This window comes from Chryseobacterium sp. Y16C (genome assembly GCF_022488405.1).
GTDB lineage: Bacteria > Bacteroidota > Bacteroidia > Flavobacteriales > Weeksellaceae > Chryseobacterium > Chryseobacterium geocarposphaerae.
In genome coordinates this window covers 3,286,191-3,343,861 of sequence record NZ_CP092711.1, presented here as the reverse complement: position 1 = coordinate 3,343,861, position 57,671 = coordinate 3,286,191, and the positions used below count along the sequence as shown (strand labels likewise).

Below are 57,671 nucleotides of genomic sequence, written 5' to 3'. Positions count from 1 at the left end.
GAATAATTGATTTTGAACTGAATATATAATCTAGCCTAAGTGGAACCTTATAATCGTGAAAGCTTGTAGAAATACCGTTTCCTGCAGTTAAATATGCATCCTGAAGATCTTTACCCAGATTATAATATTCATAAGAATTGGGTACAGAGTTAAAATCTCCAGCCAATATTACTGGATAAGGAGACAGATCAACAACTTTTCTGATTTTTTTGATCTGGTTTTCGTGAGCCTGAAACGTGGGAATCATATGGGAAAGCAGTGTGTGGATTTTGTTTTCTTTTCCAAAATCTGCAAAATTAAACATCCCTTTATTTAATCTAAACGGTTCCAGATATACATTGACCACACGAATGATTTTCCCGTTGATATCAACATCCGCATAAAAAGAATTTCCTCTTGATTTATCTGTAATCAGTTCCTCCTGTCTTACGATTCTGTGTTTTGTTTTTAAGATTACTGTAGGATATTTCACCATATCTTTACGCAAAGCCCTGTTGGTATCTTTTTCCTGCACCAATATAATATCCGCATTTTGATCTCTTATATATTTTTTCACTTTTTCCCATCCAAAATCTCCGTATTTAACATTAAAGGTCAATACTTTAATATCTCTTATACTTCTGACATTATCTGTTTTAGAAGAAAAATTGATCCATCTCCGGATAGGGTTCAAAAAAATAAGCGTTCCCAAGGCGAATACTACAGCAATTTTTTTTCTCTTAAAAATCCAGACCATCGTCAACAAAACATGAATAATGATAAGATAGGGAAACGCCAGAGAAAGCAGATTCAAATTCCCGAGTAAACGAGGCGCAATCCAGGCATTTCCTAAAGTACATAACAATAGAATTGCAACGAGGATATGAGAAAATAACAATAACTGGTTCGGCTTCATAAAACGGTGTAAATCACATTTGTTTTAACAAAAACCCTACCAATTGAATTTATTTAACGCTTTTTATGATTTTTAATCTGCTAGTTTAAAGGTAGCTATCACCGGAAAGTGGTCCGAAATCTGTACATGGTGATCGACTTTATAGCTCACCGGCTGTATGGATTTTGAGGTAAAAATATAATCAATACGCAACGGAAATTTGAAATCGTGAAAGCTGGTCCCGCTTCCTCTTCCGACTTCTACAAAAGCATCTGTAAGATTGTCGGAGGCTTTGTAATATTCATAAGAATTGGGTACAGAATTAAAATCTCCAACCACAAATACGGGATAAGGAGAATTCTCTATTTCTTTTTTTATAAGATCAATCTGATCCTGATGATTTTTAAAATTACCAAGAAGCTTTCTCAGAACATTCTTCGTCTTTATTTCGTCTTCATCTTTATTGCCATTGAGTTTTACCATATCTTTTACAATACCAAAAGACTCTAAATGCACATTAATACACCTGTAGATTTTTCCCCGAATGTTAATATCAATCACTTCACACTGTGCCGTTATATCTTTATTTTCTAAGCCTTCAAAAAGATTTTTATGGTTTACCACTTCATACCTGGAATAAAAAGAAAGTACAGGCATATTGCTTTTCCCTGAAAGATTTTTAAGATTAATATCTGGAATAGAAGGTTCCTGCAAAAAAACTACATCTGCATTTTGCCTGTCAATATAATCTTGGATTTGATCTGCTCCAAATTTTCCTCCTTTTGCATTTAAAGAAACAATTTTCAGATTCGCTTCCTGATCTTTTTTTGATGAAAAGTTTACCCATCTTATAACGGGTTTAAAAAACAATAATCCAAATAAAAGAAATACAAAAGCCCGTTTTTTCCAGCTTATAATCCAGAAAAAAGTAAGCAGAATATATGCACTAATTAAAATGGGAAATCCTAAGGAAAGTAAATTGAGCCACGGGAATACTTTAGGCGGAACAATACTGTTCATCAATACTCCTAACAAGAGTATGAATATTCCTAAATGTAGTATGAAAAGGATAAGACGAAAAACTTTCACAGAATGATTTTAATTAAATCTATATAAATGTTTCTTCCAGATTCTGGCTAAAATCCATCCTACCAAAGCTCCACCGACATGAGCAAGATGAGCAATTCCTCCTCCGTTTCCTGAAACGCCTAAATAAATTGAGATCACAATAACGATAGGAATCACATATTTTACTTTCATAGGAACCGGGATAAACATGATTCCAATTTTTGCTTCAGGGTATAATGTTGCGAAAGCAGCAATAACTCCGAAAATTGCTCCGGAGGCTCCTACCATTCTTCCAAAATAAATTCCAGCCAAATTTTGTTCCGCCTCATTATGAATTAATACTTTATCCGGATTTTCTATCAATGAATTCAAAAAATCTTTTGCATCAATATTCATCGATTGAAGTTCTGAAACTAATTGCTGAACTTCAATAAAATTCCAAAGATTATACAGGAAAAAAGCTCCTAAACCGCTTAGAAAGTAAAGAAGCAAATACTTTTTATCTCCCAGTCTGTATTCCAAAATAGGTCCGAAGCTATAAAGAGTCAGCATATTAAATAAAATATGTATCAGATTTCCATGCATAAACATATGGGTAATAATCTGCCATGATTTAAATTCTGGAGAAAAAGGATAATATGCGGAAAGTAAGTCATTTAACTGTGGCAAAAAAAATACAGCAATAAATACTATAACATTTATAATAATAATATTCCTGGTAATCGGTGGTATGTTATTAAACATTTTTAAAATTTGTTTTTAAAATCATTAAACGGAATTTCATAGAAACATCTTTTTCCATTGGGAAGAAATTCCGGGAAACCTAATGCTGTAAAATCTCTGATAAGTTGTTCTGCATCTTTTTTATAAATGAAATCGAAACGGGATTTGGATTGCATTTTATTCCATTGATTTTGGTAAAACTGCATAAATTCTTCTTCCGTTTTATATTCAAGAATATCAAAAAGATTTTCCAGAAACTTCATTACCTGGGTTTCTTTCAATCCTTCGGGAACAGCATCTATTCTCAGTACATTTTCATGAGCAATACTCATTTCAAATCCAAGTTCCGGAAGGTATTTTTTTATGGATTTATATTTATTTTTCTCAATCTCGTTCATATGATATTCCAGAGAGAAAAGAAGGGCATGACTAAGAGAAGATCCTTTTTTGTCGGATTTATTGTTTTCCGAAACCGTGAGTCTATGCATTCTTCCCAAATCCAGCATCAGCGTTCTGTCTCCTTTATTGAAAAGCCAGTATCCATTGGGCAGCCTCATCAGATCCTCATCAAAATCCTCATCTTCAAACAGATTGATTTTTGATGGTTCTGCAGCGATATTCTGATGATACATTTCTGCCAGATTCTGAATTTCAGCCTGCTTTATCGCACCCCTTTCTTCTAAAAACGGATTATAGTCCTTATCTACAATGATCTCCGGCATTTTAATAAATCCGCTTCCCCCTCCGCTGTTACTTTTACTTGGAAACGTTTTTTGCAGCATTTCATCGAGTTGTGGATCTTTCTCAAAATCAAGACTCGGAGCTACATTATAAATTCCCAGCGATCTTTTAATTGTTGAGCGCAATAAAGCAAAAATAAGATGTTCGTCTTCAAACTTTACTTCTGTTTTCTGTGGGTGGATATTGACATCTATTTTCTCAGGATCAAGCTCTAAGAAAAGGAAAAACGTCGGAATATATCCTGGCAGAAGCAGTCCTTCAAATGCTTCCTGAACAGCTTTATTGAAATAAGGGCTTTTAAAATATCTTCCGTTAACGAAAAGAAACTGTTCGCCTCTTGTTTTTTTGGCCCCCTCCGGTTTTGCAACGAATCCGTGAAGTTTGCACCAGATAATATCTTCTTTAATCGGAATCAGCTGTGGCTGAAGCTTTCTTCCGAAAATATCCACAATACGCTGCATCTGACTTCCTTTTCTCAGTCTGAAAACAGCTTCATCATCATGAAATAAGGAAAATTCCAGGTTTTCATGAGCCAGCGCAACTCTTTGAAATTCGTCGATGACGTGTCTGAATTCTATATTATTATTTTTCAGGAATTTTCTTCTTGCCGGAACGTTATAGAATAGATTCTTCACTAAAAAGTTAGATCCGTCTGCGGTTTGTATGGGATCCTGAAATTGGAAAACACCTCCTTCGATGTAAATGTTGGTTCCAATCGTTGCATCTTTTTGTTTGGTTCTCAGTTCAACCTGGGAAACGGCCGCAATAGAAGCCAAAGCTTCACCTCTGAAACCTTTGGTCGCAATTTTAAAAATATCTTCCGTTCCTCTGATCTTTGAAGTGGCATGTCTTTCAAAAGCCATTCTTGCATCAGTTTCAGACATTCCTTTTCCATCATCCACCACCTGAATAAGGTTTTTCCCAGCATCTCTTATAATCAATTCCACTTTGGTGGCATCTGCATCTATTGCATTTTCCAAAAGTTCTTTCACAATAGACGCCGGTCGCTGCACGACTTCTCCTGCCGCAATTTGATTGGCCACATGATCCGGTAAAAGCTGAATAATATCTGACATAAAAAATGTAAATCAACTTACAAAAATAGGTAATGAAAACGGGAATAAAAACTTTCTATCCGCGAATTAAAATTTAATTATTAACATATCAACAACCTAGCCAGGCTGATACCTCAGTCAAATTGGCAATACAATCATGTTTTCTTAAAAGTACAATCCCCTAATTGCATTATACAATTAGAGGATTGATTCACAGCTAGTTTACACAAAATTAATACTGAAGTATTTTTATTTTTCTAATATCAGTCTTCAAAAACGAACTTTCTTTTTTCTTTTCTCTTAGGAATCCCATGGATCTTATCGTATAAATACGCCAACAGATTCGGTCTCTTATAGATCTTTGAATATCTGTATTTTGTATTAAAATGTCTTACATGAATTTTATAGGCATCATAACCAATTACAATAAGAAGACAGAAGCTTATCACATAAAACACTCTAAATTCAAGATAGTAATACGTAAGTCCGGAAAACACAGCCCCAAAAACATAAGCCAGCATAATGCTCATCAACAATTTAGCTCTTGCCGTAAGCTCGGGATTCTTTCTGTATTTTTTTTGGGTAAACATGGAAAACAGAATTCCAAGGTCGGTAGTGGTTCCGGTAAGGTGGGTTGTTTTCACCGAAAAGTTCGAAATACTTGCCGTTAATCCGTTCTGAAGTCCTGTCGCAAATAGCATTAAAGCAACCAAAGCCTCCGTTTCTTCCAAAGTTTTCTGGTAGAAAAACTGACCATAAACCCCAACAAATAGCAAACATGCAATCTCTAAGACAATGGGCATGGCATGAGCAAAATATTTACTCTTTTTATTAAAGTTGATCACAATAAAATTAGAAAGAAAACTTCCGAAGAAAAACAGGAAAATCCATCCTCCAACTACCGCTACCTGCGTCCAGTTTCCTTTACTTATTTCTGCTGCTAAAATAGCATAGTGCCCCGTTACATTTGAAGTAAATGAGAGAAATATCAATAGAGAAGCAATATTTATAGTTCCTGCTGTAAAGGCAGTCAGCGTTCCCAGTTTTATGTTATCTCCCAACGTTCTGCTGTTACTATAATTTCTTAACATTTTATTATCTTTTTAGAAAATTAGAATTAGGCAAAAATCTCAGCCAGCCTTCCTCTTTCCGGAAGTCTTTCATGGATTTCAATTGCCATTTCCCGAGACTTAAGATTTTTACATTTTTTGATATAAGGAATAAGATCAAATTTCCCTTTTCCTTTGCTCTTTATGGATGAGCTATAGTAAGCTTCCTCAATATGTTCCGCCTTGACATACTGATCGAAAGTTCTTTGAAAACTTCCTGTGAAAACATCACAAACAATTTTCTCAATCAGGTGCGGATATTTATTTTTAATAATCTCATAAGCATCATTAAATTCCTGTGGTTTAATTTTATTAAAAATCGTGCTTTTGGTATTAAAGAGAAGATCGCGGATAGAATCTCCCATATCATAGCCTGAAACCAAAAAAACAGTATATTGATTTTGATCTTCAGAAGCATTTTTTTCTTTCAGAACCTCTTTTAATATATTTAAAGATTCTAGAGAATAATCTGTGGCTATTAAAATCGATTTGGTCATATTTTTAAGATTTAGGTTCGTATTATCTTTTTTGATGATACAAAACTAGAACGACCAAATTAGAAGCTCTTTGGAATGGAATTAAAATGTAATTAGAGAGATTAAAATGAGATTAGAAAATTGTTAAGAGGTCTTAATATGAAGTAATTGACTAAACAGAACTCCAGCTAAACAGGGATTATTAGACAAGATATGAAGTTTCTCATTAATCCAACTTCTCTTCCTTCAGTGTACTGTAGAAATTAGGAAAACGTAGTTGCACTGTTGTTCCCTGATTTTCATGAGAACTTACGATCAATTCGCCATGATGCATTCTCACGATATTTCTTGCCAAAGGAAGGCCAATCCCGTATCCTTCGTAGTTTTTGGTATTGGAAGCCCGGAAAAAGGGATCATAAATTTTATTCATTTCCTCTTCAGGAATCCCGATTCCATTGTCTTTTACAATAATATAGACATCCGCATCCGTTGCCCCCAGCGAAACTTTAACCTGCTGAAAATTAGAATATTTACAGCCATTCTGAATAATATTTGTAACGGCAAGATGCAGTAATTGTTCATTACCCTGAACCTTTAATTTCTTAGGATTATCCGGTAACATACTGATATCTAAATAGATATTGTTTCTCGAATCGATTCTTCGCAGGGTTTCAATGACATCCCAAAGCAGCTGATCAATCCTTACCTTATCCATCTTCTGAATCTTTCCGTCAAAACCGGTTTGGGCAATCATCAACAATGCTTTGATTTTTTTATCTAATTTTTCGGCTTCATCAAGTATAATTCCTAATGTTTCTTTGTATTCATCATTAGTTCTGGAGATCGAAAGCGCAACATCTGCTTCACCCATAATGGATGTAAGAGGTGTTCTCAGCTCATGGGAAACATTTCCGATCAGATGATTTTGAGTTTCAAACGAAGTTTCGATACGGTTCAGCATATCATTAAAGGTTTCCACCAGTTCATTCAATTCTTTATTATCTGGTTGAGACTCAAGACGCAGATGAAGATTTTCCGAGCTTATTTCCTTTACTTTCCCCGTAATTTTTAAAATAGGTTTGAAAAGTGTTTTAGATAAATAAAAAGAAAAGATCATACTAAAGAACAAAGAAAGCACGATACAGGTGATTAATGTTCTTTTCAAAAAGCCCAGATAATAAACCACATAATGATTTCTGGCAGAAGCTATTGCAATATAGTTTTTGTCATCGTGCCTGAAAGTCTGACCGATGTAGTAGAACTCTTTATCATTATAATTTGCTTCCCCGTTTCTTGCAATATTCTTGAAAAAGTAATCGGGAATATGAATTTCCTGCGAGATTTTCTTATAGTTAGAGTCCGTAGGAATTGCAAAAACATAATCACGTTCCATCGGAAGCTCTTCATCATTTAAACTGTTTAAAATATAATTCTCAGGAAGGTCGAGATCGTCTTTACTTTTTTCAATCTGAACAATCGTAGTCGTCCTGATTTTTAATAATTCATAAAATCTCTGATGCGAAAAATTGACAATAGAAAAATACACCAATCCACTGAACAGCAAGATGATGGCGGTAAATACCAACATCAGAAGCACCATCGTTTTGGTCTGATTTGTGACAACTTTATTAAACATTCATTAAGATTTTTTCAATACGTATCCCATTCCTATAACCGTATGAATCAGTTTATTATCTTCTTGATTATCCAGTTTTTTTCTTAAATAATTCACGTAAACATCAACAACATTGGTTCCCAGTTCGTAATTCACTCCCCAAACCGCTTCCAAAACTTCGGTTCTGGAAATTACTTTTTCAGGGTTATTTAAAAAATATAGCAATAATTTGTACTCTGTTGAAGTGAGCGAAATCTCTTCACCGCCACGGGTAACTTTCTTTGTATAATCATTCAGGATCAAATCTGAAAACTGAAAAATGTGTTCGTTATCAGGTTCAGATTCAGTAATCTCGGGCACGCTTCCATTATTGCTTCGCCTTAGCAAAGACTTCACACGTGCTACTAACTCAATGAATTTAAATGGTTTAACCAAATAATCATCTCCCCCACTTTCTAAACCAAGTACGATATTTTCCGATGTTCCCAACGCCGTCAAAAATAAAATAGGGACATGCTTATTGGTTTTTCGGATTTCCTTACAGACATCAAGCCCGTTCATTTCCGGTAACATAATATCCAGAATCACCAAATCGAAATCGCTTGCCTGAACCAGCTGTACACCGGTACGTCCGTCAAAAGCCACAGAAACTTCATAACCATTTTCCTGAAGTCCTTTTTTTATAAAGGAAACCACACTTGTTTCGTCTTCGATAAGGATAATTTTTTTCATTTGAAATAAGGAATTAGACAAAAATAGAAAATTTATTTTGGCTTTGGAAGAAATAGAAAATTGACGAGAAATTTATAACAAAAAGCATACTGAAAAATCAGCATGCTCTCTCTTTAACAAAATTGAAATATCTAAAAATCGAGTTTCAGCAGCATTTTTGTATCACAACGCTCATAAGGAGAATCGGTAACAGTAATATGCTGAAAGCCTAATTTTTCGTAAAGTTTAATGGCGGGAACCAGCGAAGAATTGGTCTCAAGAAAAATTTCTTTTGCTTTCAATTCTTTAGCTTTACCAATCAGTTTTTTACCAATTAAATAGCCAATCTTTTTCCCCTGGGCTTTCGGACTTACAGCCATTTTTGCCAGCTCAAAAGCCAATGGCTCATCAGAAGTCTTTATCAGTGCGCAGGTTCCTACAACCTCTTCATTTAAAAGAGCAAAAACAATATGCCCTCCTTTATTGATAATGTAATCTTCGGGGTTATCGAGCATTTTGTAATCACTCGCTTCCATTTTAAAAAACTTACTGATCCATTCTTCATTTAAATCTCTGAAATCCTGTTGGTACTTCGGATCATATTCAACAATTTTCACTTGATTATTATTATCGTCCATTGTTCTATATTTAATTTAAAATCTGTTTTTTATCATTTTTCCCAGTTTTTCCAGGTCACTTTCTACACGGTCTGTCCATTCCATGGCATAATTCAGGCGCAAACAATTCTGATACTGATTGTACTGCGAAAACATTCTTCCTGGAGCAAAATTGATCTTCTGGCTAAAAGCTTCATCATACAGATCTTCCGTACAAATTCTTTTATCCAGTTCAAGCCAGAGCATAAACCCTCCTTTTGGATCTGAAACCTTTGTGTTATCGGGAAAATAGGCCGCAACCGATTTTTGGATCTGAAGATAATTGGAATATAATTTTTTTCTGAATGTTCTCAGATGGTGGTCATAACGGCCGTGTTCCAAAAAATCCGCAATCACATCCGAGTACAACGAAGGACTGCAAACTGTCTGAACCAGCTTCTGACGAATAATTTTATCTTTGAATTTTCCCGGAGCAACCCAGCCAATCCGGTAACCCGGAGCTAAAACTTTAGTTACTGAGCCAATCCACATAACCAACCCTGCTTCATCATAATATTTGCATGGTTTTGGTCTTTCTGCTCCAAAATAAACGTTCCCATAGATATCATCTTCAATCAAAGGAACATTATATTCAGTAATCAACCTTACCAGTTCTTTTTTATTTTCATCCGGCATTTGAAAACCTAAAGGGTTATTAAAATTCGTCACAAAACAGCATGCGGATAATTTCGGAAGCATCTTTTCTAACGCTTCCAGATCCACTCCCAGAACGGGATGCGTCGGAATTTCCACAACCTTTAATCCCAACAGTTGGATCGCCTGTAAAATCCCAAAATAAACAGGACTTTCCACAGCCACCCAATCTCCGGGTTTAGTCACTGCCATAAGACAGTTATACACTGCGTTCATCGCCCCTGAAGTAATGACAAGATCATCTTCCGTAATTTTTCCTTCCAAAACCAAAGCCCATTTCGCAATTTCACGACGAAGATGTTCACTTCCCTGAACCGGCTCATAATCTGTTCCGCTGTCATTTTTACGTTTAATGACATTTACCATCGATTTTTTCAGCTTGGCTAGCGGAAGGAAACTTTTTCCGGGAATTCCCAGGGCAAACTGGGTAACATCTGTTCCGGCAATCGTCCCGAAAACCTTATCAATAAGATCTTCCGGCGCTTTCTGAGATTCTGAAACCTTTATTTTTGCAACCGAAGGAAGTGCCAGTTTCCGTTGTGAAGTCTGACTCACAAAATAGCCATATTTCGGACGGGATTCTACCAGAGAACGGCTTTCAAGTTCCATATAAGCCTGTTTTACCGTATTGAGGCTTACATTATACAGTTTTTGAGCACTCCTCAGTGAAGGAAGCCTGTCGCCGAATTGCAAAGTTTCACTTTTGATCTGCTCTGTAACAGATTTCGCGATCTTAAGGTATAGAACATCTTTAGCCATACAAAACTCTTTACGTAAATTTACGATTTTAAAAGCTCTTTAATTATTTAGCCAGTTAACCATTCTTCGGATATTATATTTCAGCTCATCCAGATCTGTGAAGTTTTCAGAACGGTTTTCTTTACAATAATGAATGACCTTTGCCTTAAAATCTTCCTTTTCAATTTCCCCGACCTCAGAATTCCCGTAAATCTCAAAACCAATCTGATGATCCTTATTAATGATAAGACTGGCGAATGCTACAATTCTATTCTCCTTTTTACTTAAAAGAAAAGGAATCCCAAAGTTTTCATTAATCATATCCAATCCGAATTGCTGAAGAAAAAAATTCTTCAGTTCTAAAATATCCGATGCATAGACTTCAGCATAGTGAAGCCGATCCTGCTGTTGAAGAGCCGTTACCATAATTCATCTGATTTACTTAAGCAAATGTATAGACTATCCATATCCGGACACAGATACAGAAGTTTGTATTTTTATGGGTACAGATTTCTTTGTATAGAATAAGTGTCAAAAATAGAGCAGCAAAAGAGAGAAATCTCGATGAAGACAATAAAATTTATTTTAAGAAGGTTTGAAAACAAAAAACCCTCCGTAATCAAATTACAGAGGGTCTTGTACCCCAGGCGGGACTTGAACCCGCACGCCAAAAGAGGCACAGGATTTTAAGTCCTGCGTGTCTACCAGTTCCACCACCAGGGCATGGTGTGGAGCGAAAAACGGGATTCGAACCCGCGACCCCAACCTTGGCAAGGTTGTGCTCTACCAGCTGAGCTATTTTCGCAAAACTGTGCGGATGAAGGGACTCGAACCCCCACGCCTCTCGGCACCAGATCCTAAGTCTGGCGTGGCTACCAATTACACCACATCCGCGTTGTTTAATTTGAAAACTTATTTTTAAAGAACTTGTTTCCGTTTTTTCCGTTTTCAGTGGTGCAAAGATAGGATATTTTCCTTTACCTCCAAACTTTTCAGACAAAAAAATTAAAATTTTGCATTTTTTTTTTCTCGTAGCCTTTATTACGATTCATTTTCTTACTTTTACATCGTTAATTATTATGATATGGAATTACAAGGAACGATAAAGAAACTTTTTGATGCTCAGACGTTTGCGAGCGGGTTTCAAAAGAGAGAAATGGTTATTTTGACTCAGGAACAGTATCCACAGCCTATAAACATAGAATTTCTGTCTGATAAGATCAGTTTATTGGATAATCTTAAAGAAGGAGAAAATGTAAAGGTAGGAATCAACATCAGAGGAAGAGAATGGGTTTCGCCTCAGGGAGAAACTAAATATTTCAACTCTATTACAGGATGGAGAGTAGAAAAAGTTTTTGATAACGCTTCTGAGCCTACACAGGCTGCACCTTCTCATTCTGCTGCTCCGGTTTCAAATGAAAATCCTTTTGCCGGAGACGACGATGATGATTTACCTTTTTAATTAAAGATACTACTGAAAATATCAATCCTGCTTTTTAAGTGGGATTTTTTTTCCTGAATATGATTCGACTAGACGAAAATGAGATTGCATTTCCCGACCCTGAAATGTACGACGGACATGAAGGTATTATTGCTTTTGGCGGAGACCTGTCCATAGAAAGAATCTGGTTTGCTTATCAGCTGGGAATTTTTCCATGGTATAATCCCGGCGAAGAAATCCTCTGGTGGTGTCCTGATCCAAGATTTGTTTTGTTTCCCGAAGAGCTGAAGGTTTCTAAATCGATGAGAAAAATATTGAACAGAGGTATTTTTACATTTTCAGAGAATCAAAATTTCAGAGAGGTTATCAAAAACTGTCAGGAAATCAACAGAAGAGGACAAACGGGAACATGGCTTTCGGATGAACTGATGGAAACTTTTATTCAGTTGCATGAATATGGATTGGCAAAAAGTATTGAAGTGTGGCAGAACGGGGAATTAGTCGGCGGATTCTATGGCCTTCAGATTGGAAATGTGTTCTGTGGCGAAAGTATGTTTGCCAAGGTGAGCAATGCTTCCAAAGCCGGGTTTATTCATTTTATCGAATCGAACAAGAATTTAGAATTAATTGACTGTCAGTCCCATACCGAACATCTTGAAAGCCTGGGAGCAAAAATGATTCCTAAAAAAGAGTTTTTAAAAATATTACACCAAAACAATGAACGCAGATAAAGAAAAATGGGTCCTTCTCATCATATTAAGTATTATTTGGGGATCATCTTTCATTTTAATCAAAAAATCTTTAGAACATTTCAGCCCGTATCAGGTAGGAGCTTTAAGAGTTTTGATAGCCGGAATTATCTTGATGCCTATTGCGATTTCAAAATATAAACTATTTCCGAAAAAACATTTAAAATGGCTGATTTTAGCTGCATTTACAGGAAATTTTATCCCAATGTTTTTATTTCCGATTGCAGAAACTGAGGTAAGCAGCAGCATTGCGGGTATCATTAATTCCATGATGCCTATTTTCGTGATCATTGTTGGAGCCCTGGTTTGGAAATTTGAAACTACAAAACAACAAATTTTCGGTACTCTTATCAGCTTTACGGGGGTGTGCTTACTGGCCTTTGGCGGGGACGGAGAAGGCGGGAAATTTAAATTGATTCCAATTTTGCTTTTATTATTGGCAACCTTATGTTATGCAATGAGCACCACAACAGTAAAATCAAAGCTTATGGAGGTTTCTTCTACTGTTTTATCTGCTTTTGTATTCTCTTTTGTGTTATTTTTTCCATCAGTTATTGCCCTAACGTTTACAGGATTCTTTTCAACATTCAGTCTTGATGAAAAGAATTTAACCGGATTGATGTTTGTAAGTTTATTATCCGTTTTCGGAACCGGACTGGCTATGATGATGAATTATCGTCTGCTAAAAGTATCTTCTCCTTTGTTTGCCTCCACAGTTACCTTACTAATGCCGATTGTAGCCATCATTTGGGGCTTTTTGGATGGTGAAAAATTAAGCATCATGCAATTTATAGGCGCAGGAATCATTATTGCTGGATTGATCTTTTTAAGAGCAAAACCCAACGTTATAAAAAAATAAATCCTGCATTCCTGCAGGATTTTTATTTTAATAGGTCATTGAGATATAGATTCTTCACTTCATTACATTTCGTTCAGAATGACAGATAATCATTTAACTTTCAGGATTTTTCTTCTTTACTTTAGCCCTGCCTTTTTTAACCTCATCTTTAATATACGGATATTTTTTCTGCATATCTGTAACCAAAGACGGATCCAATTCCAAAGCATTCTGAAGTGATTCGCTTCCTTTTTCCTGATCTTTCAGGTTGAAATAGCAATTACTCAACTGATAATACAATTCGGCTCTGCGATGTGATTTCAATGCTTTATTTAAAACCATTATAGCTTCCTCATATTCTCCCAAAAGCATCAATACTTCTGAATACGCATACCAGTTATAAAATCTCGAAGGTTCCGAATCTACTAATTTCTTCAGACATGAAAGACTTTCTTCAAACTTTCCGGAATCAATAAATAAAAATGCTAATCTTTTCTGATAATCAAGATTATTTTCATTCAGATGTGTTGCCTCTTTGGCAAAATGTAATGCTTCCGTCATTCCGCCCATTTCTTCGTAAAGATAGGATTGCTCCATCATCGCAAGATAGAACTGAGGGTCTTCTCTCAATGATTTCTGAAAGGAATTCAAGGCCATTATCGGCTGCTTCAATGCTTTGTAGCAAAGTCCGATTTTATAGAATGTAAATGCTTTTGTGTATTCCAACTCCAGCATTTCTTCATATACTTCGATTGCTTTTTTGTATTGTCCTAAAGCTTCATAACAAGCAGCTTTATTGGCATATACTCCCACAGAACTTGAGTTGATCGCCAATAAATAGTCGTATCCTTTTATAGCTTCTTCATAATTCTTTCTGTTGAAGTAAAACTGTCCGTATTCGAACCACGCCACTTCTGAATAAGCAAATTCATCCAAATATTCATTAAGGAAAGCAATTGCTTCTTCACTTTTATTTAAATCGGCAAAGCAAACCATACAGTTTTCTAATGAATACTCATCTGTAGGGTCTTCTTTAAGGGCCTTTTTATAATGTTTAAGGGCATTAAAAGGGTCTCCCAGATTCACATATTCATCCGCAATGAAATTATGAAGGAAATTTTCTTCTTCTTTCAGTTCCAATGCTTTTTTACATATTTCGATAGATCTTCTAGGGTTTCCTAAATTTGAGTAATACTTTGCATAGCAAACCAAAAAGTCGGTGTTTTCCATAGAAGAACCCTTCAACTCATCAATAAGCTCCTTTGCCGCCGTATACTCTTCCCATTCCAGTAAAATTTCAAGCTTTTTGATCTTGATATCTAAAGAATTGGGATGAAGCTTCAGACCGTAATTAACTGCCGTATCTGCATAATTAAAGTCTCCCAGCTCCAAGTAGTAAACAATGATATCTTCTAACTCTTCTGTATCAAAGTAGAATTCGTCATTGTTTTCCATCATTTCCTCGAACTTTTTTACAAGTTCATTTCCAAAATATTCTTCCAATATAAAACAGTTTAAGATTTAAGACTTGAGATATGAGATATACAAATACTCGGTTCTGAGAATCTTAGTACTATAAATTTAATAATAATTTTTTTTAAAATGATGAAATAACTGTTAATTTTTATTAAATCAAACTATTGATTTTAGCTATCATTTCATCACCTAACTTGTCGGCTTCTTCCTGAGATTTAGCCTCTGTATAAATTCTGATAATCGGTTCTGTATTAGATTTTCTAAGATGTACCCAATTATTTTCAAAATCTATTTTCACTCCGTCTACGGTAGAAACCTCTTCATTTTGATATTCTTTTTCCATTTTAGTTAAAATATCATCCACATTAATTTCCGGCGTGAGTTCTATTTTCTTTTTACCCATAAAGTAGCTAGGATATCCTGCTCTTAGCTCAGAAACCGTTTTATTTTCCTTTGCCAAATGAGTTAAAAATAGTGCAACACCTACTAAAGAATCTCTTCCGTAATGTAAATCAGGATAGATAATTCCTCCGTTGCCTTCCCCGCCTATCACTGCATTTTTCTCCTTCATTAAAGTCACTACATTCACTTCTCCTACTGCACTTGCAAAATATTCTGAGTTGTGGGTATGTGCAACATCTCTTAAAGCACGGCTTGAAGAAAGATTGGAAATTGCCACACCATTTTTATGTTTCAATAGATAATCAGCAACGGCAACCAATGTGTATTCTTCGCCAAACATTTCACCTTTTTCATCAATCAAAGCTAATCTGTCTACATCCGGATCTACCACGATTCCTACATCTGCACCTTCTTTTTTTACCAGTTCGCAGATATCTCCCAAATGTTCTTTTAACGGTTCAGGATTGTGTGGGAAATGTCCTGTCGGTTCACAGTATAATTTCACGGTTTCACAGCCTAATTTATCCAACAGCATCGGAATAGCAATTCCTCCCGTAGAATTCACTGCATCCAAAACAACTTTGAATTTTTTAGACTTAATGGCTTCAACATCTACCATCGGTAAATTAAGGATCTGCTGAATATGAATATCAAAAGCATCGTCTCTTGTTTCATATTTTCCCAGATCATCTACTTCTGCATAATTGAAATCTTCACTTTCAGCCAAAGCCAGGACTTCTGCCCCATTTTCTCCACTGATGAATTCTCCTTTATCATTTAATAATTTCAGAGCATTCCATTGTTTTGGATTGTGCGAAGCGGTTAAAATAATCCCTCCATCTGCTTTCAGCTCCGGAACCATTATTTCAACAGTCGGAGTAGTGGAAAGTCCTAAATCAACTACATTGATTCCAAGCCCCTGCAATGTTGCCGTCACCAAAGAAGAAACCATTTGACCAGAAATTCTGGCATCTCTTCCGATGATTAAGGTTAAATCTTTTTTATTTTTATTATTCTGAAGCCAGGTTCCGAAAGCCGAAGCGAATTTTACCACATCAAGCGGAGTCAGGTTATCATTTACTTTTCCTCCTATGGTTCCGCGGATTCCTGAAATACTTTTTATTAATGACATTCTGGGTGTTTTTATATTTTAATTCTAATTTATTGTTTTTTAAAAGCTAAGCAAAATTAGATATTATTTATTACACCCCATCAGAAAGTTATGAACATCCGCAGTCCTTATCGCAGTTTATTCTTTTGGAGCTGAATTTTTTCGGTGCAAAGTTTTTCCTAAGTACCCTGAATAAAGAGTAACAAGCAAATGCAACGATGAGTAAAATAATTACGTATTGTACAATTAATGAAGAATCCATTATTTCAAAATCTGATATACTATCATCGACACAAAGTATGCCAAACCTGTCATCATAGCCACCTGTAAACCGGTCCATTTCCAGCTTTTGGTTTCTCTGTAGACTACTGCAAGTGTAGAAACACACTGCATTGCAAATGCATAAAATAAGAGTACCGAAACCCCTGTTGCGAAACTGAAAACTTTTTCGCCATTAGGTTTTACATCGCGTCTCATTTTATCGATTACTTTCACTTCCGGAGCATCATCTTCAAGGCTGTATAGAGTAGACATTGTTCCTACAAAAACTTCTCTTGCCACGAAACTGGTTAAAATTCCTACTCCCATTTTCCAGTCATATCCAAGAGGAGCAATTACCGGTTCTATTCCTTTTCCCATTTTTGCCAGGTAAGAATGATCAAGGTGAACGTTTGTAGCAACGAACTGATCCGGTTGTTGTTTTGGTCCGAAGTAACTTAAGAACCAGATGATGATACTTACAATGAAAATAATTTTTCCTGCTCCTGTAATAAAATCCCAAACTTTACCTAAAACCATCTTGAAATCATATCCAAAAAGTGGCTTTTTATAAGTTGGCAAATCCATTACCAGATAAGTTTTTCCTTTATTTTTAATAAATCTTTTAAGAATTGATGCAGAAAACAAAGCTACTAAGAAGCCCAGCAAATACATCCCCATCAGCACCAAAGCTTTGTATTTTATTCCCAAAAATGTTCCGTCTGAAATAATCAGCCCGATAATGATACTGTATACTGGAAGTCTCGCAGAACACGTCATAAAAGGTGTTACCAGAATCGTAAGCAATCTTTCTTTTACGTTTTCAATATTCCGGGTTGAGATCACTGCCGGAATTGCACATGCCGTTCCTGAAACCAGGGGAACAATACTTTTTCCGTTTAATCCGAAAGGGCGTAAGATCCTGTCCATCAGGAACACAACTCTCGCCATATATCCTGAATCTTCCAGCAAATAAAGGAAATATAATAGAATTCCGATCTGTGGTGCAAAAACAACAATTCCTCCGATTCCCGGAATGATTCCGTTTGAAATTAATGAATTGATAGGTCCATCCGGTAAATGCTCCGATGTAAAAGCAGTCAGCCAAGAGAAAAAGCTATCAATCCAGTTCATTGGATATTCCGCTAAAAAGAAAACGCTTTGAAAGATGATTAATAAGATAACCAGGAAAACCACATATCCCCAGAATTTATGTACCAGGATTTTGTCCAATCTTTCTGTTAAAAGTTCTTTGAACTGAGGTTTTTTAGAAATTACATCAGACAAAATCTTATCAACACTCTGATATCTTCTTACCGTCTCCTGAACCTGCAGTCTTTTCGGAACCAGACTTTTGGAGTCAGGTTCGTCGATCAGCTCCATTACCGATTCAATCTTTTTCAGATTGGTTCCTAAGGAAAGACTCATCCAAGCTTTATATTCATTATCAAAACCTTTGTGAGACGCTAGTTTTTGAATAAAATCTTTATGCTCTGCAGGTATTTCGAATGAAGTTGTTTGTGTTTTTACAAACTGGTTATTTAAAACCGCCTCTTTAATATCATCAATTCCGATGTTTTCTTTAGCATTAGTCTGAATGATTTTAATGCCCAAAGCTTCTGAAAATTTTGAAATATCAATAGAAATTCCTCTTCTTTCTGCCTGATCGATCTGATTGACCACCAAAATCATGGGAATTCCCAGATCCTGAATCTGCTGAAATAAAAGAAGTCCTCTTTTCAGGCTTAATGCTTCAAGAATATAAACAACTCCTGCATAATTTTCCTGCTCATCAATCAGGAATTTAGAAAAAATAGCCTCATCTTCGGAACTTGGATATACACTGTATGAACCGGGCAAGTCGATTACCTCAACTTCCTCATTTTTATAGGTATAATTTCCCGAATGGCTCGCAACAGTAACCCCTGCATAATTTCCGGTCTTCTGCTTTTTATTACAAAGAGCATTGAAAACCGTTGACTTCCCAACATTCGGATTTCCGACTAAAAGTATCTGTTTTTTCTGAGTATCCTGCATTAATTCAATTCTTCAACAATGATATAGTCCCCTTCTTCTTCACGAAGAGCAATCCGGCTTTTTTCATCCCCAAATTCCACATACATCGGACCATTGAAAGGAGCCTGATACAAAATCCTGAATAAAGTTTCCGGAAGAAGTCCCATTTCGATAATTTTATTGGGCATTTTCAGATGGTCATTATCATATCCAATAATCTTTCCCTTTTTGTTTTTGGGAAATCCGCTCATTTTATGTAGATCCGTCTGTTTCAAAACCAATTTTTTGTGATGCAAATATACGTTATTTAAATTTAATCTAAATAACCTGTCCTCATGAAAAAAATCAACCCAAATACAAATTGTATTTGGGTTGACTCACAATATAATTTAGTTGATATGAAACTTGTTTAGTTTTCTTTTCCTACCTTTTCTACTTTTCCTACCTGCACTTTTTCGTAAGGAGGCTCTATTGGGTTATCGTTCGCATTAAAAAAGTCTTTATACATTTTCTCCTGCTTTTTCATCATATCTCCGATGGTTCCATCCATTCCCGGAATTGTTTTAGACATAATTTCCTGTGTCATCATTGGTCTTGCCGTAGCAAATGGATCTTTTTTGAACTCATTGAATGTTTTTTCAAATTTCTCTCTCGGCATTTCGGTTACTTTTAGACCAACATTTGAAATCTTTTCCATATAGGTAAGTTCTTCCCAGTTCGGGACTTTCTTGTTTCCCTGAAGTACCCAGGAATAATTCTTTCCTTCATCTTCAATCTTTACAATTAAGCCTGGAAGACCTGAGAATTTATACGGTCCATCCTGGAAAGGCAGCTCTGAACTGAACCAAGCCGTCCATTTTTTTCCACCGAATTCTGTGGTTGCTTTCTGAGCGTTATAGGCTCCGATTTTTGCTTTTTCGTTAGAAATTTTCCAGTCGAACCTTGCAGTTTCATTATATCCGATATTCATTGGAGAAAATCCGTTTGCAATTCTTTCGATATACTGCATCTTCATATCCGGATAGTTTTTCACAATCTTCTCTGAAAACTTTGGCATCTTGAAAGTCTTGGATAAATCTTTAAAAACTCCCGCCTTTTGCATTTGTTCAAGCTGGATCTTAATAATAGAATCTTGTGCAATTGCTGTAAAGTCTCTATAGATAGATCTGTTTTTAACAATATCAAGAGCCATGATTACTTTTTCGAGTTTGGTAGAATCCTTTTTCGGCTTAAAAGTCAGTTCGTAAAAAAAGCGGTTGGCCGTCTCTTTCGAATCATTATTCTGAGCACTTACAAAAGCAAAAAGAGCAATAAAGATTATTGAAAATAGCTTTTTCATTTTTTCTAATGTTTATTTAATTAGTTAGTGTTTACTAACTTTTGTTACAATTTTTTTATTTATTATTTTTTAAGAATAAAATTTATGATTTTGTTAAAACAGTTTCACTGGTAAAAATTTTAACTTTAACTCACTAAAAAACAAAACAATATGGACACTTTATCACAACTCAAAAATGAAATTCAGAATGAGTATCAGACCACCAAAAAATTTTTTGAAGTCTATCCTGAAAACCAAAATGATTTTGCTCCTCATGAAAAAAGCATGAAAATGATGCCTCTTGCCACTCATATTGCAGAAATATTTGAATGGCCGAATACGATCCTTAAAACCTCAGAACTGGATTTTGCCAATATGGATTATCAGCCAAAAAAATTTACCACAAAAGAAGATTTGCTAAAAGCCTTGGATGAAAATTACCAACAGGGAATGAACGCCCTTGAAAATACTAATGAAGATAAGCTAAATGAAATGTGGGCTCTAAAACATAATGGCCAGGAACTTGCAAAATGGACCAAATACGGATCTATACGTCACGGACTGAATCAGATTACCCATCACAGAGCTCAGCTTGGTGTATATTACCGGATGAATGATATTCCTTTGCCGGGAAGTTATGGTCCTTCTGCCGATTATCAGGGCTTTCAATAGCTTTTAAATATATCTCAACAAAAAACCAATCTCAGTGAGATTGGTTTTTTGTTTTATTTGAAGTTGAATTTTACGGTGAACATAACCTGGCTTGGACGGAGTTGGATTCTTGTAAAAGAAGTATTCTGAGAATTAATTTCATAGTTTTCGAATACTTTTTTATTCGCGATATTCATCCATTTCAATTCAAAATCTATATTCTTTTTAGACCAAGTAAACTGATAGGAAAGATCGTAGAAACCATTATGGTATTTTTGATCCGTTGCTGTTGCCGTTGAATTGACCTGATCCCAGTTGAATCCAATAGTGTGATTTTCGATCGGATAAAAGAATACTCCCAGATTATGTTTGAACCCTGTAGTTTTAGCATCTGTATTAACTTCACCTACACTGGTCTGATTCGTTCTTGTAAAGCTTGCGTTATAGTCAAGACTCATCCAGCTGAAATACGTGTTGTTGAATTTCACACCTAATGACTGACTATTATTATTATTTGTAAAAGATTTATTATCAAGATAAGAGTCAGATTTTGATGTACTATTACTATAGCTTAAAGAAGCATTTGTTTTAAATTTCGGAAAATATTTTCCTGCTTCTGCACTATATGAGTTGGTCAGTACATTATTATCTTGCACTATATAACTCATTGCTGTATATCCATTTACGATTGTCGGATTAGAAATTAAATTTCTTTTTGCATCAGAATATCTGTAATTGATATTAAAGAATAAGTTATTCAGTGGATTTCTATATTCCAATCTCGTTCCTGCCGATTTGTTGTTATTTTGTGGAATCGGGTTTTTAGGATCCATAACATTAATTCCGGATGGTGAAGTCATTAAGAATCCTGAATAAGCCGTATTGATTTCTCCAAAGTTATTATTGATATTTGCATTTACGGAAGCTTTCCAGAAAGAAGCAAAGGAATATTGTGCAAAAACACTTGGTTCAAAAGTAACCTTGTTTAATTCTCTTGAAACCAGTCTTAAAGGGTCTTCTGCTTTAATATTATTAGAGTTTACCGGGAAGTTAGCATACAACATCCAAGAATCATTCTTATAATTTACACCTAAACTTCCGTAAGGAGTTGCAGTTGTATAACTAAGGTCATTGCTATATTGGGAAGCTGGAGGTTGGGTTGCAGCATTCGATTTAATATTAAATAAGTCTGAAACTAAATCTGTTGATTTAAAATTAAATCCAATTTCCGGAGTAAATGTCCATCCTTTTGTAGAGAACCCGATGTTTGCAGAATGGTTGGCTTCAAAAGTTTTTAGTCTTAAATTCTGACGGACAAAGTCTGAAGATATTGTTGCAGTAAATCCAGGAATATCAAGGTAAGAAGAAGGTGAAACATCCAAAGTCTGCTTATCGGTCTGATAACTTAAAAAAGACAATACATTCACCATTTTTTCCTTCCAAGGAATAATAGTACTCAATGAGTTTTGGAAAGAAGTAGTAGGAGATTCTAATGCTTCCGCTGCATCCCTTTCTTTCAGGGTTTTGTTATCTATTCTATTTACGTCTGCACGATCTGCATTCCAATACTGAGAGAAACTTGTTGTATTTTTAAAAAATCCTTTTTTAGCATTTTTCGTGAAAATTAATTCTCCCTTTGCTTTATCCGTATAAAAATTATTATGAATATTAATTGTATTGGAATCTCCATTAAAGAAATTCTGTACAACATTGGATTCTCTTTCTACAGAATTATTTGTATAATTTGCGTTTGCTTTAAGTTCCCATTCTTTTTTCTTATCGATATTGGTCAAATAATTTGCTGATAAATAATGAACATTATTCATTAAGTACCTTTTTACCGGAAGATTGGGCGTGCTTGCATTTTCTACATTCAACCAATCATTTTGAGAAGCATTAATTCTTCTTCCTTCAAACCTGTTTCCGAAAGCCAAAATATTTCCTTCATTTTCCACCTGTTCTCCCATATTATTGGTTTTGTAGTTCGCTACCCATTGACTCTTCTTACTAAAGAACATTGGAGTTAGTTTCACGTTCCACAACCAGGGATCTCCAAAACCGGTCCCTACTTCTCCACGGCCGGTCATGGTAACAGACTTTTTTAGTTTAATATTAATTGCGGCCTGATCTGAAGGTACTTTATTCTGTAGGATTTTTACGGGTTGATGGTTTTCAAGCACTTCTACTTTGGCAACAGCATCTTTTGGTAGAGAGTTACTTATGGTTCCGTAACCTCCTTCCATCAGGTCTTTTCCTTCTACATAAAATTTATTGATGGCATTTCCCTGATAAAGAATCGTTCCGTCTGCATTAACTTCAATACCAGGCATTTTTTTCAAAACGTCTGCCAGACTTCGATCGTTTTTACTGTCAAAAGCTTTAAGATCATAAGAAATGGTATCTCCTCTAGCTGTCACCATTTTGGTTTTTAGCTTTACTTCTTTTATTTCAGTGGCTTCAGACTCCATTTTAAAATTCAGATTCTGATCACTATTGCTGATTTGCTTTGTGATGGGCCTTTGGTTGAAAGCTTTTACTTTCAGATCGACATTAGATTCCCCTGTTGTGAAAGTTACTTTATATTCTCCTTTCGAGTTGGTAATTCCATATGCCAGGATTGCATCTTTTCCAGGCTCTTCCACAGTTACACTTGCACTTGGAATTGCCACTCCATCTTCATCAGTAATTTTTCCTGAAACTGTCTTCTGTGCAAAAGACAAAACTGAAAAAAGCAACATCAGAAATAAAGAAATATTTTTTCTCATAATTATTATTTGTGTAATTAGTTAATGGTTATAGATTTTTGTTACACTTTTATAAGGATGCAATTTAAATCTAAAAGTTAAATTTAATTATCACTACAAAAATAGTTATAATTTGGAAATCTGCGATATTTATTGATAATATTTTCTCTATGTGAATTAAAACTTATAATTTTTATTTAGACTAGATATTTAAAATAATGATTTGAATCATAGATTAAAAAAAAATTAAAGCATACATCGTAAATTTTTATTTAATAATTTTGTAACATAAAATTTATAAAATGGGAATTAATTTAAAGCCTATAGATATCGTAGATGACATTACACAAGAAGAGTTCATTGAAAAATATCTAAAGCCGAGAAAGCCTGTTGTCATAAAAAATATGGCAAAGAAATGGCCTGCTTACCAAAAATGGACAATGGAATATATGAAAGAGGTTGTAGGAGATGTGGAAGTTCCTCTATATGATAGTTCAAAGGCCGATCCAGCAGCTCCCATCAATGCTCCGACTGCCAAAATGAAATTTGCAGACTATATAGATCTTATCCAGAGAGAGCCTACTGATCTAAGAATATTCTTTTTCGATCCCATCAAGCACGCCAAAAAACTGCTTCAGGATTATATTTCTCCAAAAGATTTAATGGGAGGTTTCCTTGATAAATATCCATCTATGTTCTTCGGAGGAAAAGGTTCTGTTACCTTCCTTCACTATGATATTGATATGGCTCACATTTTCCATACCCACTTCAACGGAAGAAAGCATATTCTTCTTTTTGATTATAAATGGAGAGAAAGGTTATATCAGATTCCTTATGCAACCTATGCCTTGGAAGATTATGATATTGAAAATCCTGATTTCAAAAATTTCCCGGCATTAGATGGCGTAGAAGGTATAGAATGTTTCTTGGAGCACGGAGATACTTTATTTATGCCAACCGGTTGGTGGCACTGGATGAAATACCTGGATGGAAGTTTCTCTATTTCTTTAAGAGCCTGGGACAAATCATGGGCTGTAAAAGCGCATTCTTTGTGGAATCTTACGGTTCAGCGTAAATTTGACGATATTATGAAGAAGAATTTCAAGAAGAAATATATGGACTGGAAAGAAAAGTTAGCTATTAAACGAGCAGAAATTGCTTTAAAAAGAGGCTTACCAAAATAAAATAAAAGACGTTTCTATTTGAAGCGTCTTTTTATTTTTCTAAATTTAATAACAGTTCTTCCATATTCCTCGTAACCTCATTACAAGAAAAGCAGGCTTCATTTCCATCCTGAGAAAACCAGCGACATTGCGAACGAATAGGACAAAAGATTAATTCAGTACTTTTGGTCATATCTAACTCCTGAACTTTCTTAGACAGAGAACATTTTGATTCCTCATTATCCCATTGTGCACAACCCTTTTCGACACATTTTCCTGTAAAACGGAATCTTTGCTCAAGATGATCATTCTGTTGAATAAACTCTTCTGTGACAGTAAGAGGGGTAATAAATTGTACCCTTCCGTCTTTGTTGACGACTCCAAAAAGCTGTGCCCCGACTTTTCCAACATAGCTGGGACACATCTTTTTTGAAGAATTAAAATCAGCCTCCATAACTTTTTATCTGATGCTGGATATCTTTAATCTGTGCCTGAATATCAATGCCGTGTTTGAAGATAATGATTCCCCATGGAAACCAGTCTTTTACTCTGAGTGGCTTCATCAACCCTTTGAAGTCTCTGTACGCTCCGAAAGCCTGTGTGTTATCCACTTTTGAAAGTTCCGAAAGAACAACATTTTGAATACCTCTGTCAATGTTTTTTAACTGTTCGTCTGAAAGATCCACACCTTCCAATGAAACGAAAAATTGCTTTTTAGTTGCCATAATTGTAGTTTTTATTGGTTTTTATAAAGCAAATTTCGGAAGATGAAAATTAAATAACATCAGTATAACCAACATTTATGAATGTGAAATACACGGAATTTACACACTGATTATCAATAAATTAAATCAAATTTAAAAATTTATAAGATTCTATAAATCGGGTATTGTCTGAACGTTTTTTCTTCAAAATAAGGGGAGTTTCTATAAATCCAATCCAGCTGAGCCGTTCCGTCATCCGCAAAAGCTTTGTCTGATACTTTTTTGGCCTCAAATTTTTGTTTTAAATCATTATCATTTTTTAATAATTCTGCCGCTGTATCTTCAAAAATATAAGCAGAATAGTATTCTTTCTGAGCTAAAATCCAGTCAAAGAAATTCCAGTTGAAGAAAGAATCCAATGCTTCCGGTTCTAACGTTTCAATAATATATTTTACTCCTTCCTGATCCGTCGGAACAATATAATCTCCTTCTGAAAAATTCAGATTTTTAGTTGACTTATCAACTGTAGTTTCAAAGTGCAAATAGTGTCCTTCATAAGGATTTTTAACGGTTTCAAAATCATTGATTTTATACGATTCTACAGAAATTAAACTATCTTTTTTAATCGATTTCATTTGAATCTGATTTCTTTTCAATTCTTCAAGTACACGATATTGCGACTGAGGAATTACATAATATTTAGGGATTGTAATATAACCTGTCGGAACTGCCGTTGTGAACAGCTTTATTTTCTTTGTAAACGGTTTATTTCGATCATAATACAATCTTGGCTTTCCGGAAATTTCACTTGGCTTATATTTTCCTTCAAACCCCTTAAAATCCATGGTAGAATATTTTGTAGAATCAATTTTCCAGCGAATTCCATATTGTTTTCCGGCTTGATATTGTTGTAGATTTTCAGCCCGGAGCTGCTTGATTTTTTTATAATCTTTATCTAAATTCTGAAGATTTACAAGCAAATATTTATAAGTCGCACCCACTCTTTTGTCATAAGGTTTCAGCATGTGCGTTTCCGGAACGGTTCCTAAAGAATTGAACAATGTGGTGTATCCTGTAGAATACCTCGGAGAGTCCTCGAACGAAGCAAAGCCCACCTCCGGAACATCGCCGTGAATATTAACGTAAGGTGTGCTTTCGTAGCCCAACTTTTTTAAGTCTTCAAGGTTTTTCGCCTGATAATGGTTGTAAAAATAGTCTCCCAATACATTGCCCAATCGTTCCTTAAAAGTAGAAATATAAGTGAATGTATACTGATAATCTGCTCCGTTGCTTACATGATTGTCAATAAAAACATCCGGTTTCAGCCATTGATAGATCTCCTGAAAACTTCTCGCATTTTTGGTATCAGCTTTAATAAAATCTCGATTTAAATCATAATTCCGGGCATTTCCTCTAAAGCCATATTGTTCCGGGCCATTCTGATTGGCTCTGGAAAATGAACCGCGATTCAGCATTCCGCTCACGTTGTAAGCAGAAATAGCGGCAACGATGAAATTTTGTGGTGTTTTAATCTTTTTGGTAGCCAGGTCTCTCATCAGCATCATGGTAGCATCAATTCCGTCCGGTTCACCGGGATGAATCCCGTTATTAACGAAAAGAATGGCTTTATCTTTTCTCAGCTGCTCTAAGTTTTTTTCAGGAAAAGGATTATAAACAACCACATAAATCGGTTTCCCATTGTCGTCTTCACCCTTTTTTACATATTGAATTGTACTAAATTTTTGAGCCAAATTCTGATAATAGGCGTTCATCTCGTCATACGTAACGGTCTGATTTCCGTTTCCTTTTTCAAAAGGAGTCTGAAATTGAGCCTGGGCAACGAATAAAGAAGAAGCAAAAGAAAATAAAAGGTATTTCAGTTTCATGAAAGTAATATTTCGGGCTTTAAAATTACTCAAAGTTTGGAAACTGATATCTATTTTTCAACATAGAGTTTGTCATTCAGAACGGAACGAAGGGGAGTGAAGAATCTCTGTCTGCGTGCGATTATTTTATCGACGAATGACAGGCTTGAAATTAATTTTACTATGTCAAATATACTTGAAGCCCTGATGAAAATCTCGTTTAACTTGACTAAAATTCAAATTTGATTTTCCAAAAAAACACCCCTAAAAGTTGATACTTATAGGGGTGTATTTTAATTCATTTTCAATTAAAAAGCATACCAACGTCCACATTGATTAACGCAAAATGGCTCAAGATCAGGATCTGTGGTAGAAGCTTGAAGGCAAGTTGCCTCACTACTATAATATGGTTTACCTGAAGCCCACCAAGATGCACATTCTGGTGTAATTCCTCCTTTAATGGATTTTAAATTTTCTCTTGAAATTTTGTTTAATTTTTTCATAATGATTTTGTTTGATTTTCCTACTCTATAAGTTTTTCGGATACCCCTATATTAATACACTAATATATGAAATATTCAATATGAAAATAATTTTTTTATAATCGTATTAATTCTTTTTGATTACTCTTTATTATTGGAAATATACTTAGCATCCACAAAATCCGTCAGCCAAACCTTATTTTCAGAAAGGTAAAACAGAATTCCGTCTTCAAACATCTTCCCTGTTCTGATGGTTAAAATAACCGGTTTTCCATGTCGCATTCCGACTTTAGTAGCAGTTTCTTTGTCCTGGCTTAAATGAACATGTTGTCGGTTTCTTTTTTCAATTCCTTTTTCTAAAATGGAATCGATATTTGTTTGAGCCGTTCCGTGGTACAGAAACTCCGGCGGTTGCTGTGGTTTTAACGCCAGATCAATATCAATCGAATGCCCTTGATTTGCCCTGATTTTGGTTTTATCTTCATTAAAAATAAAACGTTTTTTATCATTTGTTTCCACCACTTCATCCAATTCTTCTAAAGTAAAGACCACTCTATGTCTTGAGCATTTTTCTTTTAATTCATGAACATTCGCCCAACCGTTTTCATCTAATTTTAAACTAATGGTTTCGGGTTGATGCCTCAGAACTAGGCTTAGAAATTTACTTATTCTTTTCTTTTGTTGTTCATTCATGATTTGTGTTTTAGTTTATTTCATTAATTGAGTTTCTAATTTAATACATAAGTTTTCAATATCTTCTTTTCTAGCAAGCACAGAAATCCATTCTTGAGGAATATTTTCAAAACCATAATAAATCCCGGCAATTCCACCTGTGATGGCTCCGGTTGTGTCGGTATCTTCTCCTAAATTGACTGCTTTTAAAACAGCCTCAGCATAACTTTCAGAATTCAGAAAACACCATAGTGAGGCTTCTAAACTGTGAAGAACGTAACCTGAAGAACTTATTTCTTCTTCTTTCAAAGCATGTAAAGGAGCCAAATCATATTCGCCCACTTTTAATTCTAAAACTCGATGGAATTTATCCATTTCATTTTGTGAACAGATCGGATTATGATCTAAAAATTCCCTAACAGTTTTCTGCATTGCTTTATAAGCTTCCCACTTCTCTTTTTTATTCAAAATTTCCAAAGCAAATTCCAAATAAATAAAACAAGCCAAAATAGAACGAATATGTCCATGAGTAATGCTTGAAACCTCTTTTACTTTGTCAAAGCGTTGTTCAATCGGCAAATCTTTAATGTAAAATAACAACGGTAAAATTCTCATTAAAGAACCATTACCATTATCAAATTCACTAGTTCCGCCACATAAAGTCGGAGAAGTCCCTTTGCTTATTCTGCGAATCGCTTGTGAAGTAGCAATTCCGATATCGAACACTCTTCCGTGGGGTGTCCAAATTTCCTCATTGCACCATTGTAAAAACTTTAGCGCCATATCTTCCAGATTATATCCATTACAAAGACTTTCTGCAAGACATAACATCAGAGAACTGTCATCACTCCATGTTCCAATCGGTTGACGATGAGTTCCTAAAGCTCTCATTTTTGTGACTGGAGAACGTTTTAATTCATCTCTGGTTCGGAATTCCACCGGAACGCCTAAAGCATCACCGATACAAACTCCGAAGATTCCTGCTTTTACAATATTTTCCATTACGCAAGATTTACCAATTTATCAAACAGCAATTTCATTCCCTGAGTTGCCGTTTCTTTCATCACAACGGCTCTTTGTCCGTATCCGAAACCGGTTTCGTTGGGATTGATGACAATCAACAGACAATCATCCTTGATATCATGCAGTAATCCTGCAGCCGGATAAACCTGCAAAGAAGTTCCGATCACCAGAAAAATATCCGCTTCTTTTGCTTTTTTCGTCGCTTCTCTCATCAAAGGAACATCTTCACCGAACCAAACGATGAAAGGTCGCAATTGCGCTCCGTCTTCCGCTTTATCGCCAATGTTGATATCGTTTTTTTGTTCGTAAATCAGATTTTTATTGTTGCAGGAACATGATTTGAATAATTCTCCGTGCAAATGCAGAATATTTGTAGAACCTGCTCTTTCGTGCAGATCATCAATATTTTGTGTGATAATCTGAACATCGAAATGTTTCTCCAAATCAGCAATTAATTTGTGCGCATCGTTTGGTTCCACTTCATGAAGCTGGCGACGTCTCTGGTTGTAAAATTCCAACACCAGAGCTCGGTCTTTTCGCCATCCTTCCGGACTTGCTACATCCGTTATACTATGATTTTCCCAAAGACCATCCCCGTCTCTGAAAGTTTTTATTCCGCTTTCGGCACTGATTCCTGCGCCGGTTAATATGGTTAGTTTTTTCATTTGTTTTTTTTTATTTTTTAAACGCAAAGCTCGCAAAGATTTGCTTTTTAATACTTGATGTATATTTTTAAGTTCGCAAAGTCGTTTCACTCAACAAATGAGCATTAATTTATTCTTCTAATAATTTTCTATAAATCTCTTCATTTTCATCATCAAAACAGACAAAAATAATTTTTTCGATGACATCTGAATTAAATTTCTTGACCTCATCCACAGCAATATTTCCAGCCAGTTCTTTTGGAAACCTGTAAATTCCTGTACTGATATTGGGAAAAGCAATCGTTTTTACATCAAGACTTTCTGCCAATCTCAATGAATTTTGATAACAATTCGCCAATAATTTCGAAGATTTTTCTTCATCTCCATTCCAAACCGGACCGACGGTGTGAATGACATATTTTGCGGGAAGACTTCCGGCAGTGGTTACGACCGCTTCACCAGTTTTACATTTTCCCTGTCGGTTTCTGATTTCGATACATTCATCCAGAATTTGTTTTCCTCCTGCACGATGGATCGCTCCATCGACTCCGCCACCGCCTAATAATGATGAATTGGCTGCATTAACGATCGCGTCTGCTTTTATTTTGGTGATGTCGCCTTTGATTAATTCAATTTTCATGTCTTAATTATTTAAATGGTTGCCTAGAAATATGAACTTCTGGATCTATATCCCTATTTTTCAACTCATAATAAAAAGCAGATGCCCATTCATCAGCTCTCTCAACTTTTGGCCCTAATGTAATTTTTTTTATACTATTTGAAATATCTCCTAATTCAATATAAACTCTAGGAATAGAAAATTTTTTATCAATTATTTTATTAAAAAGAATTCCTTTTTGTACTAATCTAACCTCATTTTCATATTGATATTCAATTCCTTTAAAAAGGAATGCTATTTCAAATAACAGCTCCTCTACATCTATCTGGATTTTAATTTCTTCGTCTTTCAAATTAAATTCATCTAATGCTTTCTTAAGCTCATTGCAGTATTTATTAAGATTTTTAATTTTTGCACTTGCAATTTTTTCATCAGGAATTATAAACCTATTATCTTTCCAATATGCAACCTTATAAAATTTTATTTCAAATTCATTATCTTCTAAATGATTTACCTCGAGTTCTTCCTGAATGTTTTCAATCAAACAATCTACACTCATTGTTATGGCGCATCCTTTAGCTTCATCTTTTCCTTCCTTACCATACATTCTCCACATTGTTAAATCATTATGCTTATTTTCTGAAACAAAACTTCCAATAAATGGTTTCTGAACAAAAATTTCATCAACAGGATTTTCTTTTTTGCCAAAAGGTGATTGATAGTTTAAAAAAGAGAATAATTCTCTACCTTCTGATGTGTCATTTAAATAAGCTCCTTCAGATAATCTGAATTTACTATTTTCGAATACCAATAATTTGGCTACAGAAAGACTAGTAAAATGTGTAATATATTTATCCTTATATTCTAATATCCCTTTTATTTTAGAAACTAATTCTTGAATTTTTTCATAATCTTCATTAGCAAGTATTTTATTAATTTTTTCAATTTTTCCTTTGGCGAAGTCTACTAATGAATCCTTTTCCTTCTTTAATTCCAAATATTTTTTGTATAAATTTTTCGCTTCTTTATATTTTTCTTGCCGATAATATAAATTCCCCAAATTAAAATAAGGCTTTTCAAATTCTTTATTAATTTTTAAAGCTTTTTTATAACTTTCTTCCGCAAGTAGATAATCATTTTTTTTCTTGTACGAATTCCCTATATTATTATATCCTATAACATCTTCATTCTTTTCAATGTATTTTTTGTAATACTCTATTGCCTTATCAAAATCTTTTTGATGATGGTAAACCACTCCTAATGCAAAAATAGCATCGAGAAAAACTGGTTCAATTTTTAACGCTTTCTTATATTCCTCTTCCGCTATTTTATATTCTTTTTTTAATAAGTAAATATTTCCTAAACCATAGTGAGAATAATAATATGATGAATCACTTTTTATGGCAATTTTATAATGCTTCTCAGCATTATAAAATTTGTTTTGTTTTTTATAAAGATTTGCAAGCATATGATTAGTATAAGGGTTCATAGAATCTATATCTAACGCTTTAAGATAATAGGTTTCAGCTTCTTCGATCTTATTTTGTTCTATAAAAATATCTCCTAAGCTTGCGTATGAAAGCTGATGATTTGAGTCAAGGCTTATTGCTTTTTTATAATTGTAAATCCCCCTTTCAAAATCTTTTATTTGCTCATAATAGTTTCCTAAGTAGTAGAAAGCCTTTGCATTTTCTATTAACTCGATACTTTTATTAGCATAAGTCTCAAATCCATCCCTTTCTACTTTAAACATCGCCTCTGATAGTTCAGCATATAATTCGGAATCATTATACTTTTCTAGAACTTCATCAGAAAGAATATCAATCACTTGTAAATATTTTTCTTCTTTATTCAGTTTTTTAATTTCTTTAATTAATTTTTGTTTATTTTCTGTTCTCATTAGTTATCTATTTTAATTCTTAAACCGCTTTCATTTATTTTTATTTATAGATTTTATTCTATCAATAAGAAAAAAAATTAATTGTTAGTATTTAAACTTTCTATAAAACTATCCACTTGAAAATCTTGATAAATTCCACATTCAGAAAAATTTATTTTTAATCAATTCTTTTAAAATTCTTTGAATATGGAGAATAAGACCCAAAAACGGCATCAAATTTCACCTTAAGATTTTGTATTTTAAATGCTTCATCCAACTGATCTAAGCAAGTTACCACCAGATTTTTCTTTTGAGCAACAACGTAAGCTTGATCTAATTTCAAGGCATAATTCAACAAATCATAATCCAAATCTCCGAAACGCAGATCCTTTTGAAATTCATTAAAAGTACACGTTTCTTCTTCATTATTTTTCAGATTTAATGATTTTTCATTGCTCATCCATCCACTTCCGTGACGGGTTGAGTAACTTCTGGTCACGTAAAACATTTCAATGTCCTCAATCTGTAATAATTTGCAGATTTCGTAAGCATTTTTTGAAGTGGTATTTGCAAAAGTTACATTCGGAAAAACTCCGTGATCCATATCCAGCAAAATTCCCTGGCTTCCTTCAAAAATAAGATGATTAAATGATTTTAAATACTCATACCCTTCTATTTTCCAATCAATCTTATCGATGGCTTCTAAAAAACCCTGCAATGCATTTTCAATTTCTTCTCCTTCTTCAAAACCATAATAATGGGCAATTCCTTTTAATTTTTCAATCAGCATCGTTCTTGGACCGATTAAATCGACAGCAAATAATTTAAACGGACTTTCATTTCTTTTCATCGTTGCGCCAACTCCTTTTCCGCAGGTTCCATGTTCTAAATTTTTGACATTCTTTCTGTTGTATAAAACATCAAAAGGAGTTGTCACTTTTGCTAAAGGGTGGATCGTCAATTCAACATTTCCATTTTTTTGCATTAGATCTTTCCTTTCATTGAACAAAAATGTCGGATGAACCGTACAATGTTCCGTAAAATGGGAAGGCAAACCACGTAGCGCACCACTCGCAAAGCTGGAATGAACATGTTTTTGATCATCAATCATCACTGTATGCGCCGCCTGTTGACCTCCAGAAAACCGAATAACTACAGACTCAGGATGTTGCTGAGCCAGAAAATCGGTGGTAATTCCTTTGCCTTCGTCCCCAAATCCTAAGCCTATAATTATTTGTGCTGTTTTCATTTTAATACATTTGAATATTATCTAATCCTTTTAAATCCGTTGTTTTCGTAAAACTATCTTTAAATCTGCTGCAAACCACTTCTTTGATCACTTTTGGAACATCTCTGTAATCGTCAATGGATAAACAGTTTTGTCCCAGCAAATCTTTCCAACCTTTATCAGCATTAACCGCTTGTCCGGAATGCAGAACGCTGATGTGAAAAACTTCATATTTCTTCTGAGCTTCAGCCAATAATTCCGTGTGTTTGAAAGTCTGCTGTCCCGTTCCCATAATCTCTCTGATCGCTGAAGCAGGAAGTGTTTTCAGGCAAGGTTCATCGCCAACTGTGAATAACAATCCTTTCTGGTTTCTCTTTTCAAAAGCGTCTGTTCTGGTGTGAAAAGCGGCAAAATACCAAGCCAGTAAATAACTTTCTCCAGCATTTCCTCCACCTCCGGACTCGATATAAGTTCTTGTTAACCACATATCAAGCTCTTCATCTCCGGATTCAAACTGACCAATTTGTAATGGATAACCGTCACATTCATGATCACCAATTCCCAAGAATAAAAGTGCAGGATCTGGAACTCCACCTTGAATAATTCCGCCCATTAATTTTGGAAGACCTTCCTGAATCAGATCATAAGGAATATGCCCCATACTTCCCGTCACGTCCAGTCCTAAAATGATCGGAACCGAATTCGGATGAACCTCAGAATCTCTTGATTCCCTGAAAGAAATACCGTGTGGATTCATCGATTCATGTGCTTTTCTCTTTGCATTCTGAGTGAAAATTTCACTTATAGATTTTGATGCATAACCCGCTTTTTTTGCTCTGTCAAAACGAGCGTCCATGTCGTATCTTGTACCTCCCATAACTTAAATTTTTTTCCCAAATAAATATTCAAATCTTGTTCTGGTTAATTCTAACTGAATATTTAAATTTCTGATGATTAATGATAATTCAATGTCTTTCTGAACGAATGCTTCCGACTGAAAATCAGCGAATGTTAAACTGTTTTTGTCTAATGGACTGATATCAATCAGGCCTTCCTGTTCTCTTTCCAGTCTTTTGATTTTCAGTTCAATATCTTCTACTCTACGCCTGTAAATCAGCTCTGCATCTTCTCCGATAATTCGGGCACGGTCTTCTCTGATCTGGTCATTATTTCTCTGTAATGACTCGATGAATCTGGGTTTTAAGTCTTCTTCCATAATTCATTTTTATTTGTGTTATTTTTACGCTAATTAAAAACTGCATGGTTTTGCCATAATTCTTTTCGAACTATTTTTTAGAATACATGACATCCGTTCTCAAAACGTACTTTAAACCATTGATTAAAGTTTTCCCTTCATGTCTCAAAGGATGGTAAAAAACCAATGCAGAACCTTTCTTCGGAGCAACAGTAAATAAATTTTCAAATTCTGTTTCTCCGCCTTCAAAATCATCATTCAGATAAATCAGAAAGGTATAAAAACTTTTCTCATTTACATTTCTGATGTAGCTTCCGTCCCTATGCATTTTGAATCTTTGTCCCGTAGAATATTTATAAATTCTGAACATTTCATTAAAATCCAAAACCTGATAATCTTCGTGAGTCTGAGGAAGAAATTCAGCCGCTTTTTTAAAAAAATTTTTAGCTAAATCGTTATCAAAAATCATCAGTCGATCGTTATTTCTAACTCCTTTGCTCATCATTTGCCGACCTCCCATATTGATTTTAGCTTCTTCAAAAACTTTATCTTTTGTTAACTCAATATAATGATCACATTCTTCATCGGTCAGAAAATTCTCTAAAATAAAAATCTGTAGGTGTAATTCTTTCTTTTTCATAATGAATACTTTGTGTCGGGTTAATGTGTTTTTACCTTCTTAATTCGTCTCTTACTTCCATCAAAGCAAATCCTAACAGATTTTCACCATTCCATAACAGTGGATTTTCTGCTCTTGTATCTGTTTCCAGCATTCCGATTCCCCAGATTTTATCGTAGGGACTGGCTTCTACCAAAATCTTATCATTTGTTGAAAGCAAAAATTCCTTAAACTTTTCATTTTGAGAAAATTTCAAAAGATTTCCCTGCTTTACAATGTCATACTTATGCTCATCCCAGCTTTTCGGATCAAAATTTTTGACTTTTCTGCCTAAACTTTTTGCCTGATTAGGAGAACTTGCTTCTAATATTTTCCCTAAAATTTCCTCATCATTAAATAATTTTGCTTTTCCAGCCATCATATAATGTTCAGCTGTTTTGTAGACAATTCCGTTTTCTTCAAACTTAAATGGAAACCATTGACTGAAACACGACTTTGTAATTTCATCTTTCGCAGTATGTCCCCAAAAGAATAAAAACTTCAGCTTTTCCTTTCTCTGGAATCTTTCAATTATATTTTGTAAGTGATATTTCATTATTGCGTTATTTTTACACAAATTTAAAAGAATATGATTTTATCTTCCAAATTTATTTGCGTTAATTTTACGCTAATAAATTTAATTAATTGATTTTCAGTATTAAAAATTTAATTTATTGAAACACGAATTTCTTAAATATTTCCACAAATGGACACAAATTTGAATCTTTGAATGAGTTGGAAACTATCAAAATGTTTTGTCATTCTGACGAAGGAAGAATCTTACCTACAATTTACAGATTCTTCAATCCGCTTCGCTTCTTTCAGAATGACAGTGAGAGAACAACAACTTAGTGTAGTTTTTGTTTTTAAATTTATTTGATTTCAAAGTAGAACCCCTGCTCCTCAAGCTCCTTATATTTTTCCTCATTGAAAGTAAATAACTTTCCGGGCCTTCCGCTGCCTTCTTTTTTTAACGTATTTGTATCATTCAACAAACCATAGCTCATGATTTTTTTACGGAAATTCCGGCGGTCAATTTCCTTTCCGATAATAGTTTTATAAAGATTTTCCAAGTCAGAAAAAGCGAATTCTTCATTGAGAAGATTGAACCCGATCGGTTGGTACTGGATTTTGGTACGGAGTCTTTTTAACGCAAGATCAATAATGGTTTGATGGTCAAAAGCTAATTTTGGAAGCTGATTCACACTGAACCATTGTGCATCATCCGCATCAGAATCGGCAAACAGTTCATGATAAGAAGGATTTACAAGCCCCAAATAAGCTATCGAAACTACCCTGTTTCTTGGGTCGCGACCCACATTCCCAAAAGTATAGAGCTGCTCCAGAAAATCAGGCTTTATACCGGCTTCTTCGTATAATTCTCTTTTTACGGCATCATCCAGATTTTCGTCATCCAAAACCAATCCGCCGGGAAGTGCCCAACCGCCTTTAAATGGCTCAATATTCCTCTGAATCAACAAAAGCTGAAGGTCTTTCTTATCAAAATATCCGAAAATAACGGCATCTACGGCAACTTTTATATCCTGTATTTTTTTTGGAGCACTCATTGAATTAATTTGCGTTGTGAATACACAAAATTACACTTTAGCGTAAACAATATCAAGCATAAAATAAAAAAACTTCGCTTTATAATTTTGATTAATTTTATAAATAACTTAAAACTAAACAATTATGAAGAATTTATTATTTGCAGCCTGTACTGCTTTTCTGTTTATTGCTTGTGATAAAGTGAAAATGGATGTAAAAACTGAGAAAACCGAAGAATGGAAACCCGTAGATTCCGCGACAGCAACCAAAGCCTGGATGGACTATGCCACTCCCGGAGATATGCACAAAATGCTGGCTAAATCTGACGGAGAATGGAACGGAGCCAATACGACCTGGATGGAAAATGGTGCAAAACCAATGACAAGTACATCTGAAGCTACTAATAAAATGATCTTCGAAGGGCGCTATCAGATAAGTGAACATAAAGGAAACTTTATGGGAATGCCATTTGAAGGAATGAGCATCACAGGGTATGATAATGCCAAAAAGAAATTCGTAAGCACCTGGATCGACAATATGGGAACAGGAATTATGAATATGGAGGGCGAATGGAATGCTTCAACAAAATCTATTGAATTTAAAGGGAAAATGACCGATCCGGCAAGACCTGGAAAAGATTGTGAAGTAAGAGAAGTTTATACTTTCGTAGATGACAATGCCCAAAAACTGGAAATGTACGGACCGGATTCAAAGACCGGAAAAGAGTTTAAAACGATGGAAATAACATTTACCCGTAAAAAGTAAATAAAAAAATCCGCAGATATATTTCTGCGGATTTACTTTTATCTTTTGCCTTTTTACTTGGCTCTTTTATTAATCATTTAGCTTTAACACAGCCATGAACGCCGATTGTGGTACTTCTACCCTACCAATCTGTTTCATTTTCTTCTTACCTTCTTTCTGCTTTTCCAAAAGTTTACGTTTTCTGGAAATATCTCCTCCGTAACATTTTGCGGTAACGTCTTTTCTTAAGGCTTTGATCGTTTCTCTGGCAATAACTTTCGTTCCTAATGCTGCCTGAACTGCAATATCAAACTGCTGTCTTGGGATCAGTTCACGAAGTTTTTCACACATCTTCTTACCAATATGATATGCATTAGAATCGTGTATCAATGAAGACAATGCATCTACCATATCTCCGTTGATCAGGATATCCATTTTCACAAGCTTAGAAGCTCTGAACCCAATCGGATGATAATCAAATGAAGCGTATCCCTTCGAAATAGATTTCAGCCTGTCATAGAAATCAAAAACGACTTCAGCTAAAGGCATATTGAAAACCAGTTCAACTCTTTCCGAAGTTAAATAACTTTGGTTAACGATTTCTCCTCTTTTTTCTATACATAAAGTCATTACAGGCCCTACGAAATCAGATTTTGTAATGATAGAAGCTTTAATGAAAGGTTCTTCCACTCTATCCATAATTGAAGGATCCATCATTTCAGACGGATTATTGATCAGGATCGGAACTTCCGGTTCTTTTTTAGAATATCCAAAATAAGATACGTTAGGAACCGTTGTGATCACGTTCATATTAAACTCTCTGTCAAGACGTTCCTGAACAATTTCCATGTGAAGCATTCCCAGGAATCCGCAACGGAAACCGAAACCAAGAGCTGCTGAACTTTCCGGTTCAAATACCAGAGAGGCATCATTCAGTCTTAACTTTTCAAGGGAGAATCTTAGCTCTTCAAAATCTTCAGAATCAATAGGATAAATACCTGCGAAAACCATTGGCTTAACTTCCTCAAAACCTTCAATCGGAGCTGCTGCAGGATTTTCAAAAGAGGTAATCGTATCTCCTACTTTTACTTCCCTTGCATCTTTAATCCCTGAAATCAGATATCCAACGTCTCCACACTGGATCGTTTTCTTTGGAACCTGCTTCAGCTTTAAGGTACCTACTTCATCCGCTCCATATTCTTTCCCGGTAGCGAAGAATTTTACCTTTTCATTTTTACTGATGCTTCCGTTTACTACTTTAAAGTAAGCCTCAATTCCTCTGAAAGGGTTGTAAACCGAGTCAAAAATCAAAGCCTGAAGCGGAGCGTTCGGATCTCCAACCGGAGCCGGGATTCTCTCCACAATCTGCTCTAATAAGTGATGAACTCCTTCTCCCGTTTTTCCCGAAACTCTTAAAACATCTTCATATTCGCAACCAATTAAATTCATGATTTCATCGGTTACTTCTTCAGGATTTGCAGAAGGAAGGTCAATTTTATTCAAGATCGGAATGATTGTTAAATCATTTTCCAACGCCAAATACAGATTACTAATCGTTTGTGCCTGAATACTTTGCGCAGCATCTACAATCAAAAGTGCACCTTCACAGGCTGCAATTGAACGGGAAACTTCATAAGAAAAGTCAACGTGTCCCGGTGTATCAATTAAGTTTAATATAAATTTTTCGCCTTTATATTCATAATCCATCTGGATCGCGTGAGACTTAATGGTAATCCCACGTTCTTTCTCCAAATCCATATCATCCAGCGTCTGAGACTGTAATTCTCTCTGAGATACTGTATTTGTATACTCCAAAAGACGATCCGCCAAAGTACTTTTACCATGGTCGATATGGGCGATTATGCAAAAATTTCGTATGTTTTTCATTTAAGAACTATGTAATTTGCAAAGATAATAAAATGCAGGATAATTCCTTATCCTTAATTTTATGGGACGAGATTAATTTCCAAAATTCACAAAACGCGGGATATCTGTCCCAAAAGAATTCATCGGTAAAAGATTATTTCGGTTACTGTTAAAGTCAAAAATAGAATTATTATCAAAAGGAACCCTCGGATAATACATAAAAGAAACCTGAATTCTGTTGAATACCAGAAATGGATTATTAATGAGTACTCCCACTCCTACTTTGGTGTTCATAGTAGTTTTCAATAATTTTTCATCCGGCATACCCAACCAGCCTACTGCAGCCGTTAAATACGGACTGAAATGAAAGTTTTTCCAGGTTTTATTAATAAAAAGCTGAAGCTGATACCTTAAAACGAACTTTTTGGTTCCTATATAATCCGCGGTATAAACAGGAAACTCATCTCCCGAAGAAAGATTAATCCTGTCTTTATAAGAATAATTATGTTCAGGATTACCCAATGCTAAGGTCGGGGAAAAGAAATGTCTGGCTTTGGCAAACTTCCAGTCCATAAGATGGGTAAAATACGTTCCATCCAGGCGGAACGACTCGCGGTTTTGTTTGTTTTCATTAAAGAATCTTCCAAACTGGGCTTTTACAGTAAAGTATCCGATATTTGTGAAATCCCCATAAGAAGCAGAAATTCCGGCATAAGGGATGACGTCTTTATTTCTTGATAAAGCACCGGCTGTTATATTAACTGAATTTCCGTAAGCAATATCTTCAGGCAGATCATATTGAAAAATATTTTTTTGAACCGAAAATTTCCGCTGAATATATCCAAGTGACATCAGAAAACTGCTGTAAGATCTGAAATACTGAAACTGGTCAATATCCGGACTGTCTTTATACTGATAGTTCTGAAACCTTCCTATTAAAGCAATATTACTGGATACTTTTTCCCGTGGATTCGACGAAACAGGAATCTGATACCCTCCCCATAAATCCTGGCTATAGACTTTGATCTGGGCTTCAGGAAAAGTAGTTTCCGATTCTATCGGAAGCAAAACATTACGCATAAAATATTCAAAACTAAAACCTCCTGCCCATTTTGTTAATGGAGAAAAGAAATCTCTTGTGACATTAAAATTGATTCTTTCGTTTTTAGAAAAATCACGCTCACCCAAAATCTGGGCATTAATATAAGAACCAAAAAGATTATACGCCGTATAGCTTCCCAACAAATAATTCTGTTTTTCTTTGGAATCATTTCTATAAAGAAAATCAAACTGGTGCCCTAGTCCCAACACATTTTCTTCAGTAAGTCCCAAACCAATCTTGCTTCCCGAATAACTTAGTCTCGGTTTCAGGCTCCAGGAATCAAGCACCTTTACCACAACATCAATAGAATCTTTGGATGAAGTACTATCCGAAATACTGATATTTACCCTGTTTATAAAAGGCATTGTTCTAAGCAGACGCTCAGATTCATAAATTTTTTGAGCATTATATTCTTCTCCTTCTTTAAAAAGTAAATAATTATTGACGGTAGAGACTTGGGTATTGACATGAAGATGATTGGTAAACCAATCGTACCATTTTGATTTTTCTTTTTTATCTTCAGAACCATAACCGAATGGGTCAATTGTTTGTATTCTGATGGTTCTGATGTGCCTCCCATTATAGGTTTCCTGCAACAATTTTTCTGTAGTGGTTCTAACAGAAGCAGAATCTGCTTCTCTACGAAATATGAAACGGTGAAAAAATTTGGTAACTTTTCTTTTATCAGAAAATTTTTCGATCTTGTAATAGAGCGAATCTTTCTTTTCTTGAGCATTAAAAAAAGAAAAACATCCTAAAAAGAAAATTAAAATTACAGTTAATTTGTTCATCGAGGGATTAAAAATACGATGTTTTTAGTATCAATTTATAAGCCAATATGAATCAATACTCTCTCTTTTCATTATATTTTATCTGATATGTTTAAAATACTAAAACTGTTAAATTATGCAGTATTAATAAAGGTACTACTTTATGACAATGGAACGCACGAAAATATTTTCCCTCCCCTATTCTACTGATAGCAAAAAAAAGAGAGACTTGGGTCTCTCTTTTTTTATTTAGTTTTACCAAAATTTTCAGGCAAAATATAATGTCCTGTAAAAGGATCAAGATAAACTTTAGAGCCATTAGTATTACGTTTTTTACTGCCTATACTGACATCTACAACAGCACCAATTACTCCTCCAATGATTCCCCCCGCTGCAGCTCCAATCGAAGCACCACTAGTTGTGGATTCAGGAAATAATTCTGCCTTTGTAACCTCAATAAAAAGACCATTCTCATCTTTAAATATTTCAGTATAGCCAAAAGGAATATTTTTGTATGCAATCCCTTTATATACAAAAGCATAGAAATATCTAATTGCTTTTTTGTCCTCCCCTTTTATTGCTTTTGTAACTATTCCTTTGTCATTAGTTTGCAATGTATATTCGGGATCAGGATTGTATGTAAAAAAGCTATAATAATCTTTATAAACTCCATCTGTTAGCTCAGTTGCCTTTAAAATATTAAGCTTATCTTTTAATAAAGGAGCATAATTTTGAAGTTCATTCTCTGGAATACTAAAATCCCATGGTTTTGCTTCATAAGAATCTTTAAACAAATCTGTTAAAATAAGAGTCGTTTTTCTCGCCAGATTTTGTCCCAAATATGGTGTAGTACGGGATGATGTTGTTGCAACTGTATCTTTTCTATAAACATAATGATACCCATCATCTTTTTTAATGAAAATGCTGGCTCTCAACTCAAGTTTTCCAATTGAATATTTTTCTTTTTTATCTTCAGAAATATTTAATTTCTCCAGTAAAAGAACCATATTGTCATTACCTCTTACCGGATTATATTTATAAAACCAATTTTGAATATCTTTACTTGCATCATTTTCGAAAGCAACTTTTATTTCGTCTTTATGATACATTACCGATCCGATTTCCTGGCTAGCTCTTTGATCTATCACCGTAAAACTTTTGATAGAGTTTTTGCTGTCTTTAATAGATTTGGAAAGATCAATAATTTCTGTTTTCTGCGAAAATAATGCCCCTGAAAATAAAAGGAATAATAAAATTTGTTTCATCATAAGAAAGTTTCAGAAGTAAAATTACAAATTCCTTTAAAATTAAACGACCCTCACAAATAAATTATGAGAGTCGTCCAACATTAAAAAAATAAACTATTATGGGGTTTGCTTAGGTCTTGAATTATTATCGTTTCCGTGCGGTTTTCTTTCATTCATCTTATCTCTCATCATTCCCTCAGATTGAAACAATTTCAAAACTTTTTGGCAAGGAATTACTTGTTGCATTTTTTCTGCATACTTTTTTCTATTATCCAATAGCTTCTGTCCTACTTCAAAACTCTGTTGAAGCTTGGCTTTTGCTTCTTCATCAGATAAGGCTTCAGGATCAAAATTAGAATTAAACTGACTCTTTATCTGTCTCTGGCTATCCAGATATTCATTATAAATCTCCGTAAATTCGGTTTTATCACTCGGGTCAATATTCAGATTTTCCATTACCATATTATTCCTGAACTTGGTAAGAAGTGCTTTTCTTTCTTCAGGAGAAAGATTATTGATAACTTCCTTCCTCTGTTTGGGATCCATTTTTTTCCAGTCATAGTCCGTCCTTTGTGCATTTAAGACAAAACTACAAATGATAAAAAGTGTAAATAATATCTTTTTCATCCTTTCTTTTAATTATATAAATCCAAATAAACATCCTGAGTCGAATTACTTGCCAGTTCTGATATTTCAGAATTGGTAAATGATTCCAAGTACTCGTTCATTTGTGTTTCATTATGTTTCGAAACAGGCTTTACGATTTGAGATTTTGTTTTTTCATCTCCGTTGCCGTTATCCTGAACATAAGAATTTTTATTATTCTGATCTTCAGTTATTTGATTATTATTTTCAACAGAAGTTAAATCAGATTTTAGAGTTTCATAAGCGAGTTCGCTTTCTGTTTTAGGTTCCTGGTTATTCATAGCATATGTTGCCTGTGAATTCTCTTTTCCTTTTGAATCATCATTATTTAAAACAAAAGTCATCCCAAAAATCAATGCTAATGACGCTGCTGCTGCATAAGCCCAATTTAAATTTAATTTAAAGATGGGTGCTTTTTTAGCAGGTAACACATTATTCAATACATTCTCCTGAATATTTTCAAACAGATTTTCAGGAATTGTATAAATATTTTTGCGTTCTAATTTTTCGAGATCAAAATCATTAATCCCGCTCAAAACCTTCCCCTGAATATTTTCAAATAAATTTTCAGGGACTTTATAAATGTTTTTACGTTCTAATTTTTCTAGATCAAAGTCTTTCATCTCAGTTTTTTCAAAAATTATCTTTCGTAATTTTCTTTAATATATTCTTCTATTTTTTGTTTGGCATAATGATAATTTGTTTTTAAAGTTCCTACCGACATATCTACAATCTTAGATATTTCTTCGTAAGGCAAATCATCATAATACCGCATCATAAATACCAGTTTCTGCTTTTCTGGCAGGCTCTGTATAGCATTCTGTAGCAATATTTGTATTTCTTCTGCACTTCCTTCTGTATTGTCAGCAATAAGATTCTGCATATGGTATTCAGGATCTTCATCAGATTTCTGCATTTTCTTCAATTTATTTACCTGCTGTAATGCTTCGTTGGTAGCAATTCTGTACAGCCAAGTATACAATTGGCTATCGTTTTTGAACTGGTGAAAATTCTGATAAGCTTTAATAAAAGTCTCCTGCAAAGTGTCCTGAGCAAGATCTCCGTCCACAATAATTCTTCTTATGTGCCAATACAATCTACTTTGATAAGCATCCATCAGAGCACGAACTCCTTTTTCTTGAGTTCGTGAATCTTGCATCAACGAAATAATTTCCGCGTCTTTAATCTTCATAAGATGCTTTCACTGTTTTGGATTACAAAAATATCTAAAAGTTAAATTACTTATTCAATTTTTAGTCCAAATATCAAAAATAATATCAGAGAGTTATGTTTATTGCTTTTATAAAGGAAATAAATTTTCTATAACATCCTTACCTTCTAAAAACTAAACCTAAAACCTTATCTTTGTTTTATGCAAATTGTAATTATCGGTTCCGGAAATGTAGCCTATCATATGGCAAAAGCTTTTGTCTTGAATAACATTCCATTAGCTCAGATTTTTGGCAGGAACGAAACTGAACTGAAAAACATTTCTGAAGAATTAAAGGTTTCTTTTTCAACAGAAAATCTGAAAGATGCAGATTTATATATCATTTGTGTAAGTGATAATTCAGTAGAAGCCGTCTCTAAAATCATTACTAAAAAAGATTGTCTGGTTACTCATACTTCAGGATCATTGCCAAAAGAAATTTTAGCAGGGGAGTACAGAAAATCAAGCCTTTATCCGCTACAAACGTTTTCAAAATCTAAAGAACTGAACTATTCCAATATTCCGTTTTTTGTAGAAGCTGAAAATGAAGAGGATGAAAAAATATTGTTTGAATTGGCTTCTAAGATCTCCCAAAAAGTAATGGAAAGCACCCATGAAAAGAGAAAATATATTCATTTAACAGCAGTTTTTGCCTGCAATTTTGTGAATCATCTTTTTTCAAGAGCCAAGGAAATTTCGGATTCCCAGGAAATTCCATTCGATTATTTTTTACCACTAATTGATGAAACGGTACAGAAAATTCATGAAATTGATCCACAATCTGCACAGACCGGACCTGCGGTAAGAAATGACAGAAGAATTCTGGAACTGCATGAACAGTTACTAAAGGATGAAAGTCTGGAGATTTATAAAACAATGAATCATTCCATTCAGAAAATGTATAATTTATAGAAATGTTAAACTGTGAGATGCTAAACTGATAATCGTTTTACAACCAAACATCTCAACAACTTAACGATTCAACAACTTAAAATAAAATGAGTTATAAAGAAAAACTAAAAGATATTAAAGCATTTGTTTTCGATGTAGATGGCGTTTTCACAGATGGAAGTGTGTATCTGATGCCCGGAGGAAATATGTGCAGGGTAATGAATGTATTAGATGGATATGCAGTTGTTAAGGCCCTAAAAAACAATTATTTGATAGGAGTAATCACTGGAGGGAATGATGAAATGGTAAAACATAGAATCAATTACCTTGGGATTGAAGATTATTACCCGAAATCTCATAATAAATTGGAGGATTTTGAAGATTTTAAAAAGAAATATCATCTTAAAAACGAGGAAATTTTAACGATGGGAGATGATTTACCGGATATTCATATCATGGAAAACTCTGCCATTGCAGCCTGTCCTGAAAATGCTGTTCCGGAAGTGAAAGCCGTTTCAGATTATATTTCTCCTATAAAAGGCGGAAGCGGAGCAGTACGGGATGTGATTGAGCAGGTAATGAAAGTTCAGGGGAAATGGCATGACGATAATACTCAATCTATTTAATTGCTGAGAATGAAGATATTATTAGCATCACAATCTCCGAGAAGGAAAGAGCTTTTATCAAATTTAGGCTTTGATTTTGAAGTGGTGAAAATTGACTGTGAAGAAATTGTTCCTGAGCATATTAAAGTAGGAGAGGCAGCAGGTTATCTGTCTGAATTAAAGGCAAGTGCATTCCGAAAGCTGAAAGAAAACGAAATTTTATTGACCGCTGATACTGTTGTAGCTATTGATAATCAGTTTCTTGGAAAACCACAAAATGAAGAGGATGCCAGAAATATGCTCCAGTTACTTTCCGGGAAAACCCATCAGGTTTACACCGGAATTACGATTAAAACTTTAAATAATACAATCACTGAAACTGATGTTGCAGACGTTGAAATTGATGAATTAACAACTGATGAGATAAAATATTATATTCAGAATTACCAACCTTTCGATAAAGCGGGAAGCTATGGAATCCAGGAATGGCTTGGAATGGCAAAAATTAAAAAGATACATGGCAGCTTTTATACCATTATGGGACTTCCTACTCATTTGGTTTACAAAATTTTGAAAGAAATATAAAGAGTTTCAATATAAAATTTTATTATTTTTACAAAATCATCAAATCTGCTGATAATAAAATGCAGATTAGCGAGTTATATTGAATAATGAAAAAGAAAATTTTATTCCTTTTAACATCCTGTATCGTAATTTCTTGCGGAATGAAAGTCAAGAAGCCGGAACAACGATCCAAATTTTTAAAAGGTTTTTCCACATACTACAATACTCTTTTTAATGCTAAAGATGCATTAAATTCAGAGTTTGAAATCCGGGATAAAGCCCATAAAGATAATTTTTATGCTCCTTATATTCCTATTCTTACCTTTGAAGATCAGCCTTTAGGAAGTGATCTTGGTCAGTCCGCCGCATTTGCGGAAAATTCTATGAAAATGGGAGGAATAAATGGGAGAGGAGAAGGCAGCAGAACAGCACCTAATCAGTCTCAGGGAATACCCGGAATGGCCGGGATACCTGGAAACCCGCAAGATCCAAATCAAGCAGCTCCCAAAGGAGCAACTGCATTGGAAATTGCTGAAGCAAAAGCTTTAAAAGCAATCAATAAATATTCGGTCATTAAAAATGGGGAAGAAAAAAATAAAACCATTTTTGATGCCTACATGATTCTTGCACAATCCAGGATTTACCAGAATAAGTCTTTGGAAGCTCTTGATGCTCTGAACTATGTTTTTTCCAATATGAAAGGCGATAAAAGGCTTCCTTTAGCTTATATCTATCAAGGACTCGCTTATTCGCAGATGAAAAACTACAATAAAGCTCATGAGATCTTTGCCAGACTTAAGGATGAGAAAATCAGTAAAGATTATCAGAAATTATTGACTATTTATCACTCCGAATCTCTTTTGGATGCAGGAAGAAAAGAAGAAGCAGTAAAGGAATTAGACCTTGCTTATGAAGTAAATACCAACAGAAAACTGAAAAGTAGAATTGCTTATTTGAGAGGACAGGTATTAGAAAATCTGGGACAAAATGAAAAAGCAAGAGAGAGCTTCCTGGCAGCTTATAAATATGCCAATGACTTTGAATTTGAAGTAAAATCTCAGATTGCCGTAGCAAAAACCTTCAATGGAAAAGGAGATTACAGCGGCGCCAGAAAATATCTTGAAGACATCAGTAAAAAAGGAACGTATGCTTCCAGAAAAAATGAGTTTTATTATGCTTTAGGATTAATGGCCAACAAAGCCGGAAAAACAGATGAAGCTCAGCAGTTTTTCAGAAAATCTTTAAAGGAAAAAGTTTCAGATCAACAGCTTCGTGGATTGACTTATTATGAAATAGGAAAGGGGTATCTAGATAAAAACGATTATATTGGAGCAGGAATTTATTATGATTCTGCACTGGCTGTAATGACTTACCAGCCTTCAAAAATTCTTTTACAGGATCAGTCGTCTTACATCAAAAAAATCTCTAAAAATTACTATCTGATCAAGAAAAATGACAGTATCATTGCTTTAGCTAAAATGAGCCCTGATCAGAAAACCGATTTTTTCACAAAATATATTGCTAAAATAAAGGCAAAAGAAGAAAAAGAAGAATTGGAAAGAAGACGTGCTGAAAGGAATAAAGGATTTGATACCGGAGATTATAATTCTACCTCTATTTTTGCCAACAGTTCTAATTCTTTTGAGGATTTCGGAGTTGCCGCTAAAGGTTTCTATTTTGCAAATACAGGTACGGTAAGCAAAGGAACATCAGCATTTAGACAGACGTGGGGAGACAGAGCTCTTTCAGATAACTGGCGTTATTCTAAGAAAATGGCAACCCTTGAGGATATGAAGAATGAGGCATTAGGAACCACCTCTGTACCTAATCCCAGACGTTTTGAAACGGCTTATTATATTGAACAGATTCCAAGTGATATAAGCCAATTGAAAAAGGATAGAGATACAGCTTCTCTGGGATTGGGAATCATGTACCAAAATTATTTTACCAATACTCCTTTAGCCACAAAAACATTATATGATCTGGTAGAGGTGAAGCCTGAAGAAAAAGTAATGCTCCAGGCCCTGTATGAAATTTTTGCCATGAATTATGAAAAAAATCCGCAGGCAGCCGAAAGAGCAAAACAAATCCTTTTAACAGATTATCCTTATACTTCTTATGCAGAATTTGTCAGAAACCCTAAGAGCAATACTTTCGTAAAATCATCGGAAGATGTAGAAAACAAGTATAAAGAAGCATTTGCACTGTATGAAGCTGAAAAATTTGCGGAAAGTAAGGCTATTTTAGATCAAGCCATACAGCAATATCCTAAAGATGCATTGATCCCCAAACTGTATCTCTTGAATGCTTTTAATTCAGGAAAAGCAAATGGAAAAGAGGTGATGATTCTTCAACTGGAGCAAATTGCTTTAAACTATACCAAAACTCCTGAAGGAATTAAAGCAAAGGAAATGCTTAATTACTTAAAAAGTGATATCAAATTTCAGCCTACGGATAACAAGGGTAATGCGGTTCCACAAAATAAAATAAATAATGTTCCTCCTCAGCAACCCAACAATGCTCCTCAACAGATAGGAACATTGAATGAAGGAAACAGTAAACCTACAAAAAAACCGAATAATCGTCCGGGAATGCAGGCTCCCAATACAAGTCCTGTACCTGCAAAACCACAATAAAATAAAAAAGCGAAGAAATTAATCTTCGCTTTTCTTTTTCTTTATCCCATGAAAATCTTTAAGATAAAAAGGTTCAAAGTAAGCTATATCTTCAAATTCTTTTTTATTGATTTTCTCGAGGCTCTTTTTTATTAAATATTGAGCAGAAGGGTAGATATCTTCCTTATAATCGGCATTGGAAAGCTGTAAAATTTCCTTTGCCTTTTTAGCTCCGTCTCCTACAAATACTATTTTTTTGTCTTTAAATTCTTCAAAAGATTGCTCATCTAAAATTTTGGCTTCCGTTTCAGAAATTTCTTCCCCTGTTTTTCCATCATAAACGGCCGTATAAACCTCCATTCTTCTGGCATCGATTAAAGGGATCACAAAATCATAGTTTTTGCCTAAAAAAGGCTCTATCATACTCTCTAAAGAATTCACGGCAACCAACGGAACCTTTAGTCCATAACAAAACCCCTTTGCTGAAGAAGCACCAATTCTTAATCCGGTATAGGAACCCGGACCTTTTCCTAGAGAAACCGCTTCGATATCCTTCATAGAAATTCCAGCACCTTCCAAAGCCCATTCTACAAAAGTGTGAAGACTTTCAGATTGTTTATAGTTATCGGAAACTTCTTCTGTAAGACACAGAAGTTTTTCGTCATCTGAAATCGCTACCGAACAGTTTTTTGAAGAAGTCTCTAGATATAAAATTTTCATTTTTCAGTTAAGTAATTTAATTGTTCAGTAATTTAAACCTAAACATTTCTGCAAATTTAAGTCAATATTTTGAGACTACTTTCTGTAAATCGTTCTCGGTTCAGCCTGAGCAGTCGGATAGATCGTCATATCTGAAATACAAACATGTTTTGGAGCATTTACACAATAAGCAATAGAATCAGCAATATCTTCGGCTTTCAAAGGTTCATAGCCTGCATATACCGTTGCAGCTTTATCGCTGTCTCCTTTAAATCTTACCATAGAAAAATCAGTTTCCACAGCTCCCGGTTGAATATTGGTCACTTTAATCCCGAATTCCGTTAATTCTATTCTCATTCCTTCAGAAATTACATCCACCGCTTTTTTGGTTGCACAATACACCACTCCGTTAGCATACGTTTGTCTGGCAGCTACGGAACTGATATTTACAATATGTCCCGAATTTCTTTCTTTCATTCCCGGAATAATCATTTTGGAAACGTATAAAAGTCCTTTTACATTTCCGTCGATCATGGAATCCCAGTCATCAGTTTTTCCAGCCGAAAGAGGATCTAAACCGTGTGCATTTCCTGCGTTATTAACCAGAACATCAATATTTTTCCATTCTGATGGAAGCGAATTGATAGCCGTTTCGACTTCTTCTAAATTCCTCACATCAAATTTTAAACTAAATATTTCGGTGAACTCTGACAATTCTGCTTTAACTGATTCCAAAACCTCGGATCTCCTTCCACAGATGATAACTCTGTTCCCTTGTTTAGCAAATAATTCCGCTGTAGATTTTCCTATTCCGGAAGTCGCTCCGGTTACTAATATTGTTTTCATTTTATTGTAAAATGTATAATTGTATATCGTAAAAAGTACTTGCTCCTTATATTTTTAGTTGGCATCAAATGCTTCAAAAGCATTTTCGATATGTTCTATATTTAAATTTCCTTTTCCGTCGGGAAGAACAGAAATAATATCAAATCTCACTTCCTGATTTTTATTAAATTCTTCTAAATAATGATTGGCGGCAGAAACGATCAACTTTATTTTAGCTTTAGTAACCGCTTCCTGAGGCAGCATAAAAGCATCCGTAGAACGCGCTTTTACTTCTGTGACAATAATTAAATTATCTTTTTCAGCAATAATGTCAATTTCAGCTTTCTGAAACCTGAAATTTCTCACTAAGATTTTATAGCCATTTTTCTGTAGATATTCAACAGCCAGATCTTCTGCTTTTTTTCCAAAATCGTTATGAGTTGCCATTAAACTGTAAGATTATTTTTAATGCAATAAGCTATTGTACAAAAGCATATAATCAGAGAAATGATCCAAAATAATAATCCATATAAAGCAAGATTATATTCTTCTCTTTTATTCCAAATTTCCCTTAGACTCAATTTATCTCCTTTTATTAAAGATCTAAAGTAGACTATGTACATGCCTAGAGTACGAAGAAATAAGAAGCCCATTTCCTAAAACTCAATCTTAACCTTATCCTCAACCTTCATTTTCACATTTCCACCAATAATCAACGGACGATTGTCTTTAATATGTCCATTCGGAAAACCAAAAACAACAGGAAAACTATATTTTGAAATTCTATCTGAAATCAACTGATAGGCAAATTCATCAAAACTTTCTTCATATTGTTTGTTTTCTTTTTCATCGCCCATATTGGTCATTCCTCCAACAATCAGCCCTGAAATCTTATTGAAAACTCCGGACAGCTCTAGACTCATGATCATTCTATCGAGCGCATAAAAGTTTTCTCCAATATCCTCAATGAAAAGAATTTTATCTTTAAAGTCAAAAGAATATTTGGTTCCCAAAAGCGCATAAATCAAGGCTAAATTTCCTCCAACCAATTCTCCTTCAGTATTTCCCAGCTTATTAAATTGATGTGATTTTAAGCTGTATTTTGGAGTTTTTCCTTTTAAAATATCAAAAATCAGATCATAGCTTTCTTCAGTTACTCCAAAGGTTGACGTTTTAATGGTTTGTCCGTGAATAGAAGCAAAACCTTTCTTTAACAAATAACTTTGGATCACCGTGTTATCAGAATATCCAATATACCACTTCGGACTTTTTGTAAAGTTTTTAAGGTTTAAATTCTGAATCAGATGCTGACAACCATATCCTCCTCTTGAGGCCCAGATTGCCGTTATTTCATGATCATTTAAAGCCCAGTTGATATCTTTTATTCTTTCCTGTTCTGTTCCGGCGTAATTATACCCGTTTGAAAATTTGGTGTAAAGGTGCTCACCTAGAACAGGTTCATACCCTTTACTTTTAATCATTTCAATTCCTTTCTCCAGCTGAGAAGCTTCTACGGCTCCTGCAGGAGAAATTACAGCTATTCTATCGCCTTTTTTAAGGGATTTTGGAAAGATCACTTTTGTCATTTGGATTTTTGATATTTTACTTCAGTTTTCTCTGCTTCTTCCAGTCGCTTATCAAACTGATTGAATTTTTTAAAGCTTTGTAAAAAAATAAAGAAACTGAATATAATAAGGATTCCGCCTACAATTCTTCTGATTTTATTCGCCAGTTTCTGGGTTAATTTATCGTGGAACTGTTTAGCTAAAAATATTTTGATAAGATCGATGAACAGGTAAGTACCGATTACAATCCCGATGTATAAAATAAAATTGCCGGTATCCGGATATTGATTTCTTACCGAAATCACCGTTACCAGCCAAAAAAGGATAACTCCTACATTTAAAAGATTAAAGAAAAAACCATTAATAAAAGTCTTGAAATAATTCTGATTAATGATTTTTTCTTCACCGGGAATATGCATTTTGGTTTTTGTGACCATCATTACAATTCCGTATACAAAGATAAGAATGGATGTAATTCTGTAAAAACCAGGATGTTTATCAATTAAAGTTACAATATCTGCGCTCGCATAATAAGCTGCTAAAATGCATAATAGGTCTGCAGAGATAACTCCTAAATCCAGTGCTAAAGCATGTTTAGGACCTCTAGAAAAGCTGGTTTCTATTAAAAGGAAAAAAATGGGTCCTATAAAAACCAGACTCAACATGAATCCTAATACAACAGCAGATAATATAAGTTCAAACATTCAGTATCTTTTTAAAACAGAAAATTAAATTTCCATTTCATTTTATACAAATTTAAACTTTATGATTTAATTATTCAACTATCTTAAAGTCCAACTGCTTTTGAATTAAGTTTGCCTTTACCACTTTAATCTGAACCTGATCTCCCAACTGATATTTTTTACCGTGTTTCATTCCGTATACAGCATGGGTTTTCGCATCAAACATATAAGAATCATCCACCAAATCTCTCAACTTGATCAAACCTTCTGCACCGTTTTCAGGAATCTCTACCCAGAAACCAAATTCTGCAACCCCGGAAATCACACCATTGAAAGTTTCTCCCAAATGTTTTTCCATGAATTTCACCTGCATAAACTTAATGGAATCTCTTTCCGCATCCGCCGCCAGTCTTTCCATAGAACTGCAGTGTTTAGCTTTTTCTTCAAGATCAGCTTTGTTTGGAGATTTTCCTCCATCAAGATAATGCTGCAACAATCTGTGAGCAATCAAATCCGGATAACGACGGATAGGGGACGTGAAGTGGGTATAATAATCAAAACCAAGACCGTAGTGACCAATGGGTTCTGTAGAATACACCGCTTTACTCATACTTCGCATCGCCAGTGTTTCAATCATATTTTCTTCTCCTTTACCTTTCACATCATGCAATAATCTATTCAGAGATTCTGCAACTTTTTTACTGTTTGCCAAATCCATTTTATATCCGAAAGTGGAAACAAAATCTCTCAGAGACTCTAGTTTTGCAGGATCCGGATCATCATGAACTCTATAGATAAATGTATTCTGAGTAACATCTCCTTTTTTGTTTAAAGAAATAAACTCAGATACTTTTTTATTGGCCAGCAACATGAATTCTTCAATCAGATGATTTGAATCTTTACTTATTTTAAAATAAACACCAATCGGTTCGTTGTTTTCATCCAGATTGAATCGAACTTCACTTCGGTCAAAAGTAATGGCTCCTTTTCTGATACGCTCTGCACGCATAATCTTCGCCAATCGGTCCAGAACATTGATTTCTTCCTGCAGATCTCCCTGTTTTGTTTCAATTCTTTCCTGCGCTTCTTCATACGTAAATCTTCTGTCGGAATGAATCACTGTTCTGCCAAACCACTGCTTTTTAATTTCAGCATTGTCATTCAACTCAAAAACAGCAGAAAAGGTAAATTTATCTTCATTTGGTCGAAGCGAACAAACATCATTACTCAAAACTTCCGGAAGCATTGGTACAACTCTGTCTACCAAATACACCGATGTTGCTCTCTGATACGCTTCATCATCCAGAATTGTTCCCGGAACTACATAATGAGAAACATCGGCAATATGTACTCCAATTTCCCAGTTTCCGTTTTCTAATTTTCTGATTGACAAGGCATCATCAAAATCTTTTGCATCTTTCGGGTCAATCGTGAAAGTCGTAATTCCGCGCATATCCCAACGTTTTGCTACTTCTGCATCATTGATGCTTCTGTCAATTTTATCAGCATCTCTTTCTACTTCCTCAGGAAATTCATAGGGTAGACCATATTCTGCCAGAATAGAGTGAATTTCGGTTTCGTGCTCTCCAGGAGCTCCCAAAACCTGAATGATTTCACCTTCCGGATTTTTATCTCCCGGTTTCCATTCTGTCATCTTTACAATCACTTTATCACCGTCTTCAGCACCTCCGAATTTTCCTTTCGGTATAAAAATATCTGTATTGATTGTTTTTTTATCGCAAACCACAAACCCGAAGTCTTTATGAGGAACCACTTGTAAAGTTCCCACAAATTCAGTTCTTGTTCTTTCCAACACTTCCAGCACGGAGCCTTCAAGCTTTTTACCTTTATAAGTGTAAGTAACAATTAAAACTTTATCGCCCTGCAACGCATCTTTCACATTTTTTGAATGGATAAAAATATCATCATCCAAGCCTTCAACATTTACGTAGGCATTTCCGGATTGATTGAAATCGATAATTCCGGTTAATGTTCCTTTTATATTAAGGTTGATAATGTATTTTCCTTTTTCAGTTTCTTTAATTCTTTCAGAAGCCTGAAGTTTGTGTAAAGCCTGAATGACAAGCTCTCTCTGTCTTGGGTTTTTATAATCTATTCCATCTGCAATCTGTTTGTAATTATAGATTTTCGTGGAATTTTCATTCATAAAACGAAGGATCAATCTTCCGATCTCCTGTAGTTTATGATCATTTTTCTGACTTATATATTTTCTTTTTTTTGGCATATTAATTTTCTTATTAATTCATGATAGTTCTAATTTTCATTTAAAACTATTTTAAAATTATCATTACAATTCTGCTAATTCTGATATTCATTTTTAAATTTACTCTGTAATTCTACATCATCAATTTTCCTTCCAATTCATTTATAATGGAAGCTAGACTTGTATAAAATTACTACAAAAATGGAGAAGAGAGGAGAAAACCTTTTATTAAATATTCTTTAATACTTAAAAAGATTCTGTAGGAAATAATAGACTGGTAAAATCTATTGGACAGTGCAAAGATATAAAATAAAAAATAAATAAGGCTTGTAATATGATTTACAAGCCTTTATTGTTTTAGCAAACTGCAATTTTGTCAACCCTGGTCTGATGTCTTCCTCCTTCAAAATCCGTAGAAAGAAATCTGTTTGCAATTTCAATCGCTAGTTCTTTTGAAATGAATCTTGCCGGGATAGAAATCATATTAGCATCATTATGCTGTCTCGCCAACTCTGCAATTTCCGGCATCCAGCAAAGTGCACAACGGATTTTCTGATGTTTGTTAGCAGTGATTTGAACTCCGTTTCCGCTTCCACAAAGTAAGATTCCAAGTTCATTTTCTCCGTTTTCCACTGAAGTGGCTGCAGGATGTACAAAATCTGGATAGTCAACACTGTCTGTAGAAAAAGTCCCGAAATCCTGAACTTCGAAGTTTTCTTCCAGATGCTTGATAAGGATCTGCTTGTATTCAAAACCTGCATGATCTGCCGCTATAGCAATTTTTCTTTTCATTTTTATTTTTATTTATATCTACTGTAATTAAATCTTTGGCAAAGTTACGTTAAATACGAATTTAATCTTCTTAGTTTCATCAGGTTTTATATTAAAATTCCAAATAAATATCTTAAATCTTCATATAAGAGCGGAATCTCATCTTTTGAACCAAAGTTATAGTCCTTCATCATTATTTCAAAATTGACTTTTAATCTTTCTTTTTAACCTAAAATTTTAGTTTTTAATTATTTCTCACCTTAATTGTTTTTCAACATTAATTAGACATTATATGGTAAAGTTATTGCAGAAAGGATCATTATAATTTGTACACTTTATTAGATTTTACCTCTATATTTTTGAAGACTTCCTCTTTTAATTTTCATAACCAAAATACCCGAAAACTAACTGTAAAAAGGCCAATCCTTTGATTATCAAAATACTTATGCCTGTATCATTTCAAATTCAAAACTTATTCACGATTTGTTAGTTAAATTCTAATTAACTGTTAAAAGCATTGTGAATAAGTGTGGATAACTTGGTTGAAAATAATATTTTTTTTGTTCTTTAAAATTTGTAATGAAATTTCCTCCAAAAATTTTGACACCAAATTTTCAAAAACTTTTTTCCAGTTAATCTTTAGTTTTTCCATAAATCGGTTATTAATAAAGGGAATTGGGGAAAAGTTATTAATATTTGTTAGTAACGAAGTAAAAAATCACATTTCCAGGAAATTATAATGTAAATAAAATGTGAATTGAATAAAAATTTCATGTTATCAAGTTTTAACCAAAAAGTTATCCCCTAAACTCACATCACTCAACAACAATAGCATATTCTTTTTTTTAAAAGAAAAAAAATTGTTGATTAGTAAGTGTTGGGTTTGCGGGAAACTTTTCTGAAAACTTTTTTCGGGTTGCGGCTTTTCAAGAATTTTAAAATCTTACATTTGTGAAAAGAAAAATTCAACGTTGTTTATGAAATCAGCTCTTCAGAATTTCCCGAGCGGGAGAAGTTCTGGAATGCAGGTATCATAACTATAGAAAATAAACAGTATATATGAAAACAATCAATGATTTCAATTTTAATGGTAAAAAGGCTCTGGTAAGGGTAGATTTTAATGTTCCTCAGGATGATCAGTTGAAAGTAACAGACAATACAAGAATAGTAGCTGTAAAACCTACAGTTGATAAAATTCTTAAGGACGGAGGATCTGTGATTTTAATGGCTCACTTGGGAAGACCAAAAGGGGAAGTTAAAGATGAATTTTCATTAAGACATATAGTAGAGGAAGTTTCTAATGTTTTAGGACAGGAAATTAAGTTTGTAGATGAATGTGTAGGGGAGAAGGCTGAAAAAGCTTCGGCAGAACTTCAGGCTGGAGAGATCCTTTTATTAGAAAATCTACGTTTTCATAATGAAGAGGAGAAAGGAGATGAGGGATTTGCTGAGCAACTTTCAAAATTAGGAGATGCTTACGTAAATGATGCTTTCGGAACAGCGCACAGAGCACATGCTTCAACAGCAGTAATTGCTAAATT

At 34.5% G+C, this 57,671-nt stretch carries 56 protein-coding genes and 3 tRNA genes (2 of these 59 cut by a window edge); 11 read left to right on the top strand and 48 right to left on the bottom strand.

Going from position 1 to position 57,671, the window contains the following annotated elements; genetic code table 11:
- The 14 genes from MKS83_RS15040 to MKS83_RS14975 form a co-directional block, all read right to left on the bottom strand.
- Positions 1–895: the 5' portion of an endonuclease/exonuclease/phosphatase family protein gene (locus tag MKS83_RS15040; RefSeq protein WP_240580330.1), read on the bottom strand. 77 nt of this gene lie to the left of the window's left edge; the window shows 895 of its 972 coding nt (coding positions 1–895); the start codon lies at positions 893–895; its stop codon lies beyond the left edge, outside the window.
- A 72-nt stretch (positions 896–967) separates the two neighbouring features.
- Complete coding sequence (locus tag MKS83_RS15035; protein ID WP_240580329.1) at positions 968–1,963, bottom strand: endonuclease/exonuclease/phosphatase family protein; 996 nt, start codon at positions 1,961–1,963, stop codon at positions 968–970.
- A 9-nt stretch (positions 1,964–1,972) separates the two neighbouring features.
- Positions 1,973–2,686 (bottom strand): rhomboid family intramembrane serine protease, encoded by a 714-nt coding sequence (locus tag MKS83_RS15030; RefSeq protein WP_240580328.1) that lies wholly within the window; start codon positions 2,684–2,686, stop codon positions 1,973–1,975.
- A gap of 2 nt (positions 2,687–2,688) precedes the next feature.
- Complete coding sequence (gene mutL / locus MKS83_RS15025; protein WP_240580327.1) at positions 2,689–4,482, bottom strand: DNA mismatch repair endonuclease MutL; 1,794 nt, start codon at positions 4,480–4,482, stop codon at positions 2,689–2,691.
- A 242-nt stretch (positions 4,483–4,724) separates the two neighbouring features.
- The gene (locus tag MKS83_RS15020; RefSeq protein WP_240580326.1) at positions 4,725–5,552 is read right to left on the bottom strand and encodes a YoaK family protein; all 828 of its coding nucleotides are present in this window, start codon (positions 5,550–5,552) and stop codon (positions 4,725–4,727) included.
- Between the two features lie 26 nt (positions 5,553–5,578).
- Positions 5,579–6,067, bottom strand: coding sequence for a hypothetical protein (locus MKS83_RS15015; protein WP_240580325.1), 489 nt, complete (start codon positions 6,065–6,067; stop codon positions 5,579–5,581).
- Positions 6,068–6,272: 205 nt separating this feature from the next.
- The gene (locus tag MKS83_RS15010; RefSeq protein WP_240580324.1) at positions 6,273–7,682 is read right to left on the bottom strand and encodes a sensor histidine kinase; all 1,410 of its coding nucleotides are present in this window, start codon (positions 7,680–7,682) and stop codon (positions 6,273–6,275) included.
- A 3-nt stretch (positions 7,683–7,685) separates the two neighbouring features.
- A complete protein-coding gene (locus tag MKS83_RS15005; RefSeq protein ID WP_240580323.1) occupies positions 7,686–8,393 on the bottom strand; it encodes a response regulator transcription factor in 708 nt (235 codons plus the stop codon).
- Positions 8,394–8,524: 131 nt separating this feature from the next.
- Positions 8,525–9,010 carry a GNAT family N-acetyltransferase gene (locus MKS83_RS15000; RefSeq protein WP_100377588.1) on the bottom strand — a complete coding sequence of 162 codons (486 nt, stop codon included), beginning with the start codon at positions 9,008–9,010 and terminating at the stop codon, positions 8,525–8,527.
- Between the two features lie 15 nt (positions 9,011–9,025).
- The gene (locus tag MKS83_RS14995; protein WP_240580322.1) at positions 9,026–10,441 is read right to left on the bottom strand and encodes a PLP-dependent aminotransferase family protein; all 1,416 of its coding nucleotides are present in this window, start codon (positions 10,439–10,441) and stop codon (positions 9,026–9,028) included.
- Positions 10,442–10,480: 39 nt separating this feature from the next.
- Positions 10,481–10,846: a hypothetical protein gene (locus tag MKS83_RS14990; RefSeq protein WP_240580321.1), complete on the bottom strand. Its 366-nt coding sequence runs from the start codon at positions 10,844–10,846 to the stop codon at positions 10,481–10,483.
- Between the two features lie 213 nt (positions 10,847–11,059).
- Positions 11,060–11,143: transfer RNA gene (locus MKS83_RS14985), tRNA-Leu, on the bottom strand.
- Positions 11,144–11,149: 6 nt separating this feature from the next.
- Positions 11,150–11,225, bottom strand: a tRNA-Gly gene (locus MKS83_RS14980).
- 7 nt (positions 11,226–11,232) lie between these two features.
- A tRNA-Leu gene (locus tag MKS83_RS14975) sits at positions 11,233–11,314 on the bottom strand.
- 190 nt (positions 11,315–11,504) lie between these two features.
- Between MKS83_RS14975 and MKS83_RS14970 the strand changes: the two genes are divergently transcribed.
- From MKS83_RS14970 to MKS83_RS14960, 3 genes are read left to right on the top strand one after another with little or no spacing between them, the layout of a single operon-like run.
- Positions 11,505–11,882, top strand: coding sequence for a DUF3127 domain-containing protein (locus MKS83_RS14970; protein WP_240580320.1), 378 nt, complete (start codon positions 11,505–11,507; stop codon positions 11,880–11,882).
- Positions 11,883–11,941: 59 nt separating this feature from the next.
- Positions 11,942–12,592, top strand: coding sequence for a leucyl/phenylalanyl-tRNA--protein transferase (gene aat / locus MKS83_RS14965; protein WP_240580319.1), 651 nt, complete (start codon positions 11,942–11,944; stop codon positions 12,590–12,592).
- Complete coding sequence (locus MKS83_RS14960) at positions 12,579–13,469, top strand: DMT family transporter (RefSeq protein WP_240580318.1); 891 nt, start codon at positions 12,579–12,581, stop codon at positions 13,467–13,469. Before aat ends, MKS83_RS14960 begins: the two co-directional genes overlap by 14 nt.
- Positions 13,470–13,562: 93 nt before the next feature.
- On the opposite strand, the gene MKS83_RS14955 is transcribed toward MKS83_RS14960, so the two are convergent.
- From MKS83_RS14955 to MKS83_RS14935, 5 genes are all read right to left on the bottom strand, one after another.
- Positions 13,563–14,951 (bottom strand): tetratricopeptide repeat protein, encoded by a 1,389-nt coding sequence (locus MKS83_RS14955; RefSeq protein WP_240580317.1) that lies wholly within the window; start codon positions 14,949–14,951, stop codon positions 13,563–13,565.
- 124 nt (positions 14,952–15,075) lie between these two features.
- Positions 15,076–16,458, bottom strand: coding sequence for a phosphoglucosamine mutase (gene glmM, locus MKS83_RS14950; protein ID WP_100377579.1), 1,383 nt, complete (start codon positions 16,456–16,458; stop codon positions 15,076–15,078).
- 240 nt (positions 16,459–16,698) lie between these two features.
- The gene (gene feoB / locus MKS83_RS14945) at positions 16,699–18,732 is read right to left on the bottom strand and encodes a ferrous iron transport protein B (RefSeq protein ID WP_240580316.1); all 2,034 of its coding nucleotides are present in this window, start codon (positions 18,730–18,732) and stop codon (positions 16,699–16,701) included.
- Positions 18,732–18,986 carry a ferrous iron transport protein A gene (locus MKS83_RS14940; protein WP_394336978.1) on the bottom strand — a complete coding sequence of 85 codons (255 nt, stop codon included), beginning with the start codon at positions 18,984–18,986 and terminating at the stop codon, positions 18,732–18,734. Before MKS83_RS14940 ends, feoB begins: the two co-directional genes overlap by 1 nt.
- A 134-nt stretch (positions 18,987–19,120) precedes the next feature.
- Complete coding sequence (locus tag MKS83_RS14935) at positions 19,121–20,050, bottom strand: GLPGLI family protein (RefSeq protein ID WP_240580315.1); 930 nt, start codon at positions 20,048–20,050, stop codon at positions 19,121–19,123.
- 150 nt (positions 20,051–20,200) lie between these two features.
- Here MKS83_RS14935 and MKS83_RS14930 point away from each other — a divergent pair, with 150 nt between their 5' ends.
- On the top strand, positions 20,201–20,701 hold the full coding sequence (locus MKS83_RS14930; RefSeq protein WP_240580314.1) for a DinB family protein: 501 nt from the start codon (positions 20,201–20,203) through the stop codon (positions 20,699–20,701).
- A gap of 53 nt (positions 20,702–20,754) precedes the next feature.
- On the opposite strand, the gene MKS83_RS14925 is transcribed toward MKS83_RS14930, so the two are convergent.
- Positions 20,755–23,445, bottom strand: a complete 2,691-nt coding sequence (locus MKS83_RS14925; protein WP_240580313.1) for a TonB-dependent receptor — start codon at positions 23,443–23,445, stop codon at positions 20,755–20,757.
- 281 nt (positions 23,446–23,726) lie between these two features.
- Between MKS83_RS14925 and MKS83_RS14920 the strand changes: the two genes are divergently transcribed.
- Positions 23,727–24,608 (top strand): cupin-like domain-containing protein, encoded by an 882-nt coding sequence (locus tag MKS83_RS14920; RefSeq protein WP_100377573.1) that lies wholly within the window; start codon positions 23,727–23,729, stop codon positions 24,606–24,608.
- 31 nt (positions 24,609–24,639) lie between these two features.
- Here the strand turns inward: MKS83_RS14920 and MKS83_RS14915 are convergent, their stop codons facing one another.
- From MKS83_RS14915 to MKS83_RS14845, 15 genes are all read right to left on the bottom strand, one after another.
- Positions 24,640–25,041 (bottom strand): hypothetical protein, encoded by a 402-nt coding sequence (locus MKS83_RS14915; RefSeq protein WP_240580312.1) that lies wholly within the window; start codon positions 25,039–25,041, stop codon positions 24,640–24,642.
- The gene (locus tag MKS83_RS14910) at positions 25,031–25,312 is read right to left on the bottom strand and encodes a hypothetical protein (protein ID WP_100377571.1); all 282 of its coding nucleotides are present in this window, start codon (positions 25,310–25,312) and stop codon (positions 25,031–25,033) included. The genes MKS83_RS14915 and MKS83_RS14910 overlap by 11 nt, the downstream gene beginning before the upstream one ends.
- A gap of 140 nt (positions 25,313–25,452) precedes the next feature.
- Complete coding sequence (locus MKS83_RS14905; RefSeq protein ID WP_240580311.1) at positions 25,453–27,177, bottom strand: hypothetical protein; 1,725 nt, start codon at positions 27,175–27,177, stop codon at positions 25,453–25,455.
- Positions 27,178–27,464: 287 nt separating this feature from the next.
- Positions 27,465–27,659, bottom strand: coding sequence for a hypothetical protein (locus MKS83_RS14900; protein WP_240580310.1), 195 nt, complete (start codon positions 27,657–27,659; stop codon positions 27,465–27,467).
- Positions 27,660–27,779: 120 nt separating this feature from the next.
- Positions 27,780–28,331 (bottom strand): RNA 2'-phosphotransferase, encoded by a 552-nt coding sequence (locus tag MKS83_RS14895; RefSeq protein ID WP_240580309.1) that lies wholly within the window; start codon positions 28,329–28,331, stop codon positions 27,780–27,782.
- 15 nt (positions 28,332–28,346) lie between these two features.
- Positions 28,347–29,312, bottom strand: a complete 966-nt coding sequence (locus tag MKS83_RS14890) for an ADP-ribosylglycohydrolase family protein (RefSeq protein WP_240580308.1) — start codon at positions 29,310–29,312, stop codon at positions 28,347–28,349.
- The gene (locus MKS83_RS14885) at positions 29,312–29,998 is read right to left on the bottom strand and encodes an SIR2 family NAD-dependent protein deacylase (RefSeq protein ID WP_240580307.1); all 687 of its coding nucleotides are present in this window, start codon (positions 29,996–29,998) and stop codon (positions 29,312–29,314) included. Before MKS83_RS14885 ends, MKS83_RS14890 begins: the two co-directional genes overlap by 1 nt.
- A 109-nt stretch (positions 29,999–30,107) precedes the next feature.
- Positions 30,108–30,617, bottom strand: a complete 510-nt coding sequence (locus MKS83_RS14880) for an O-acetyl-ADP-ribose deacetylase (protein ID WP_240580306.1) — start codon at positions 30,615–30,617, stop codon at positions 30,108–30,110.
- Positions 30,618–30,624: 7 nt separating this feature from the next.
- Complete coding sequence (locus tag MKS83_RS14875; protein ID WP_240580305.1) at positions 30,625–32,496, bottom strand: tetratricopeptide repeat protein; 1,872 nt, start codon at positions 32,494–32,496, stop codon at positions 30,625–30,627.
- Positions 32,497–32,653: 157 nt separating this feature from the next.
- Positions 32,654–33,724, bottom strand: a complete 1,071-nt coding sequence (locus MKS83_RS14870) for an adenylosuccinate synthetase (RefSeq protein ID WP_240580304.1) — start codon at positions 33,722–33,724, stop codon at positions 32,654–32,656.
- A gap of 1 nt (position 33,725) precedes the next feature.
- Positions 33,726–34,580 (bottom strand): hypothetical protein, encoded by an 855-nt coding sequence (locus MKS83_RS14865; RefSeq protein ID WP_240580303.1) that lies wholly within the window; start codon positions 34,578–34,580, stop codon positions 33,726–33,728.
- 3 nt (positions 34,581–34,583) lie between these two features.
- A complete protein-coding gene (locus MKS83_RS14860) occupies positions 34,584–34,919 on the bottom strand; it encodes a hypothetical protein (RefSeq protein ID WP_240580302.1) in 336 nt (111 codons plus the stop codon).
- 70 nt (positions 34,920–34,989) lie between these two features.
- Complete coding sequence (locus tag MKS83_RS14855; protein ID WP_240580301.1) at positions 34,990–35,538, bottom strand: 2OG-Fe(II) oxygenase; 549 nt, start codon at positions 35,536–35,538, stop codon at positions 34,990–34,992.
- A 31-nt stretch (positions 35,539–35,569) separates the two neighbouring features.
- The gene (locus MKS83_RS14850) at positions 35,570–36,112 is read right to left on the bottom strand and encodes an NADAR family protein (RefSeq protein WP_240580300.1); all 543 of its coding nucleotides are present in this window, start codon (positions 36,110–36,112) and stop codon (positions 35,570–35,572) included.
- Between the two features lie 316 nt (positions 36,113–36,428).
- Positions 36,429–37,106, bottom strand: coding sequence for an NUDIX hydrolase (locus tag MKS83_RS14845; RefSeq protein WP_072963087.1), 678 nt, complete (start codon positions 37,104–37,106; stop codon positions 36,429–36,431).
- A gap of 142 nt (positions 37,107–37,248) precedes the next feature.
- On the opposite strand from MKS83_RS14845, the gene MKS83_RS14840 reads away from it, so the two are divergent.
- A complete protein-coding gene (locus MKS83_RS14840) occupies positions 37,249–37,869 on the top strand; it encodes a DUF1579 domain-containing protein (RefSeq protein ID WP_240580299.1) in 621 nt (206 codons plus the stop codon).
- Positions 37,870–37,938: 69 nt separating this feature from the next.
- Here MKS83_RS14840 and lepA read toward each other — a convergent pair whose 3' ends face one another.
- The 6 genes from lepA to MKS83_RS14810 form a co-directional block, all read right to left on the bottom strand.
- Positions 37,939–39,735 carry a translation elongation factor 4 gene (lepA, locus tag MKS83_RS14835; protein ID WP_100377558.1) on the bottom strand — a complete coding sequence of 599 codons (1,797 nt, stop codon included), beginning with the start codon at positions 39,733–39,735 and terminating at the stop codon, positions 37,939–37,941.
- A 72-nt stretch (positions 39,736–39,807) separates the two neighbouring features.
- Positions 39,808–41,607: a hypothetical protein gene (locus MKS83_RS14830; RefSeq protein WP_240580298.1), complete on the bottom strand. Its 1,800-nt coding sequence runs from the start codon at positions 41,605–41,607 to the stop codon at positions 39,808–39,810.
- Between the two features lie 224 nt (positions 41,608–41,831).
- Positions 41,832–42,854: a hypothetical protein gene (locus MKS83_RS14825; protein ID WP_240580297.1), complete on the bottom strand. Its 1,023-nt coding sequence runs from the start codon at positions 42,852–42,854 to the stop codon at positions 41,832–41,834.
- 96 nt (positions 42,855–42,950) lie between these two features.
- Positions 42,951–43,460 (bottom strand): hypothetical protein, encoded by a 510-nt coding sequence (locus MKS83_RS14820; protein ID WP_240580296.1) that lies wholly within the window; start codon positions 43,458–43,460, stop codon positions 42,951–42,953.
- A gap of 8 nt (positions 43,461–43,468) precedes the next feature.
- Positions 43,469–44,101, bottom strand: a complete 633-nt coding sequence (locus MKS83_RS14815) for a hypothetical protein (RefSeq protein ID WP_240580295.1) — start codon at positions 44,099–44,101, stop codon at positions 43,469–43,471.
- 17 nt (positions 44,102–44,118) lie between these two features.
- A complete protein-coding gene (locus MKS83_RS14810; RefSeq protein ID WP_100377554.1) occupies positions 44,119–44,670 on the bottom strand; it encodes an RNA polymerase sigma factor in 552 nt (183 codons plus the stop codon).
- Positions 44,671–44,850: 180 nt separating this feature from the next.
- Between MKS83_RS14810 and MKS83_RS14805 the strand changes: the two genes are divergently transcribed.
- The 4 genes from MKS83_RS14805 (at position 44,851) to MKS83_RS14790 (ending at position 49,384) form a co-directional block, all read left to right on the top strand.
- The gene (locus MKS83_RS14805) at positions 44,851–45,600 is read left to right on the top strand and encodes a Rossmann-like and DUF2520 domain-containing protein (protein WP_240580294.1); all 750 of its coding nucleotides are present in this window, start codon (positions 44,851–44,853) and stop codon (positions 45,598–45,600) included.
- Positions 45,601–45,686: 86 nt separating this feature from the next.
- Positions 45,687–46,205, top strand: coding sequence for a KdsC family phosphatase (locus tag MKS83_RS14800; RefSeq protein WP_240580293.1), 519 nt, complete (start codon positions 45,687–45,689; stop codon positions 46,203–46,205).
- Between the two features lie 9 nt (positions 46,206–46,214).
- Positions 46,215–46,769, top strand: a complete 555-nt coding sequence (locus MKS83_RS14795) for a Maf family protein (RefSeq protein ID WP_240580292.1) — start codon at positions 46,215–46,217, stop codon at positions 46,767–46,769.
- A gap of 86 nt (positions 46,770–46,855) precedes the next feature.
- The gene (locus MKS83_RS14790; protein ID WP_240580291.1) at positions 46,856–49,384 is read left to right on the top strand and encodes a tetratricopeptide repeat protein; all 2,529 of its coding nucleotides are present in this window, start codon (positions 46,856–46,858) and stop codon (positions 49,382–49,384) included.
- An 18-nt stretch (positions 49,385–49,402) separates the two neighbouring features.
- Here the strand turns inward: MKS83_RS14790 and tsaB are convergent, their stop codons facing one another.
- From tsaB to rpiB, 7 genes are all read right to left on the bottom strand, one after another.
- Positions 49,403–50,083, bottom strand: coding sequence for a tRNA (adenosine(37)-N6)-threonylcarbamoyltransferase complex dimerization subunit type 1 TsaB (tsaB, locus tag MKS83_RS14785; protein WP_240580290.1), 681 nt, complete (start codon positions 50,081–50,083; stop codon positions 49,403–49,405).
- Between the two features lie 75 nt (positions 50,084–50,158).
- Complete coding sequence (locus tag MKS83_RS14780; RefSeq protein ID WP_240580289.1) at positions 50,159–50,908, bottom strand: SDR family NAD(P)-dependent oxidoreductase; 750 nt, start codon at positions 50,906–50,908, stop codon at positions 50,159–50,161.
- Positions 50,909–50,962: 54 nt separating this feature from the next.
- A complete protein-coding gene (locus MKS83_RS14775) occupies positions 50,963–51,334 on the bottom strand; it encodes a YraN family protein (protein ID WP_240580288.1) in 372 nt (123 codons plus the stop codon).
- Between the two features lie 209 nt (positions 51,335–51,543).
- Positions 51,544–52,473: an LD-carboxypeptidase gene (locus MKS83_RS14770; protein ID WP_240580287.1), complete on the bottom strand. Its 930-nt coding sequence runs from the start codon at positions 52,471–52,473 to the stop codon at positions 51,544–51,546.
- The gene (locus MKS83_RS14765; RefSeq protein ID WP_100377546.1) at positions 52,470–53,156 is read right to left on the bottom strand and encodes a LysE family translocator; all 687 of its coding nucleotides are present in this window, start codon (positions 53,154–53,156) and stop codon (positions 52,470–52,472) included. Before MKS83_RS14765 ends, MKS83_RS14770 begins: the two co-directional genes overlap by 4 nt.
- 70 nt (positions 53,157–53,226) lie before the next feature.
- Positions 53,227–55,380, bottom strand: coding sequence for a ribonuclease R (gene rnr, locus MKS83_RS14760; RefSeq protein ID WP_240580286.1), 2,154 nt, complete (start codon positions 55,378–55,380; stop codon positions 53,227–53,229).
- A 336-nt stretch (positions 55,381–55,716) separates the two neighbouring features.
- A complete protein-coding gene (gene rpiB, locus MKS83_RS14755) occupies positions 55,717–56,151 on the bottom strand; it encodes a ribose 5-phosphate isomerase B (RefSeq protein WP_100377543.1) in 435 nt (144 codons plus the stop codon).
- Between the two features lie 1,038 nt (positions 56,152–57,189).
- Between rpiB and MKS83_RS14750 the strand changes: the two genes are divergently transcribed.
- Positions 57,190–57,671, top strand: the beginning of a protein-coding gene (locus tag MKS83_RS14750; RefSeq protein WP_240580285.1) for a phosphoglycerate kinase. 709 nt of this gene lie beyond the right edge of the window; 482 of the gene's 1,191 nt are visible here — the first part of the coding sequence; the start codon lies at positions 57,190–57,192; its stop codon lies off the right edge, out of view.

Excerpts from the sequence above, each read along its gene's own strand:
- aat (WP_240580319.1), top strand. The coding sequence starts at position 11,942 with ATGATTCGACTAGACGAAAATGAGATTGCATTTCCCGACCCTGAAATG.
- MKS83_RS14815 (WP_240580295.1), bottom strand. The coding sequence starts at position 44,101 with ATGAAAGACTTTGATCTAGAAAAATTAGAACGTAAAAACATTTATAAA.
- MKS83_RS14925 (WP_240580313.1), bottom strand. The coding sequence starts at position 23,445 with ATGAGAAAAAATATTTCTTTATTTCTGATGTTGCTTTTTTCAGTTTTG.
- MKS83_RS14770 (WP_240580287.1), bottom strand. The coding sequence starts at position 52,473 with ATGACAAAAGTGATCTTTCCAAAATCCCTTAAAAAAGGCGATAGAATA.
- MKS83_RS14880 (WP_240580306.1), bottom strand. The coding sequence starts at position 30,617 with ATGAAAATTGAATTAATCAAAGGCGACATCACCAAAATAAAAGCAGAC.
- tsaB (WP_240580290.1), bottom strand. The coding sequence starts at position 50,083 with ATGAAAATTTTATATCTAGAGACTTCTTCAAAAAACTGTTCGGTAGCG.
- lepA (WP_100377558.1), bottom strand. The coding sequence starts at position 39,735 with ATGAAAAACATACGAAATTTTTGCATAATCGCCCATATCGACCATGGT.
- MKS83_RS14875 (WP_240580305.1), bottom strand. The coding sequence starts at position 32,496 with ATGAGAACAGAAAATAAACAAAAATTAATTAAAGAAATTAAAAAACTG.
- MKS83_RS14830 (WP_240580298.1), bottom strand. The coding sequence starts at position 41,607 with ATGAACAAATTAACTGTAATTTTAATTTTCTTTTTAGGATGTTTTTCT.
- rpiB (WP_100377543.1), bottom strand. The coding sequence starts at position 56,151 with ATGAAAAGAAAAATTGCTATAGCGGCAGATCATGCAGGTTTTGAATAC.
- glmM (WP_100377579.1), bottom strand. The coding sequence starts at position 16,458 with ATGTCATTAATAAAAAGTATTTCAGGAATCCGCGGAACCATAGGAGGA.
- MKS83_RS14930 (WP_240580314.1), top strand. The coding sequence starts at position 20,201 with ATGGACACTTTATCACAACTCAAAAATGAAATTCAGAATGAGTATCAG.
- MKS83_RS14860 (WP_240580302.1), bottom strand. The coding sequence starts at position 34,919 with ATGGAAGAAGACTTAAAACCCAGATTCATCGAGTCATTACAGAGAAAT.
- MKS83_RS14850 (WP_240580300.1), bottom strand. The coding sequence starts at position 36,112 with ATGAAATATCACTTACAAAATATAATTGAAAGATTCCAGAGAAAGGAA.
- MKS83_RS14810 (WP_100377554.1), bottom strand. The coding sequence starts at position 44,670 with ATGAAGATTAAAGACGCGGAAATTATTTCGTTGATGCAAGATTCACGA.
- MKS83_RS14910 (WP_100377571.1), bottom strand. The coding sequence starts at position 25,312 with ATGGCAACTAAAAAGCAATTTTTCGTTTCATTGGAAGGTGTGGATCTT.
- MKS83_RS14855 (WP_240580301.1), bottom strand. The coding sequence starts at position 35,538 with ATGAAAAAGAAAGAATTACACCTACAGATTTTTATTTTAGAGAATTTT.
- MKS83_RS14820 (WP_240580296.1), bottom strand. The coding sequence starts at position 43,460 with ATGAAAAAGATATTATTTACACTTTTTATCATTTGTAGTTTTGTCTTA.
- MKS83_RS14780 (WP_240580289.1), bottom strand. The coding sequence starts at position 50,908 with ATGAAAACAATATTAGTAACCGGAGCGACTTCCGGAATAGGAAAATCT.
- MKS83_RS14995 (WP_240580322.1), bottom strand. The coding sequence starts at position 10,441 with ATGGCTAAAGATGTTCTATACCTTAAGATCGCGAAATCTGTTACAGAG.
- MKS83_RS14935 (WP_240580315.1), bottom strand. The coding sequence starts at position 20,050 with ATGAAAAAGCTATTTTCAATAATCTTTATTGCTCTTTTTGCTTTTGTA.
- MKS83_RS14920 (WP_100377573.1), top strand. The coding sequence starts at position 23,727 with ATGGGAATTAATTTAAAGCCTATAGATATCGTAGATGACATTACACAA.
- MKS83_RS14790 (WP_240580291.1), top strand. The coding sequence starts at position 46,856 with ATGAAAAAGAAAATTTTATTCCTTTTAACATCCTGTATCGTAATTTCT.
- MKS83_RS14890 (WP_240580308.1), bottom strand. The coding sequence starts at position 29,312 with ATGGAAAATATTGTAAAAGCAGGAATCTTCGGAGTTTGTATCGGTGAT.
- MKS83_RS14800 (WP_240580293.1), top strand. The coding sequence starts at position 45,687 with ATGAGTTATAAAGAAAAACTAAAAGATATTAAAGCATTTGTTTTCGAT.
- MKS83_RS15015 (WP_240580325.1), bottom strand. The coding sequence starts at position 6,067 with ATGACCAAATCGATTTTAATAGCCACAGATTATTCTCTAGAATCTTTA.
- feoB (WP_240580316.1), bottom strand. The coding sequence starts at position 18,732 with ATGCAGGATACTCAGAAAAAACAGATACTTTTAGTCGGAAATCCGAAT.
- MKS83_RS15020 (WP_240580326.1), bottom strand. The coding sequence starts at position 5,552 with ATGTTAAGAAATTATAGTAACAGCAGAACGTTGGGAGATAACATAAAA.
- mutL (WP_240580327.1), bottom strand. The coding sequence starts at position 4,482 with ATGTCAGATATTATTCAGCTTTTACCGGATCATGTGGCCAATCAAATT.
- MKS83_RS14990 (WP_240580321.1), bottom strand. The coding sequence starts at position 10,846 with ATGGTAACGGCTCTTCAACAGCAGGATCGGCTTCACTATGCTGAAGTC.
- rnr (WP_240580286.1), bottom strand. The coding sequence starts at position 55,380 with ATGCCAAAAAAAAGAAAATATATAAGTCAGAAAAATGATCATAAACTA.
- MKS83_RS14895 (WP_240580309.1), bottom strand. The coding sequence starts at position 28,331 with ATGAATGAACAACAAAAGAAAAGAATAAGTAAATTTCTAAGCCTAGTT.
- MKS83_RS14840 (WP_240580299.1), top strand. The coding sequence starts at position 37,249 with ATGAAGAATTTATTATTTGCAGCCTGTACTGCTTTTCTGTTTATTGCT.
- MKS83_RS14870 (WP_240580304.1), bottom strand. The coding sequence starts at position 33,724 with ATGAAAACAGCACAAATAATTATAGGCTTAGGATTTGGGGACGAAGGC.
- MKS83_RS14900 (WP_240580310.1), bottom strand. The coding sequence starts at position 27,659 with ATGAAAAAATTAAACAAAATTTCAAGAGAAAATTTAAAATCCATTAAA.
- MKS83_RS14775 (WP_240580288.1), bottom strand. The coding sequence starts at position 51,334 with ATGGCAACTCATAACGATTTTGGAAAAAAAGCAGAAGATCTGGCTGTT.
- MKS83_RS14905 (WP_240580311.1), bottom strand. The coding sequence starts at position 27,177 with ATGAAACTGAAATACCTTTTATTTTCTTTTGCTTCTTCTTTATTCGTT.
- MKS83_RS14960 (WP_240580318.1), top strand. The coding sequence starts at position 12,579 with ATGAACGCAGATAAAGAAAAATGGGTCCTTCTCATCATATTAAGTATT.
- MKS83_RS15030 (WP_240580328.1), bottom strand. The coding sequence starts at position 2,686 with ATGTTTAATAACATACCACCGATTACCAGGAATATTATTATTATAAAT.
- MKS83_RS14825 (WP_240580297.1), bottom strand. The coding sequence starts at position 42,854 with ATGATGAAACAAATTTTATTATTCCTTTTATTTTCAGGGGCATTATTT.
- MKS83_RS15010 (WP_240580324.1), bottom strand. The coding sequence starts at position 7,682 with ATGTTTAATAAAGTTGTCACAAATCAGACCAAAACGATGGTGCTTCTG.
- MKS83_RS14795 (WP_240580292.1), top strand. The coding sequence starts at position 46,215 with ATGAAGATATTATTAGCATCACAATCTCCGAGAAGGAAAGAGCTTTTA.
- MKS83_RS14915 (WP_240580312.1), bottom strand. The coding sequence starts at position 25,041 with ATGGAGGCTGATTTTAATTCTTCAAAAAAGATGTGTCCCAGCTATGTT.
- MKS83_RS14805 (WP_240580294.1), top strand. The coding sequence starts at position 44,851 with ATGCAAATTGTAATTATCGGTTCCGGAAATGTAGCCTATCATATGGCA.
- MKS83_RS15005 (WP_240580323.1), bottom strand. The coding sequence starts at position 8,393 with ATGAAAAAAATTATCCTTATCGAAGACGAAACAAGTGTGGTTTCCTTT.
- MKS83_RS14765 (WP_100377546.1), bottom strand. The coding sequence starts at position 53,156 with ATGTTTGAACTTATATTATCTGCTGTTGTATTAGGATTCATGTTGAGT.
- MKS83_RS14865 (WP_240580303.1), bottom strand. The coding sequence starts at position 34,580 with ATGGGAGGTACAAGATACGACATGGACGCTCGTTTTGACAGAGCAAAA.
- MKS83_RS14885 (WP_240580307.1), bottom strand. The coding sequence starts at position 29,998 with ATGAAAAAACTAACCATATTAACCGGCGCAGGAATCAGTGCCGAAAGC.
- MKS83_RS14970 (WP_240580320.1), top strand. The coding sequence starts at position 11,505 with ATGGAATTACAAGGAACGATAAAGAAACTTTTTGATGCTCAGACGTTT.
- MKS83_RS15000 (WP_100377588.1), bottom strand. The coding sequence starts at position 9,010 with ATGGACGATAATAATAATCAAGTGAAAATTGTTGAATATGATCCGAAG.